This window comes from Andreprevotia lacus DSM 23236, assembly GCF_900176275.1.
Taxonomy (GTDB): domain Bacteria; phylum Pseudomonadota; class Gammaproteobacteria; order Burkholderiales; family Chitinibacteraceae; genus Andreprevotia; species Andreprevotia lacus.
Window position 1 is genome coordinate 1 of record NZ_FWXD01000013.1, and the last position, 55,444, is coordinate 55,444.

Annotated in this window: 57 protein-coding genes and 4 tRNA genes (1 of these 61 cut by a window edge); 29 read left to right on the top strand and 32 right to left on the bottom strand. The window is 63.0% G+C overall.

Going from position 1 to position 55,444, the window contains the following annotated elements; all coding sequences use genetic code 11:
• A partial coding sequence (locus tag B9A19_RS11770) for an integrase core domain-containing protein (RefSeq protein WP_139798798.1) occupies positions 1-264 on the top strand: 264 nt, incomplete at its 5' end.
• A 57-nt stretch (positions 265-321) separates the two neighbouring features.
• Here B9A19_RS11770 and B9A19_RS11775 read toward each other — a convergent pair.
• Positions 322-1,971, bottom strand: coding sequence for an electron transfer flavoprotein-ubiquinone oxidoreductase (locus B9A19_RS11775; protein WP_084091002.1), 1,650 nt, complete (start codon positions 1,969-1,971; stop codon positions 322-324).
• A gap of 222 nt (positions 1,972-2,193) precedes the next feature.
• Here B9A19_RS11775 and B9A19_RS11780 point away from each other — a divergent pair, with 222 nt between their 5' ends.
• The 4 genes from B9A19_RS11780 (at position 2,194) to B9A19_RS11795 (ending at position 5,876) form a co-directional block, all read left to right on the top strand.
• A complete protein-coding gene (locus tag B9A19_RS11780; protein WP_084091003.1) occupies positions 2,194-2,940 on the top strand; it encodes an electron transfer flavoprotein subunit beta/FixA family protein in 747 nt (248 codons plus the stop codon).
• On the top strand, positions 2,940-3,869 hold the full coding sequence (locus B9A19_RS11785) for an electron transfer flavoprotein subunit alpha/FixB family protein (RefSeq protein WP_084091004.1): 930 nt from the start codon (positions 2,940-2,942) through the stop codon (positions 3,867-3,869). The genes B9A19_RS11780 and B9A19_RS11785 overlap by 1 nt, the downstream gene beginning before the upstream one ends.
• Positions 3,870-3,955: 86 nt before the next feature.
• Positions 3,956-4,732, top strand: a complete 777-nt coding sequence (locus B9A19_RS11790; protein ID WP_084091005.1) for a ferredoxin--NADP reductase — start codon at positions 3,956-3,958, stop codon at positions 4,730-4,732.
• A gap of 298 nt (positions 4,733-5,030) precedes the next feature.
• A complete protein-coding gene (locus B9A19_RS11795; protein ID WP_084091006.1) occupies positions 5,031-5,876 on the top strand; it encodes a 23S rRNA (adenine(2030)-N(6))-methyltransferase RlmJ in 846 nt (281 codons plus the stop codon).
• Between the two features lie 73 nt (positions 5,877-5,949).
• On the opposite strand, the gene B9A19_RS11800 is transcribed toward B9A19_RS11795, so the two are convergent.
• On the bottom strand, positions 5,950-6,726 hold the full coding sequence (locus tag B9A19_RS11800) for a substrate-binding periplasmic protein (RefSeq protein WP_084091007.1): 777 nt from the start codon (positions 6,724-6,726) through the stop codon (positions 5,950-5,952).
• A gap of 192 nt (positions 6,727-6,918) precedes the next feature.
• Between B9A19_RS11800 and B9A19_RS11805 the strand changes: the two genes are divergently transcribed.
• From B9A19_RS11805 to B9A19_RS11820, 4 genes are all read left to right on the top strand, one after another.
• Positions 6,919-7,338 carry an organic hydroperoxide resistance protein gene (locus tag B9A19_RS11805; protein ID WP_084091008.1) on the top strand — a complete coding sequence of 140 codons (420 nt, stop codon included), beginning with the start codon at positions 6,919-6,921 and terminating at the stop codon, positions 7,336-7,338.
• A 278-nt stretch (positions 7,339-7,616) separates the two neighbouring features.
• Positions 7,617-8,057 carry a MarR family winged helix-turn-helix transcriptional regulator gene (locus B9A19_RS11810; RefSeq protein WP_084091009.1) on the top strand — a complete coding sequence of 147 codons (441 nt, stop codon included), beginning with the start codon at positions 7,617-7,619 and terminating at the stop codon, positions 8,055-8,057.
• Between the two features lie 2 nt (positions 8,058-8,059).
• Positions 8,060-8,416: a nucleotide pyrophosphohydrolase gene (locus B9A19_RS11815; protein WP_176216903.1), complete on the top strand. Its 357-nt coding sequence runs from the start codon at positions 8,060-8,062 to the stop codon at positions 8,414-8,416.
• Between the two features lie 26 nt (positions 8,417-8,442).
• Positions 8,443-9,030, top strand: a complete 588-nt coding sequence (locus B9A19_RS11820) for a GNAT family N-acetyltransferase (RefSeq protein WP_084091010.1) — start codon at positions 8,443-8,445, stop codon at positions 9,028-9,030.
• On the opposite strand, the gene B9A19_RS11825 is transcribed toward B9A19_RS11820, so the two are convergent.
• On the bottom strand, positions 9,027-9,839 hold the full coding sequence (locus B9A19_RS11825; RefSeq protein WP_084091011.1) for a siderophore-interacting protein: 813 nt from the start codon (positions 9,837-9,839) through the stop codon (positions 9,027-9,029). The genes B9A19_RS11820 and B9A19_RS11825 overlap by 4 nt on opposite strands.
• A complete protein-coding gene (locus tag B9A19_RS11830) occupies positions 9,829-10,602 on the bottom strand; it encodes a PadR family transcriptional regulator (RefSeq protein WP_139798799.1) in 774 nt (257 codons plus the stop codon). The genes B9A19_RS11825 and B9A19_RS11830 overlap by 11 nt, the downstream gene beginning before the upstream one ends.
• 451 nt (positions 10,603-11,053) lie before the next feature.
• Here B9A19_RS11830 and B9A19_RS11835 point away from each other — a divergent pair, with 451 nt between their 5' ends.
• Entirely contained in the window at positions 11,054-11,632 is a 579-nt protein-coding gene (locus tag B9A19_RS11835; RefSeq protein ID WP_084091012.1) for a hypothetical protein, read from the top strand.
• 84 nt (positions 11,633-11,716) lie between these two features.
• On the opposite strand, the gene B9A19_RS11840 is transcribed toward B9A19_RS11835, so the two are convergent.
• A complete protein-coding gene (locus tag B9A19_RS11840; protein ID WP_084091114.1) occupies positions 11,717-12,151 on the bottom strand; it encodes an SRPBCC domain-containing protein in 435 nt (144 codons plus the stop codon).
• Positions 12,152-12,342: 191 nt separating this feature from the next.
• Between B9A19_RS11840 and B9A19_RS11845 the strand changes: the two genes are divergently transcribed.
• The 3 genes from B9A19_RS11845 to B9A19_RS11855 all read left to right on the top strand — a co-directional run bounded on the left by B9A19_RS11845 (position 12,343) and on the right by B9A19_RS11855 (position 13,708).
• A complete protein-coding gene (locus tag B9A19_RS11845) occupies positions 12,343-12,795 on the top strand; it encodes a bacteriohemerythrin (RefSeq protein ID WP_084091013.1) in 453 nt (150 codons plus the stop codon).
• 442 nt (positions 12,796-13,237) lie between these two features.
• Positions 13,238-13,498, top strand: coding sequence for a translation initiation factor IF-1 (infA, locus tag B9A19_RS11850; RefSeq protein ID WP_084091014.1), 261 nt, complete (start codon positions 13,238-13,240; stop codon positions 13,496-13,498).
• 21 nt (positions 13,499-13,519) lie between these two features.
• A complete protein-coding gene (locus B9A19_RS11855; RefSeq protein ID WP_139798800.1) occupies positions 13,520-13,708 on the top strand; it encodes a hypothetical protein in 189 nt (62 codons plus the stop codon).
• Positions 13,709-13,756: 48 nt separating this feature from the next.
• Here the strand turns inward: B9A19_RS11855 and B9A19_RS11860 are convergent, their stop codons facing one another.
• From B9A19_RS11860 to B9A19_RS11875, 4 genes are all read right to left on the bottom strand, one after another.
• On the bottom strand, positions 13,757-14,863 hold the full coding sequence (locus B9A19_RS11860) for an outer membrane protein assembly factor BamB family protein (protein ID WP_084091016.1): 1,107 nt from the start codon (positions 14,861-14,863) through the stop codon (positions 13,757-13,759).
• 10 nt (positions 14,864-14,873) lie between these two features.
• The gene (locus B9A19_RS11865; RefSeq protein ID WP_176216904.1) at positions 14,874-15,737 is read right to left on the bottom strand and encodes an AraC family transcriptional regulator; all 864 of its coding nucleotides are present in this window, start codon (positions 15,735-15,737) and stop codon (positions 14,874-14,876) included.
• A gap of 113 nt (positions 15,738-15,850) precedes the next feature.
• Positions 15,851-17,308, bottom strand: a complete 1,458-nt coding sequence (locus B9A19_RS11870; RefSeq protein ID WP_139798801.1) for an NAD-dependent succinate-semialdehyde dehydrogenase — start codon at positions 17,306-17,308, stop codon at positions 15,851-15,853.
• Between the two features lie 242 nt (positions 17,309-17,550).
• Positions 17,551-18,858 (bottom strand): hemolysin family protein, encoded by a 1,308-nt coding sequence (locus tag B9A19_RS11875; protein WP_084091018.1) that lies wholly within the window; start codon positions 18,856-18,858, stop codon positions 17,551-17,553.
• 160 nt (positions 18,859-19,018) lie between these two features.
• Between B9A19_RS11875 and chrA the strand changes: the two genes are divergently transcribed.
• The 3 genes from chrA (at position 19,019) to B9A19_RS11890 (ending at position 21,978) form a co-directional block, all read left to right on the top strand.
• The gene (chrA, locus tag B9A19_RS11880; protein WP_084091019.1) at positions 19,019-20,374 is read left to right on the top strand and encodes a chromate efflux transporter; all 1,356 of its coding nucleotides are present in this window, start codon (positions 19,019-19,021) and stop codon (positions 20,372-20,374) included.
• An 81-nt stretch (positions 20,375-20,455) separates the two neighbouring features.
• Positions 20,456-21,196 carry a dienelactone hydrolase family protein gene (locus tag B9A19_RS11885; protein ID WP_084091020.1) on the top strand — a complete coding sequence of 247 codons (741 nt, stop codon included), beginning with the start codon at positions 20,456-20,458 and terminating at the stop codon, positions 21,194-21,196.
• 110 nt (positions 21,197-21,306) lie between these two features.
• Positions 21,307-21,978, top strand: a complete 672-nt coding sequence (locus B9A19_RS11890) for a hypothetical protein (protein ID WP_084091021.1) — start codon at positions 21,307-21,309, stop codon at positions 21,976-21,978.
• Positions 21,979-21,981: 3 nt separating this feature from the next.
• On the opposite strand, the gene B9A19_RS11895 is transcribed toward B9A19_RS11890, so the two are convergent.
• The 8 genes from B9A19_RS11895 to B9A19_RS11930 are packed head-to-tail and all read right to left on the bottom strand — an operon-like array spanning position 21,982 to position 28,828.
• On the bottom strand, positions 21,982-22,404 hold the full coding sequence (locus B9A19_RS11895; protein ID WP_084091022.1) for a nuclear transport factor 2 family protein: 423 nt from the start codon (positions 22,402-22,404) through the stop codon (positions 21,982-21,984).
• Entirely contained in the window at positions 22,401-23,192 is a 792-nt protein-coding gene (locus B9A19_RS11900; protein ID WP_084091023.1) for an SDR family NAD(P)-dependent oxidoreductase, read from the bottom strand. The genes B9A19_RS11895 and B9A19_RS11900 overlap by 4 nt, the downstream gene beginning before the upstream one ends.
• A gap of 8 nt (positions 23,193-23,200) precedes the next feature.
• On the bottom strand, positions 23,201-23,725 hold the full coding sequence (locus tag B9A19_RS11905) for a DUF3833 domain-containing protein (RefSeq protein WP_084091024.1): 525 nt from the start codon (positions 23,723-23,725) through the stop codon (positions 23,201-23,203).
• Positions 23,722-24,975, bottom strand: coding sequence for an MFS transporter (locus B9A19_RS11910; RefSeq protein ID WP_084091025.1), 1,254 nt, complete (start codon positions 24,973-24,975; stop codon positions 23,722-23,724). The genes B9A19_RS11905 and B9A19_RS11910 overlap by 4 nt, the downstream gene beginning before the upstream one ends.
• Positions 24,972-25,499 carry a chalcone isomerase family protein gene (locus B9A19_RS11915; protein WP_084091026.1) on the bottom strand — a complete coding sequence of 176 codons (528 nt, stop codon included), beginning with the start codon at positions 25,497-25,499 and terminating at the stop codon, positions 24,972-24,974. The genes B9A19_RS11910 and B9A19_RS11915 overlap by 4 nt, the downstream gene beginning before the upstream one ends.
• Position 25,500: 1 nt before the next feature.
• Positions 25,501-26,712 (bottom strand): SAM-dependent methyltransferase, encoded by a 1,212-nt coding sequence (locus B9A19_RS11920; protein WP_245804330.1) that lies wholly within the window; start codon positions 26,710-26,712, stop codon positions 25,501-25,503.
• A gap of 2 nt (positions 26,713-26,714) precedes the next feature.
• Positions 26,715-27,518: a DUF1365 domain-containing protein gene (locus tag B9A19_RS11925; protein WP_084091028.1), complete on the bottom strand. Its 804-nt coding sequence runs from the start codon at positions 27,516-27,518 to the stop codon at positions 26,715-26,717.
• Entirely contained in the window at positions 27,515-28,828 is a 1,314-nt protein-coding gene (locus B9A19_RS11930; protein WP_245804331.1) for an NAD(P)/FAD-dependent oxidoreductase, read from the bottom strand. Before B9A19_RS11930 ends, B9A19_RS11925 begins: the two co-directional genes overlap by 4 nt.
• Positions 28,829-28,974: 146 nt before the next feature.
• Between B9A19_RS11930 and B9A19_RS11935 the strand changes: the two genes are divergently transcribed.
• Complete coding sequence (locus B9A19_RS11935) at positions 28,975-29,592, top strand: TetR/AcrR family transcriptional regulator (RefSeq protein ID WP_084091030.1); 618 nt, start codon at positions 28,975-28,977, stop codon at positions 29,590-29,592.
• 99 nt (positions 29,593-29,691) lie between these two features.
• Here the strand turns inward: B9A19_RS11935 and B9A19_RS11940 are convergent, their stop codons facing one another.
• The 6 genes from B9A19_RS11940 to B9A19_RS11965 all read right to left on the bottom strand — a co-directional run bounded on the left by B9A19_RS11940 (position 29,692) and on the right by B9A19_RS11965 (position 37,454).
• Complete coding sequence (locus B9A19_RS11940; protein ID WP_084091031.1) at positions 29,692-35,676, bottom strand: putative Ig domain-containing protein; 5,985 nt, start codon at positions 35,674-35,676, stop codon at positions 29,692-29,694.
• A gap of 494 nt (positions 35,677-36,170) precedes the next feature.
• A tRNA-Glu gene (locus B9A19_RS11945) sits at positions 36,171-36,246 on the bottom strand.
• 21 nt (positions 36,247-36,267) lie between these two features.
• Positions 36,268-36,344, bottom strand: a tRNA-Arg gene (locus B9A19_RS11950).
• 24 nt (positions 36,345-36,368) lie between these two features.
• A tRNA-Glu gene (locus B9A19_RS11955) sits at positions 36,369-36,444 on the bottom strand.
• Between the two features lie 47 nt (positions 36,445-36,491).
• Positions 36,492-36,567, bottom strand: a tRNA-Ala gene (locus tag B9A19_RS11960).
• An 86-nt stretch (positions 36,568-36,653) separates the two neighbouring features.
• A complete protein-coding gene (locus tag B9A19_RS11965) occupies positions 36,654-37,454 on the bottom strand; it encodes an outer membrane protein assembly factor BamD (protein ID WP_084091032.1) in 801 nt (266 codons plus the stop codon).
• On the opposite strand from B9A19_RS11965, the gene rluD reads away from it, so the two are divergent.
• Entirely contained in the window at positions 37,453-38,505 is a 1,053-nt protein-coding gene (gene rluD / locus B9A19_RS11970; RefSeq protein ID WP_084091033.1) for a 23S rRNA pseudouridine(1911/1915/1917) synthase RluD, read from the top strand. The genes B9A19_RS11965 and rluD overlap by 2 nt on opposite strands.
• Positions 38,492-39,235 carry a peptidoglycan editing factor PgeF gene (gene pgeF / locus B9A19_RS11975; protein ID WP_084091034.1) on the top strand — a complete coding sequence of 248 codons (744 nt, stop codon included), beginning with the start codon at positions 38,492-38,494 and terminating at the stop codon, positions 39,233-39,235. Before rluD ends, pgeF begins: the two co-directional genes overlap by 14 nt.
• On the opposite strand, the gene B9A19_RS11980 is transcribed toward pgeF, so the two are convergent.
• The 9 genes from B9A19_RS11980 to B9A19_RS12020 form a co-directional block, all read right to left on the bottom strand.
• Positions 39,195-39,458: a hypothetical protein gene (locus B9A19_RS11980; protein ID WP_139798802.1), complete on the bottom strand. Its 264-nt coding sequence runs from the start codon at positions 39,456-39,458 to the stop codon at positions 39,195-39,197. The two genes, pgeF and B9A19_RS11980, sit on opposite strands and share 41 nt — an antisense overlap.
• Before the next feature lie 52 nt (positions 39,459-39,510).
• Complete coding sequence (gene fliR / locus B9A19_RS11985) at positions 39,511-40,296, bottom strand: flagellar biosynthetic protein FliR (protein ID WP_084091116.1); 786 nt, start codon at positions 40,294-40,296, stop codon at positions 39,511-39,513.
• A gap of 5 nt (positions 40,297-40,301) precedes the next feature.
• Positions 40,302-40,571 (bottom strand): flagellar biosynthesis protein FliQ, encoded by a 270-nt coding sequence (fliQ, locus tag B9A19_RS11990; RefSeq protein WP_084091035.1) that lies wholly within the window; start codon positions 40,569-40,571, stop codon positions 40,302-40,304.
• Between the two features lie 3 nt (positions 40,572-40,574).
• The gene (fliP, locus tag B9A19_RS11995) at positions 40,575-41,312 is read right to left on the bottom strand and encodes a flagellar type III secretion system pore protein FliP (RefSeq protein WP_084091036.1); all 738 of its coding nucleotides are present in this window, start codon (positions 41,310-41,312) and stop codon (positions 40,575-40,577) included.
• Positions 41,309-41,821: a flagellar biosynthetic protein FliO gene (gene fliO, locus B9A19_RS12000; RefSeq protein ID WP_245804333.1), complete on the bottom strand. Its 513-nt coding sequence runs from the start codon at positions 41,819-41,821 to the stop codon at positions 41,309-41,311. Before fliO ends, fliP begins: the two co-directional genes overlap by 4 nt.
• Positions 41,821-42,261, bottom strand: a complete 441-nt coding sequence (gene fliN / locus B9A19_RS12005; protein ID WP_084091037.1) for a flagellar motor switch protein FliN — start codon at positions 42,259-42,261, stop codon at positions 41,821-41,823. The genes fliO and fliN overlap by 1 nt, the downstream gene beginning before the upstream one ends.
• The gene (gene fliM, locus B9A19_RS12010; protein WP_084091038.1) at positions 42,254-43,267 is read right to left on the bottom strand and encodes a flagellar motor switch protein FliM; all 1,014 of its coding nucleotides are present in this window, start codon (positions 43,265-43,267) and stop codon (positions 42,254-42,256) included. The genes fliN and fliM overlap by 8 nt, the downstream gene beginning before the upstream one ends.
• Before the next feature lie 43 nt (positions 43,268-43,310).
• The gene (locus tag B9A19_RS12015; RefSeq protein WP_084091039.1) at positions 43,311-43,856 is read right to left on the bottom strand and encodes a flagellar basal body-associated FliL family protein; all 546 of its coding nucleotides are present in this window, start codon (positions 43,854-43,856) and stop codon (positions 43,311-43,313) included.
• A gap of 174 nt (positions 43,857-44,030) precedes the next feature.
• Complete coding sequence (locus B9A19_RS12020; protein WP_084091040.1) at positions 44,031-45,167, bottom strand: flagellar hook-length control protein FliK; 1,137 nt, start codon at positions 45,165-45,167, stop codon at positions 44,031-44,033.
• A gap of 92 nt (positions 45,168-45,259) precedes the next feature.
• Between B9A19_RS12020 and flhB the strand changes: the two genes are divergently transcribed.
• From flhB to B9A19_RS12070, 10 genes are all read left to right on the top strand, one after another.
• The gene (gene flhB / locus B9A19_RS12025; protein ID WP_084091041.1) at positions 45,260-46,396 is read left to right on the top strand and encodes a flagellar biosynthesis protein FlhB; all 1,137 of its coding nucleotides are present in this window, start codon (positions 45,260-45,262) and stop codon (positions 46,394-46,396) included.
• A gap of 86 nt (positions 46,397-46,482) precedes the next feature.
• A complete protein-coding gene (gene flhA / locus B9A19_RS12030; RefSeq protein WP_373278012.1) occupies positions 46,483-48,522 on the top strand; it encodes a flagellar biosynthesis protein FlhA in 2,040 nt (679 codons plus the stop codon).
• Between the two features lie 77 nt (positions 48,523-48,599).
• On the top strand, positions 48,600-50,129 hold the full coding sequence (flhF, locus tag B9A19_RS12035) for a flagellar biosynthesis GTPase FlhF (RefSeq protein ID WP_084091043.1): 1,530 nt from the start codon (positions 48,600-48,602) through the stop codon (positions 50,127-50,129).
• Complete coding sequence (locus tag B9A19_RS12040; RefSeq protein ID WP_139798803.1) at positions 50,122-51,012, top strand: MinD/ParA family ATP-binding protein; 891 nt, start codon at positions 50,122-50,124, stop codon at positions 51,010-51,012. The genes flhF and B9A19_RS12040 overlap by 8 nt, the downstream gene beginning before the upstream one ends.
• Positions 51,013-51,085: 73 nt before the next feature.
• Positions 51,086-52,153, top strand: coding sequence for an ABC transporter permease (locus tag B9A19_RS12045; protein ID WP_084091045.1), 1,068 nt, complete (start codon positions 51,086-51,088; stop codon positions 52,151-52,153).
• Between the two features lie 3 nt (positions 52,154-52,156).
• Positions 52,157-52,906, top strand: a complete 750-nt coding sequence (locus B9A19_RS12050; RefSeq protein WP_084091046.1) for an ABC transporter ATP-binding protein — start codon at positions 52,157-52,159, stop codon at positions 52,904-52,906.
• On the top strand, positions 52,903-53,946 hold the full coding sequence (locus tag B9A19_RS12055; RefSeq protein WP_084091047.1) for an MlaD family protein: 1,044 nt from the start codon (positions 52,903-52,905) through the stop codon (positions 53,944-53,946). Before B9A19_RS12050 ends, B9A19_RS12055 begins: the two co-directional genes overlap by 4 nt.
• Complete coding sequence (locus B9A19_RS12060; protein WP_084091048.1) at positions 53,943-54,539, top strand: ABC-type transport auxiliary lipoprotein family protein; 597 nt, start codon at positions 53,943-53,945, stop codon at positions 54,537-54,539. The genes B9A19_RS12055 and B9A19_RS12060 overlap by 4 nt, the downstream gene beginning before the upstream one ends.
• Before the next feature lie 77 nt (positions 54,540-54,616).
• Positions 54,617-55,366: an RNA polymerase sigma factor FliA gene (locus tag B9A19_RS12065; RefSeq protein ID WP_084091049.1), complete on the top strand. Its 750-nt coding sequence runs from the start codon at positions 54,617-54,619 to the stop codon at positions 55,364-55,366.
• Positions 55,367-55,378: 12 nt separating this feature from the next.
• Positions 55,379-55,444: the beginning of a flagellar motor protein gene (locus B9A19_RS12070; RefSeq protein WP_084091050.1), read on the top strand. The gene runs 675 nt beyond the window's last position; 66 of the gene's 741 nt are visible here — the first part of the coding sequence; the start codon lies at positions 55,379-55,381; its stop codon lies beyond the right edge, outside the window.

A 55,444-nucleotide genomic window follows, 5' to 3' on the forward strand; every position in this document is an offset into this window, starting at 1 on the left:
TGCTCGAGTTACTACCAGAAGCTGCATCGGCAGCATGGGGTGATCTGCTCGATGACGGATGGGTATGATTGCTACCAGAATGCGCTGGCAGAGCGGGTGAATGGCATTCTCAAGACGGAGTTGTTATTGCAGCGGCCTGTGGACCTTGCGCAGGCCCGGCGCATGGTGGGTGAGTCGGTCGCGATTTATAACCATGAGCGGCCGCATCTGTCGTTGCAAATGCAAACGCCCGATGCGGTGCACCGGGCGTCGTTGGCAGGATAATGCGGGTTCAAACCAGCTGTTTTGGGTGTCAACCTAATTCAGGACGGGTCAACGGCATCAGGTTTCCTGATAATTCGGCCCGCCACCACCTTCCGGCGTGGTCCAGTTGATGTTCTGGCTCGGGTCCTTGATGTCGCAGGTCTTGCAGTGGATGCAGTTGGCCGCGTTGATCTGCAAGCGCGGGCCGGTGGCGTCCTTGACGATTTCATACACGCCGGCCGGGCAGTAGCGCTGCTCGGGTGCATCGTATTTCGCCAGATTGAGTTCGATCGGCACTGCGCCATCGGCCAGCTTCAGATGGCAGGGCTGGTTTTCCTCGTGTGCGACGTTGGACAGAAACACCGACGACAGCTTGTCGAAGCTGACCTTGCCATCGTATTTGGGGTATTTGATCGGCGTGCACTCGTTGGCCGGCTTCAGACAGGCGTTGTCCGGTTTGCTGTGCTTGAGTGTCCACGGCAGGCGGATACCGGCTGCAGCCAGCCACATTTCAAAGCCACCATACATCGAGCCCAGTACATTGCCGAACCTGGACAGCGCCGGTTTGACGTTGCGCACCTGATCGAGGTCTTTCCACACCCAGGATGTGCGCAGCTTTTCCGGGTAGCTGACCAGCTCGTCACCACTACGACCGGCAGCCAGCGCCTCGACCACTGCTTCGGCAGCCAGCATGCCGGACTTCATGGCATTGTGGCTGCCCTTGATACGCGGCACGTTGACGAAGCCGGCCGAGCAACCGATCAGCGCACCACCGGGGAAGGTGAGCTTGGGCAGCGACTGCAAGCCACCCTCGTTGATCGCGCGCGCGCCATAGGCCAGGCGCTTGCCACCCTCCAGCATCTTGCGGATGACCGGATGCGTCTTATAGCGCTGGAATTCGTCAAACGGGCTGAGATAAGGATTGCTGTAGTTCAGATGCACCACAAAGCCGACCGACACCAGGTTTTCTTCCAGGTGATAGAGGAAGCCGCCACCGCCGGTATCGCCACCCAGTGGCCAGCCCTGCGAGTGGATGACGAGGCCCGGCTGATGTTGCTTGGGGTCGATCTGCCACACTTCCTTGAAGCCAATGCCGTATTTTTGCGGCTGCGCGCCGTCACGCAGGCCGAAATGCGCCTCCAGCTCCTTGGCCAGCGAGCCGCGCACGCCCTCGCCGATCAGCGTATAGGTCGCCTGCAGTTCCATGCCCGGTGCGTAGTCCGGCTTTTCCTTGCCGTCCTTGCCGACGCCCATGTCGCCGGTAATCACACCGCGCACCGCGCCATCATCGCCGTACAACACTTGGGCGGCGGTAAAGCCGGGGTAGATTTCCACGCCCAACGCCTCGGCCTGATCGGCCAGCCAGCGGCAGACGTTGGACAGGCTCACCACATAATTGCCATGGTTGTTCATCAGCGGCGGCAGCAGCAGGTTGGGGATGCGATAGGCGCCGTCCTCATCCAGCATCAGGAAGCGGTCTTCGCTCACCTCGGTGGTCAGCGGTGCGCCGTGCTCGCGCCAGTCGGGGATCAGCTCGTTGAGCGCCACCGGGTCGATCACCGCGCCGGACAGGATGTGCGCGCCCACTTCGGCGCCCTTTTCCAGCACGCACACGCCGATCTCGCGGTTTTGCGCGGCAGCCAGTTGCTTGATGCGGATCGCTGCCGCCAGCCCGGCCGGGCCGGCGCCGACGATCAGCACGTCGTAGGTCATTACATCACGTTGCATGGTGTTCTCTTGGCAGGATCAGGGCAGCCCCTTCATCACGGGCGGCGAAACCCGGTATTTTCGCACAGCTGGTGCCGAATGCCGAAGTTCCGGGCGCACGATGGTGCTGCACCCCGCGTTCTATCTACATATCCATTTTTTATATATGTATCGCGAAAATAATCCAATTTACAGATATGCCCACTATTCTGTTAAAATCACGCGAAATTATGGAGAAGTGCCATGAAGGCTTTGGTAGCAATCAAGCGCGTGATCGACCACAACATCCGGCCGCGCATCAAACCGGACGGTTCGGGCGTCGAGACCGAAAACGTCAAGATGAGCATCAACCCGTTTGACGAAATCGCGGTTGAAGAAGCGCTGCGCCTGAAGGCACAGGGCATCGTGACCGAAATCGTTGCGGTCACCATCGGCCACGGCCACGCGCAGGACGTGCTGCGTCATGCGCTGGCCATGGGCGCCGATCGCGCCATCCTGGTCGACAGCACCGCGCAGCTGCAGCCACTGGCCGTCTCCAAAATCCTCAAGGCCGTGTACGAACGCGAGCAGCCGCAGCTGGTGCTGCTGGGCAAGCAGGCCATCGACGATGACGCCGGCCAGGTCGGCCAGATGCTGGCCGCACTGCTGGACATCGGTCAGGGCACGTTTGCCTCCAAGCTGGAAATCAGCGGCAACGAAGCCATCGTCACGCGTGAAGTCGACACCGGTAGCGAAACCGTGGCGCTGCAACTGCCGGCCGTCATCACCACCGACCTGCGCCTGAACGAACCGCGCTTCGTCAAACTGCCCAACCTGATGATGGCCAAGAAAAAGCCCATCGAATCGTTGACCGCAGACGAGCTGGGCATCGACACCGCACCGCACCTGAAGGTGGTCAATCTGGCCGAGCCGCCGGCACGCAAGCCGGGCATCAAGGTGAACAGCGTAGCCGAACTGGTCGAAAAACTGCGTAGCGTAGGGGCGATTTGATGAGCATTCTGATCCTGGCCGAACACGATGGCCAACAACTGAAAAAAGCCGCCCGCCAGACCATCAGCGCTGCACAGGCATGGGGTTTGCCGGTACACCTGCTGCTGGTGGGCGACAACACCGCAGCTGCCGCAGCCAGCGCCGCCCAGGTGGCCGGCGTGGCGCGCGTGATCCACGTCGATGCACCGCATCTGGCCCACCCGCTGGCCGAGGATGTATCGGCCATCGTCGTCGGCCTCGCACGTGATTACAAGGTACTGGTCTCGGCCCACACCACCTTTGCCAAGAACATCCTGCCGCGCGCCGCCGCGCTGCTGGACGTGGCCATGGTGGCTGACGTGATCGGCATCAAGGCGCCGAATACCTATGCCCGCCCGATCTATGCCGGCAGCGTGCTGGCCACGGTCGAGAACAGCGACGCGCTGCAGGTCGTCACCGTGCGCGCCACCAGCTTTGATGCTGCCGTGGACGGCGGCAATGCTGAAATCACCACCCTGCCCGCCCCGGCTGCCAGTGGCAAATCGCGCTGGGTATCGGAAGTGCGCAACGAATCGGACCAGCCCGATCTGGCCTCGGCCCCGGTGGTCATCTCCGGCGGCCGCTCGCTGGGCGAACAGTTCCACCAGTTGCTGACCCCGCTGGCGCAAAAGCTGGAAGGCGCCGTGGGCGCCACCCGCGCAGCCGTCGATGCAGGCTATGCGCCGAACGACTGGCAAGTGGGCCAGACCGGCACCATTGTTGCCCCGGGGCTGTATATCGCGGCCGGTATTTCCGGCGCGGCACAGCATCTGGCCGGCATGAAGGACAGCAAGATCATCGTCGCCATCAACCACGATCCGGACGCACCGATCTTCAGCGTGGCCGACTATGGTCTGGTCGCCGATCTGTTTGAAGCACTGCCGGCACTGACCGCCGCCATCGGCAAGTAAATGCAGCGCAGCATGCCGTCAGACGCTTGGGCGGATGGCATGCAAATGCGTATAATTCTTATCCAACTTTTCAAGACTTTGAAATCATGAGCAAATTTGCCGTAGAGAAAGTGCTGTCGGTGCACCACTGGAACGACACGCTGTTCAGCTTCAAGACCACCCGCGATCCGGGCCTGAAATTCGAAAACGGCCAGTTCGTCATGATCGGCCTGGAAGTGGACGGCCGCCCGCTGGCGCGCGCCTACTCCATCGCCAGCGCCAACTACGAAGAACACCTCGAATTCTTCAGCATCAAGGTGCCGGATGGCCCGCTGACTTCGCGCCTGCAACACCTGAAGGTGGGCGATGATCTGCTGGTATCGCGCAAGCCGACCGGCACGCTGGTGCTGTCCGACCTCAAGCCGGGCAAGAACCTGTATTACTTCTCCACCGGCACTGGCCTTGCGCCGTTCATGAGCCTGATCCAGGACCCGGAAGCGTACGAGAAGTTCGACAAGGTCATCCTGTTCCACGGTGTGCGTACCGTGTCTGAACTGGCTTATGCCGACTTCATCCAGAACGAGCTGCCGAACAATGAGTTCTTCGGTGAAGAAGTGCGCAACAAGCTGATCTACTACCCGACCGTGACGCGTGAGCCGTTCCGCAACCAGGGCCGCCTGACCGACCTGATCGAATCGGGCAAGCTGTTCAGCGACATCGGCCTGCCGCCGCTGAACCCGGAAACCGACCGCGCCATGCTGTGCGGCAGCCCGGCCATGCTGGAAGACACCTGCAAGTTGCTGGATGCCCGTGGCTTCCAGGTTTCGCGCCGCATCGGCGAGGCCGGCGACTATGTGATCGAGCGTGCGTTCGTCGAGAAGTAAGTGAGCCTGTACGTCTCTGCTGCCCGTTATTGAAGTGAACGGGCATCAAGACCCCGGCCAAGCCGGGCTCCTGCCGGATCTGGCAGGTGAAACACCGGCTTTCCCCTTGCTTGATTCCACGCCCCCGCCCTCGCCGCCGCGAGGGAGCCTCGCTGACGCTCGTCAGTGGCAGCGGGGCGCTTTGTGGACCAGCTGGTGTGCCGCTGCAAGCAGCGGCGCTCTGCAGTAAACTGAAGTGCCGTACCCAACGGCGTGGGCCAGCCCCACGCCGTTTCGCTTTTTCGCACCGGATTGCCCCATGCTCAGTTACCGCCATGCCTTTCACGCCGGCAACCATGCCGACGTCCTCAAGCACTTCCTGCTGGTGGAGTTGCTGAGCTACCTGAACCAGAAAGACAAACCCTACTGGTATATCGACAGTCATGCCGGCGCTGGCGCCTACAGCCTGACCGAGGGCTATGCCACCAAGAATGCCGAGTTTGCAAACGGTATCGCCCGGCTGTGGGAGCGCAAAGACCTGCCCGAGCCGCTGGCGCGCTATGTGGAGGTGGTGCGTGGCTTCAACCCGACCAGCACCCTGGCGCACTACCCCGGTTCGCCGTTGGTGGCGCAGGCGGTGATGCGCCGCGACGACAAGTTGCGGCTGTTCGAGCTGCACCCCAGCGACAGCGCCCTGCTGGAAGCCAATATCGAGCACTTTCACCGCCAGGCGGTACTGCAGGTAACTGATGGCTTCAACGGACTGAAGTCGGTGCTGCCACCGGCGCCGCGCCGTGGCCTGACGCTGATCGACCCGCCCTACGAAGAAAAACAGGATTACCAGCGCGTGATCAAGGCATTGCAGATGGCGCTGGAACGCTTTGCCACCGGCATCTATGCGATATGGTATCCGTGCCTGCAGCGCGAAGAAGCACGCGAGCTGCCCGGCAAGCTCAAGGGCCTGCCAGTGAAGTCATGGCTGCGTGCCGAGCTGTATGTACAAGGCCCGTCGGCCGACGGCTTTGGCATGCACGGCAGCGGCATGTTCATCCTGAACCCGCCCTATACACTGCACGGCACTCTGCAAACCGTATTACCGCTGCTGGTGGATGCACTGGGCCTGGATGGCGGTGCACGCTTTGTGCTGGAACAGCAGACTGCTTGAGCCTGCTTCATCCAGCATCCCGTGCAGCGACGCGGGTGTGTAGCCTCCCTGCTTGCGGGCATGAGCACCCGACTCAACGAAACCCGTAGCGCGCGCGTATCCTGGCCAGATCGCCGCGCTTTTCCAGCCGGGCAATGGCGCCGTCCAACGCATCGACATCCGCCTGTGTGGTGCTCTTCTTGCTCAGCATCAGATGCACAGGATCACGGTTGGGCGTAAACGGCAGCAGGGCCACGGCGGTCTTGACCTTTTCGCGCGCGGAATAGGTTACCGCCCCCACATCCCCCATCAGCAAGCCGGCCCGGCCGGCCTTGAGCATGCGCAGCGCCTGATCGAAATCCTCGAAATTCTGCACCAGCCCGGCCGCCATCAGGTCGGGCAGGTTCTTGGCGTAGTCGTCGCCATACCAGCCGGCATTGGGACTCAGCACCGCCTCGCGCGCGGACAATACATCGGCAAAGCCGCGCAATTGCGCGAAGCGGGCCGCGTCGTCGCCACGCGCAAACAGGCCGGTGACCTCATCGCGATATGCCTTGGTAAACCAGCTGAACTGCTTGCGCTCTTCGGTTTCCGACGCGGCAAACAGCACATCCAGCCTGCCATCCTTGTGCATGGCATGCCGGCGCAGACGCGGGATGTCGGTCTTGAATTCGAGCTTGCAGCCTGCCTCCTTGAAGATGGCCTGCATCAGCTCGATATCGAGGCCAGTGAAATGGCCCGGTTTGTCCTGGTAGCTATAAGGCGCCCAGTCTTCCGGCACCACGCTCATGGTTTTGCTGCAGCCGGACCACGTCCAGCCCGCTGCCAGCATGGCAGCAGCAGCCAGTATCAGCCTTGCTTGAACTCTCATCGCCTGGCACTCCTATGGCCTTCCTTACAGCCTATACGCAAACCAACAGCCCCGGTAGCGGCTGAGGATACTTTGCTTACCGCCCGGCGCAGCGTCCCGATGTCCGGTTTGTATTTTTCACAATTATATTGCACACAATTTATTTGGCAATTAGAATCAGGCTGTCTTCTCACTCATGCCAAGGAAAACGCCATGACAACGCTCTATCGCACCACTGCAACCGCAACCGGTGGCCGCAACGGTCAGGTGCGCACCGATGATGGCTTCTCGTCTGACCTGGCCTTGCCCAAGGCACTGGGCGGCAGTGGCAAATCCGGGGCCAACCCGGAGCAACTGTTTGCTTCCGGCTATGCCGCCTGCTTCCAAAGCGCCATGGAGCACGTGGCACGCGTGCAGAAAATCACCACCGGCAGCAGCGAAGTCTCGGCCACCGTCGGCATCGGCCCGAATGACAAGGGCGGCTTTGCACTGACCGTTGCACTGGTCGTCATCATCACCGGCATCGACCAGGCCGGCGCCGAGACACTGGTTGCCGCTGCACACCAGGTCTGCCCGTACTCCAACGCTACGCGCGGCAATATCGACGTGCAGATCAGCGTGCGCGCACAGTAAGGCCCCTGCAGTGCCTCGGCCCCGCCCGCTTCTATGGCCGGCGGGGCCGTGCTATCTTCGCGCACCTGAGAGCCTGTGATGCCCTCTGCCGTTATCTGGAGCTAACCAGCGTCAAGAACCCGGCCAAGCCGGGTCCCAGACGAACGCAGAGGGAGACAAAGCGGCTCTCTCCGTTTTATTCCACGCCCCCCGCCCTCGCCGCCGCGAGGGAGCCTCGCTCAGCTCGTCCGCGACATGAATGAGGCCTTTGTGGTGCACAGGTTCTGACGCGAGGCCCCATGACCGACCCTCTTCTGCTCAACCAGCAACTGTGCTTTCCGCTCTATGCGGCCAGCAATATGCTGACGCGGGCATACCGCCCGCTGCTTGATGCGCTCGGGATCACCTATCCGCAATATCTGGTCATGCTGGCCCTGTGGGAACGCGCACCGCGCAGCGTGGGCGAACTGGGCAAGGAGCTTTATCTGGACAGCGGCACCCTCACCCCCTTGCTCAAGCGCATGGAAGCGCTGGGCTTGGTTACGCGCCAACGCGCCAGCGATGACGAGCGCCGTGTCGACATCCACCTCACCGACGCGGGCCGCGCCTTGCGCACGCAGGCCGAAGGCATACCCGGCGCGCTGGCCTGCCAGCTGCCCTTTCCCGATCTACCGGCGCTGCGCGAACAACTGCAACAACTGGTTGGCGTACTTGCCCAAGCCGATACGCGGAACAAATGAACATGGCGCTGGATATCGTCCAATTGCAGCAGCGGCTGCGCGAGTTCTCGGCCGAGCGCGACTGGGATCAATTCCACACGCCCAAGAATCTGGCCTGCGCACTCAGCGTTGAGGCGGCCGAGTTGCTTGAGCTGTTCCAGTGGCTGAACGACGAGCAGGCGCAGACCGCGCCACAGCAGCCCGAGTTCGCCACCCGGCTGGGTGAGGAAATCAGCGATGTGCTGCTCTACCTGCTGCGGCTGGCCGATGTCACCGGCATCGATCTGGCGGCGGTGGTCGAACGCAAGATCGCGCTGAACGCGCTCAAATACCCGGCCGAGCAGGCACGCGGTCATGCACGCAAATACGATCAACTGTAGGGCTCTGCATGCACGCCACTGCCCACATGCACGTCCCAACCGTGCCACCGCTGACGCTGGAAACGCCACGCCTGCTGCTGCGTCCGTGGCGCTTTGACGACCTTGCCTCCTATGCCGCGCTGAATGCCGACCTGGAGGTGATGCGCTACTTTCCCGCCCCCATGAGCGCGGCCGAGAGCGACGCCATGGCCGAACGAGCGGCAGGCATCATTGCGCTGCGCGGCTGGGGCCTGTGGGCGGTCGAACACAAGGACAGCGGGGAATTCATCGGCTGCGTCGGCCTGAACATTCCACCGCCGGCGCTGCCCTGCTTTCCCTGCGTGGAAATCGGCTGGCGTCTGGCGCGCGCGTGGTGGCGGCAGGGCTACACCTTCGAAGCCGCACGAGCCGTGCTGGATACCGCTTTCACCACCCTGGGCTTCGAGGAGGTCGTGTCCTTCACCGCCCTGCCCAACCAGCCCTCACAAGGGGTGATGGAAAAGCTGGGCATGCAGCGCGATGCCCAGACCTTTCAACACCCGCTGGTGGCCGAGGGCCACTGGCTGCGCGAGCACTGTCTGTACCGCTTGGCGCGCGCCGACTGGTTGCGCGCCCGCAGCCAGCTCACTGTTTAGTCATCCAGCGTCTCGTGCGTGGCCGCCGCGCCATGCCGCCAATAGCTGGCGGCGCGGATATGGCGCTTGTCGATGCCGTGGTGTTCAACCAGCACCTTGCGCACCGCCTGGATCGCGGTCAACTCGCCGGCAGCCCAGGCATAGCCTGCCCCTGAAGGCAGCGTGAGCTGCTGCACGGCGCTGGCCAGCTGCGCCGCGCTGTCGGCAGCATCGCTACGATAGAGCCATTGCACTTGTGCCGAGGGCAGCGCGACCAGCGGAATCCGTGCGGATTGATCAGCCACTTGCAGCACAACTTGTACCACCGCATCTGGAGGCATCTCCTCCAGCCGGCGTGCGATGGCCGGCAATGCCGATTCATCCCCCACCAGCAAGTGCCAGTCATACGCCAGCGGAATCACGAACGAGCCGCGCGGGCCACCTATGCCCAGCTGCTGGCCCACTTGCACTTGTGCCGCCCAGCGGGTTGCCGGGCCTTCGCCATGCAGCACGAATTCGATATCCAGCTCGTTGGCGGCGGCATCGAAGCGCCGTGGCGTGTAGTCGCGCGCGATGGGGCGGGCCTCGCCTTCCACCCACAGCGGGCCGTTCGGCCCCAGCTCGGGCAACTTGGGCACCGTTTCGCCGGGGCGCGGCAGGAACACCTTGAGGTGATCATCGAACGAGGCCGAGATGAAGTCAGCCAGATCATCACCAGTGAACGTGACTCGCACCAGCTGCGGGCTGAGCGCCTGTACCCGCTTGACGGTGAGCAAGCGCAGCTTGAGCGTGTGGCGCACACGCTGTGGCGCCAGAGTGTCATTCGCCATCGCGCTCACCCTCCTTGCTGGTGCCGGCTTCGATCTCGGCGGTGGCCCGGGCCAGAATCGCCGCAATGCGGCGTTGCTCGTCCGGCCCGGCCTCGGTGCGCAGCACCAGTGCGTGCTTGAGCGCGCGGCGCGCGCTGATCAGCTCCTGCAGCCAGCCACCCGCCTCCGGCTCGCCCTCGGCCGGTTCACCGGCAAAGGCACGCCGTACCATGTCCATCTTGCGGCCGATGTGCACCAATCTGGCCAGCATCAGCTCGGCCTGCTCGCGGTTGGCTGCCAGATAACTTCGGCCAGCATCTGCAATCGAATAACACTTGCGGTTGCCGGTCTGCTCGACCGTGGCATGGCCGATTTCTTCCAGATAGGTCAGCGCCGGGTACACCATGCCGGGGCTGGGTGCATAGAAGCCATTGGAGCGTGCTTCCAGCGCCTTGATCAGCTCGTAGCCATGCGCGGGTTGCTCGGCCAGCAGCGCCAGCAGCATCAGTTGCAGATCGTCCGAGCTGAACTTGCGCGCACGCGGCATGCCACCGCCCTCGCTGTCGAAACCGCCCGGCCCGCCACCAAAAAAACCGCCGCCATGGCCATGCCGATGTCGGCCACCGCGCATGGCATGCCAACCCCAGTGCCCTTCAGCAAACTCACCGCCGCACCGGCCGTGATGCTCAAGATGGCGCAGATGATGTGCGGCACGGTGTGCCGCCAGATGCTCACGCCAGCGAGCCAGCCATTCGCGGCCAAAAATCGTTTTGCCTTCCCGCATGATCCCACTCCAGTCGTTAAACAGTCTTAAAACATTACTTAAGATATATATCTTAAGATATAAAAACAAGACCATTCATCGGCACGCATGCCTACCGGCCAGCCCTGATCCGGCGCACGAGGCTTGGCCAATGCCAAGGCGGACCCGCACGGCAGAGGAGCTGCCACCGCGCCAATCCATCAATCACCACGAACAAAACCCGGCACCGCAGTGCTGGTAAACGTACACCTCCGGTGTGGTTTTGCTGGCCACACCAAAACGCCCAGGCGCTTTTCGCCCCGGCCATTACACTGAAACAAACGCGGTGCGTGATCGCCCTGCCACTTAGTGCGGCGCAGCCAAAGACGGGAGCCATGCCATGTCTGCAGAATTGCCGACCGGTTCATTGATTGCGGGCAGATGCCGCATTGCCGGCCCGGCCTCATCCCGCCCGCGTAGCAAGGCGTTGTTGATGGGACTGCTGCTGCCCATGCTGACCCAGGCCGCCCATGGCGTGGACGAACCCAATGAAAAGGCACGGCTGGATACGCTGAATGCAGAACTGGCGCGGCAAGCCGATACGGCCCGGCTTGGTCTGGCCGCGCTGTCGGCCCAAACCACGCCGGAAGGGGTGCAGCTGGTGGACCAGATCAGGCCGGCAGAGCGCCTGGCCCGCAATCGCGCACGCACCGAGCACTTTCTGGCCGGCTTTGACGAGTATTGCCGCAACTACAAGCAGATGCTGCTGGCCCACGGCGAGCGACTGAAACAGTTACGGCTGACCTGGGCGGGGCTGCAGGAACAGCGCGATGCGCTGCTCAACGACATCCGCCACAGCTCGGCACTCAATGACAAATATTGCGCCAACACCCAGGCACTGGGCGGCCGGCGCATCGCGCTGTTCTCGCTGCTGCAGGCCAGGGTGGGCATGTGGCATGTACAGGGCGATCAAATCCGCTTTTCACAGGCGAATGACACCGCGCAGTATCAGCGCTTGATGGGCGATATGGACCGCATCAGCACGGCGCTGCGCAAACCGGCAACGCCATGAAACCATGACCGCCCCGGTAGCTCACGCTGCCAGCCGTCATACAATCCGAGTATGGCCCACAGACTTGCCGACCTGACCGCGCCATCACACGCTGTTGCCGGCGCGCAGCACCTCGGCCGCCAGCCGCTGCAGGTTCTGCTCGTTGGCGGGCACCACGATATGAGCAACATGCGCAGCGACGTCCGGGCTGTCGAAGGTTTGCGCCCAGTGCACCGTGGTGCCGGTGGCCGAGGCGGTCAGGCCGATCACCAGGCGGAAATGGGGTTCGGAGGCATGGCGTACGATCACTTCCTGCGGCGGATTGATCACTTCGAACACGTTCTCGTTCGGATAATCGCGCCCGTCCGGCCCGTGCATGACGAAGACCCAGCGCCCGCCAGCGCGGAAGTCGCATAGCTCGAAGGTATTGCTGAAACCATCCGGTCCCCACCAGCGCGCCAGCCGTTCGGGGGCTGCAATGGCGGCAAACACGGCGTCGATGCCGGCAGCGATATCGAGTGTATGGCTGAACGTGGTCACGATCTTCTCCAGGCTGTAGTGCCGGTGCCGGGCAAGCACGCGGCGGCGCGTTTGATGGTAGCCAGCACACCCGGCAAAAGCCACCGCAATGCACGCAATTGGCCGGTACTACCACCCCGTTTGACCCAGATCAACGTGCCCCGGCGCAGCTTTGCCAGAGTGCAAGCTCAAGGATTCAAGGAGTATTGCAGATGGAACAATTGATCGTGTGGTCGGACGAGTTGTCGGTAGGCATCCAGGAAATCGACGAGCAGCACAAGGTGCTGGTGGGGCTGCTGAACGAGCTGTACGACGCCATCCGCCACCATCATGGCCGGCAGGCCTCGGTGGAGATACTGAACCGGCTGGCCGATTACACCCGCATCCACTTCACCGTGGAAGAAAGCCTGATGCGCATTCTGGGCTACCCCGATTACGAGGGGCACAAGGCACACCACGAGGATTTGATCACCCAAATGCAGTCGCTGCAGCAAAGACTGGCCGCGGGCGAAACGGTCACGTTCGAGCTGCTGCATTTCCTGCGCAACTGGCTGACCCGGCACATCCAGGAAGGCGACCGGCGCTATACCGAGCATTTTCTGTCGCGTGGCGCGCAGCGGAGCTGGCACAAGAAGAGCTGGCTGGAGCGTTTCTGGTCGCACTGAGCATGGATCCGACGGGCCTGCGCACGGGCGTGGCCCCGTCCATGCAGGCCAGAACGGGCTTGCCGGCGACGTTGATTGCTGCTTGCGCCATCAGCCCCCTTAAAAAATCACTTGCAGAACAATGGCTTCCTGCGTATTATTCTCCAACGACTAGGCTTTGCGATCCATTCACGCCCCGCCCTGTCGCTCCTCGTTGCTGCTTCTTCAAGCCTTTTGCCTCGTTGGCTGGCTCCGCTTTCGTGCTCACCGAAAGTCGTTCCGTTGATGTTCACCACGCTTGATCCCGCCGGTCGTTCCGCTTGAACGATCCATGGCGGCCTGCCCCTGCGCAGGTGCTGCCGCGGCCTGGACTTTCGTGCCCGTGCTCCCCTAACCGGTGGTTTGACAACGGGCCCTACTCATCTGCAAGGTGCAAGTCGCACTTGCAACAGCGGAATCCGTCATGAAAGAAAAAGAAGGCACCATCTCGTTCGAGGGCAAAGTGACTGAAGCATTGCCTGAATCGCGCTTTCGCGTGATGCTGGAAAACGGCGTGGAAATTCTGGCTTATGGCTCCGGCAAGATGAAGATGCACCGCATCCGCGTTCTGCCCGGCGATAGCGTGACGGTCGAAATGTCGCCCTATGATCTGACCAAGGGTCGCATTACCTTCCGGCACGCAACCCCCCGTCTGGAGGGGATGCCGGCCTATCGACGCCGCTGAGATTTCATTACTGGAAAATTGTTGATTATTCGAGAACTACAGCCGGGCGACTGCTTCGCCCAAGACGTGAACGGCCATGCCGTTTGTTTTGAAGTCATTGCCATTCAAGCAGTCGGCCACCAGTATCAGGTGACCTTCCGCTCTGACGGTGGCGTCAGCTCCGCGCGTTACTCCCCTAGCGCCGTGATTGCCACCGCCATGCTGCACTAAGCTGGAAGTGCAGCGTCAAGTTCGACGCACAGCACCGCGCTGCATGCTTTAACGTAGCGCCACGCCGTACAGCTTGCCGTCCTCTGTGCCCACAATCAGCGTATCGCCCAACACGATAGGCTGGCCGAACAGGCCGGACGGCAAGGCTTTTTGCCAACGCAGTTGGCCATCCAGCGCCACCGCGCTGACCTTGCCGGGCTGGCCGGGGTGATACGCGTCGCCCGTGGTCAGCAACAGCTTGCCATCGTCCACCAGCGGTGCGGTAAATGCATTCTGGCCGGTATCGATGCGCCAGCGCTCCTTGCCGGTGGCAGCATCCAGCGCCTGGAAGAACAATCCGTCCGACGTACCGATATAGACTGCATCGCCGCGCACCAGCGGCGAGCCGACTACCCACGAGGTATCGTGGCTGCGCTGCCAGCGCGGTTTGCCGGTGTTCAGATCAAACGCATGCACGGCAGCATCACGGCTGCCGTAAATGCCCAGCTGCTGCGCACCCTGCTGCCACACCGCAATGCGTGACTGAATGGCATTGCGGCTGGGCGTCTGCTGCCAGAGCAGTTTGCCGCCGGGCAGCGACAGCGCGCTGAGCTGGCCCGCATTATCGGCCAGCAGGATGCGCTCGCCGCTGATGGTGGGCGTGGCCATGATGCGATCGCTGCTCTGGTATTGCCAGCGTGGTGTGCCGTCGGCGCGGCTAAGTGCATGCAGGGTGCGGCCCATGGCTACCAGCAGCAGATCGCCCGCCAGCAGCGGGCTGCCCTGATAGCTGTCCCAGATTTGCAATCCGCTCCAGTCGCCCTGGTCACCCAGATCGCGCTGCCACAAGATGCGCCCGTCGGCCACGGCCAGCGCGTAGAGCTGGCGGCTGGTCTGCACATAAATGCGCTCGCCATCCAGCGCAGGCTGGCTGCTGAGCGAGCCTTTCAGCGCCACCTTCCAGCGCGGAGTGCGGCTGGGCCAGTTGAGGCCCTGCAGACTGCCGGCAAAGTTGCCGACCACCAGCACATCACCCGCCAGCAGCGGTGCGCTGCGTATGGGGGCGCCGGTGGCCAGCTGCCAGCGGATATCGCCCGGCGCGGCGGTGGCCAGCGGTTGAAAGACGAGTTGGGCCAGCGCCAGCAAACTGCCAAGCGCAAATCGGGAGGTACGCACGATGAAATCCTCAGCGGGGGTGGGATTGGATGGGCAGATAAAGCGTGTGACAACGCACCGGCTGCGCGCGCTGATAGGCCTCGATCATCGGCCGGCGCGGGTCGAGCGTATAAGGGTGATCGGCCGGCCAGCCAGCCAGCAGGTTGCGCCAGCTCAGATAGGGACCACCGTCTGGCAGTGACATGGCGGCATACAGGCCGCCGGCCAGTTGCACATAGCCCAGCCCGGCCGGCACGGCCTGCATGGGGGCCAGTGGTACGCACAGGTCAAAGCAGCACTCCTGCTGCCGGCGCAGGTGCAGCAGATCATGGCGCACGCCATAACACTGGGCCGAATCCGGCATGGTTTGCAGCGCGGCCAGCGCCTGTGCAATCAGCGCGCTGCCCCACACGCCGCGAAAACGCCGGTACACCATGTATTGCGCCGGCAACTGCAACACCTGCAAAACCGTGGGCAAGGCGAGTGCGTCGGCCAGGTATTCTGCATCGGTGGTATCGGAAACGGGTGTGCCATCCGGTGCTTGCCGGCCAGCCCAGTCCTGCCAGCCGCCGTAACGCCAGTCACGCGCACTCATGCCGAACTGCTGGCGGAAGCCGCGCGAGAACGAGCTGGCATGGGCAAAGCCACAAGCCTCGGCCAGCAGCTCGCCATTCGGCGCCCGCCCCAGCAAGCGATAGGCCGCCGCATACAGCCGCCGCTTGCGCAGCAGCTCGAACGGCGCCTCGCCCACCTCGGCCTCGAATGCGCGCACGAAGTGGCTGCCGGAATAGCAGGCCACGCCAGCCAGCTCGTCCAGGCTGAGCGCTTGCGCATAATGGCGGTTGATGTGGTCGACGGCGCGTTCGATACGCACCCGGCGGGCTTGGGTAGTCACGGCAGCTATCTCGGAGTGAATGACTGCATCATGCCCAGATTTGCGGCTGCTGAATTAGCCGCAGTTGCGCTTTTACGCCATGCGCCCTCTCGCAGGAAGAGGCCGCATCTGCGTCAGCCTATGCCACCCAGGCACAGATACTTGAGCTCCAGATAGTCATCCAGCCCGTATTTCGAGCCTTCACGCCCCAGGCCGGATTGCTTGATGCCGCCGAAGGGGCCGACCTCGTTGGAGAACGCGCCAACGTTGATGCCGACCATGCCGTATTCCAGCGCCTCGGCCACGCGGAAGATGCGGCCGATGTCGCGGCTGTAGAAATAGCTGGCCAGGCCGAATTCGGTATCGTTGGCCATGTGGATGGCGTCGGCTTCAGTCGTAAAGCGGAACAATGGTGCCAGCGGGCCGAAGGTTTCTTCGCGCGCCACCAGCATGTCGGCCGTCACGTCGCCCAACAGGGTCGGCTCGAAGTAGGTGCCGCCACGCGCATGGCGCTTGCCGCCGACCAGCAAAGTAGCCCCCTTGCCCAGTGCATCGATGATATGGGCCTCGACCTTGCTGACCGCCTCGTCGTTGATCAGCGGCCCCTGGTTTACGCCCTCTTCCATGCCGTTGCCGACTTTCAGCTCGGCCATGCGTGCGGCCAGCCGCGTGGCAAAGGCGTCGTAAATGCCGTCCTGCACCAGCACGCGGTTGGCGCAGACGCAGGTCTGGCCGGTGTTGCGGAATTTGGAGGCCATCAGACCATCGACGGCGGCATCCAGATCGGCATCGTCGAACACGATGAAGGGCGCATTGCCGCCCAGTTCCATCGACACTTTCTTGATCGTACCGGCGCATTGCGCCAGCAGCTTCGCCCCCACGGCCGTACTGCCGGTGAACGAGAGCTTGCGCACGGTCGGGTTGGTGGCAAATTCAGTACCAATGGCGTCCGCACCACCGGTCATCACGCTGAATACGCCAGCCGGAATACCTGCCTGCCCGGCCAGCTCGGCCAGTGCCAGCGCGGTCAACGGCGTCAGGCTGGCGGGCTTGACCACCATGGTGCAACCGGCCGCCAGCGCGGCGCCGGCCTTGCGGGTAATCATGGCGGCGGGAAAATTCCACGGCGTGATGGCCGCACACACGCCCACCGGCTGCTTGAGCACCATGATGCGCTTGTCGGCTTGCGGGTGCTGCAGCACGTCACCGTCGATACGGCGTGCTTCTTCGGCAAACCATTCGATAAAGCCGGCGGCATAGGCAATCTCGCCCTGCGATTCGGCCAGCGGCTTGCCCTGCTCGGCGGTCATGATGCGCGCCAGGTCCTGCTGATTGGCCAGCATCAGGTCGTGCCAGCGGCGCAGCAGTTGTGCGCGCTCCTTGGCCGAACGGGCGCGCCAGCCCGGCAACGCCGCCTCGGCAGCGGCAATGGCGCGGCCGGCCTCGGCTGCGCCCATATAGGGCAGCTCGGCCAGCAACGCGCCGGTGGCCGGGTTATGGACGGCAAAGGTACGGCCGTCATCGGCGGCCGACCAGTTGCCGGCCAGATAACAGGCTTGCTTGAGCAGGGCCGGGTTGTCGAGTGTCAGCACAGTGGGCTCCTTGCAGATGGGCAAACAGTATGAGGGAAACGCCGGGCGAAAGTGCCCGGCACGATGTTGAGGCGATCGCTCAAGCCGCGAACAAGAACCGCTGCACGCCGCCAGCAGTATCTGGTGCAGCCCTCACTGCGCGGCGTGGAAACAGCGGCGCCGCTGCGCCGCCGCCAACCGCATGGCATAGCGGGCAGCAGCACTGCGCGGCAAGCCGCGCCGGCAGCGGCGACGCACCGCCATCAGCCTTCATCCTGCTTGGGATAAACGCGCAGCAGCACGATGCGCGGGCCATTCATTTTCTTGACCACCACATCGAATAGCGCGAACTCGATCCGCTGGCCCTCGCGCGGCAGCTCGCCCAGTTTGCCCAGCACAAGGCCGCCAACGCTGTCGGCGGTGTCGTCGTGTTCGATATCGACGCCGATGGCGCGCTCCAGCGTGAAGATGGGCAGGCTGCCCTTGCCGATCAGCGAGCCGTCATCAAGGCGCGACCACTCGTTTTGTGACTGGCGGTATTCGTCGCGGATTTCGCCTACCAGCGCGGCCAGCAGGTTATCCAGCGTGACAAAGCCCAGCGGCAGCTCGTCGGCATCGACCACCACGGCAAAATGCGGTGCGCCAGTGCGGAAGCGGCGGAACAAGGCGGTGGCTGATTCATCCGGCGCCACGCTCTCCACCGGGCGCAGCAGCGCCTTGAGTTCATCCGGCAGCGTGCCGCGCTCCATGGCAAAGAACACATCCTTGAGATGAATCATGCCCAGCACGCGGCCCTCGCCATCCAGCAGCGGATAGCGGCTGTAGCGCGTTTGCACCATGCGCGCCAGGCTGATGTCGATCGGGTCATCGACCGACAGTGCCACCATCTCGTTGAGCGGACGCATCAGATCGCCGACATCCAGCTCGCGGAAATCCAGTGAATGCGCCAGCACGCGCCATTCATCGCCGCTGAAATCGTCCGACTCGCGCGAGCCGCGCAGGATGAGCTTGAGTTCCTCTGGCGAATAATCGCCCTCGTGGCCGTGGGCACTGTCGAGGCCCAGCAATTTCAGCACGCGGTTGGCGCTGTGGTTGAGCACCCAGATGCCGGGGTACATCAGCCAGTAAAACAGATAGAGCGGTGCAGCCGTCCACAGGCCGACGCGCTCGGACATGCGGATCGCCATCGATTTGGGCGCGAGCTCACCCACCACAATGTGCAGATAGGAAATGGTAAAGAACGCGAAGAAGAACGAGATCGCATGCACGACCTCCGGCTTGTGAATGCCGGCAAGCTCCAGCACCGGGTGCAGCAAGCTGGCAAACGCCGGTTCACCGATCCATCCGAGGCCCAGCGAGGCCAGCGTGATGCCCAGCTGGCAGGCCGACAGATAGGCATCCAGATCGCCGTGCACCTTGGCCAGCAGGCGGCCGCGCAATCCGTGCCGCTTGGCGATGGCCTTGACCCGCGTCTGGCGCAATTTGACCAGACCGAACTCGGCCGCGACGAAAAAACCATTCAGCAGCACCAGCAACAGTGCGCCAACCACCAGCAATAAAGTACTACCCATGACGTGCGCCAGACACGGCGCCCTGTGTTTGCGGCGTATCCCGCCCCGCTATTGTGCCGGATCGCGCCCGCTTCGTCCCGCCCGTTTCATGCCGGCGCTCATGCGCCCCAGGCGCCTTGCCCTGCTAAACTGGCACGGACTTTCACCCCATGACGCCATCATGCAACGCGATCTTCCCGCACAACCACCCGCAACCATCAGCTACTGGCAAGCGCTGCTGTTCTGGCTCAAGCTCGGTTTCATCAGCTTTGGCGGGCCGGCCGGGCAGATCGCCATCATGCATCAGGAGCTGGTCGAGCGCCGGCGCTGGATTTCCGAGCGGCGCTTTTTGCACGCACTCAACTACTGCATGGTGCTGCCGGGGCCGGAGGCACAGCAGCTCGCCACCTATATCGGCTGGCTGATGCACCGCACGCGCGGCGGGCTGACTGCGGGCATCCTGTTCGTGCTGCCGTCGCTGTTCATCCTGATCGCATTGTCATGGGTCTATATCGCCTTTGGCCAGGTGGACTGGGTGGCCGGACTGTTTTACGGCATCAAGCCCGCCGTCACCGCCATCGTCGTCCATGCGGCGCACCGTATCGGCGGGCGGGCGCTGAAAAACCGCGTGCTGTGGGCCATTGCCGCTGCCGCCTTCGTCGCCATCTTTGTGCTGAAGGCGCCGTTCCCGCTCATTGTGGCCGTGGCAGCACTACTGGGCTGGCTGGGTGGCCGTTACGCCCCCGGCTACTTCGCTGGCAGCGGCGGCCACGGCAAGGCACAAGCCAGCTATGGCCCGGCGCTGATCGACGACGGCACCCCGCCCCCGGCACATGCGCGCTTTGGCTGGGGCCGGCTATTGGGCGTGCTGGCTGTGGGCCTGCTGCTGTGGCTGCTGCCCATGGGCGCCCTGTTGGCCATCGACGGGTGGGAGGGCAGCTATACGCAAATGGGCTGGTTCTTCAGCAAGGCCGCCTTGCTGACCTTTGGCGGCGCCTATGCAGTGCTGCCCTATGTGTATCAGGGCGCCGTCAGCCACTATGGCTGGCTAAGCCCCACGCAGATGGTGGACGGGCTGGCGCTGGGTGAAACCACACCGGGGCCGCTGATCATGGTGGTGGCCTTTGTCGGCTTCATCGGTGCCTATACCCATGCGCTGCTGGGGCCGGATGCACTGTTCGTGGCCGGCGCGCTCGGCGCAGCGCTGGTAACGTGGTTTACCTTCTTGCCGTCCTTTGTGTTCATTCTGGCTGGCGGCCCGTTGGTGGAGGCCACGCATGGCGACCTGAAATTCACTGCACCGCTCACCGCCATTACCGCTGCCGTGGTCGGTGTCATCGTCAATCTGGCGCTGTTCTTCGGCTACCACGTGCTGTGGCCGCTGGGCTGGCACGGTTACTTCGACTGGCCATCGGCGCTGATCGCACTCGGCGCGGCGGTGGCGCTGTTCCGCTACAAGCGCAACGTGATCCACGTGATTGGTGCCTGTGCGCTGGCCGGGCTGCTCATCAAGGGTCTGTTGCCGGCAGTCGGGTGACCGGCGCATGGGCAAAGCATCACGCGTCGGCCATAATCACGCGCTACACTTGCGTCACCATTACATCAGGGACATCCGCCCATGCTTATCCAGAGCCAGCACGTCGATCTGACCACGCCCACCGGCACCATGCGCACCTATGTGCATCGCCCGGCAGACGGCGGCAAATACCCGGTCATCCTGTTCTATTCGGAAATCTTCCAGCAGACCGGCCCGATCGAACGCGCAGCGCGGCTGCTGGCCGGCCACGGTTATGCCGTGCTGGTGCCCGAGGTATTCCACGAACTGAACCCCATCGGCACCGTGCTGGCCTATGACAACTACGGCCGCGACAAGGGCAACGCCGACAAGGCCGCCAAGCCGGTCACCGACTACGACGGCGACAACCGCGCCATGCTGGACTGGGCGGCGCAACAGCAATGGAGCAATGGCCAGTTCGGCGCCATGGGTTTCTGCATTGGCGGCCACCTGGCCTTCCGCGCCGCGCTGCAGCCCGAGATCAAGGCCACCGCCTGCTTCTACGCCACCGACCTGCACAACCACACCATCCCGAATGCGCCGGGCCAGCACAGCATGGAGCGCCTGGACGACCTGAAGGGCGAGCTGTTGATGATCTGGGGCAAGCAAGACCCGCACATCCCCGCCGCTGGCCGCGCCGAGGTCTATCGCAAACTGGCCAGCGCCGAACTCAACTTCACCTGGCACGAGTTCAACGGCCAGCATGCCTTCATGCGCGACGAAGGCGAGCGCTACGACCCGCAACTGGCGCAGACCGGCTATAACCTGGCACTGGGGCTGTTTGGCCGCGTGCTGCGCGGTTAAACGGCAAAGCCAGCTTGATGGGCAAGGGAATCCTCGGATCCAACCTTGCCCGTTGAGCCTGCCAGGCACCCTGCCATGTTCTGCCGCAAGCAAACCCGAGGCAGCGTCGCATGCTGCGATTGATTTGGCGCATTGCCCTCAGCGTCGGGCGCATTGTGCTCGCGCTGCTGCTATGCCTTGCCGCCCTGCTGGCCTGGCGCTACTGGCCGCGCGCCGACGCGTTCTACCTCACCCAAGCCGATCTGGCCGACCGCAACTACCTGCAAACGCGCGCCCGTTTGCTGGATCAGGCCGGCGGCGGCACCGCCGGGTTTGACCTCAGCCGAGCTTACAGTAGCGTGTTTGCCCACCGTATCACCAGCGGGCAGCGCTGGGTGATCGGCTATCGCCAGTACCAGGCCGGCTCGCCACTGTGGACCGATAGCGCGGGCTTTCGCAAACTGACCATCGTGGTGCCACCCCTCAAGTTTGGCAGCGTGCAAACACTCCCGGCCGGGCCACTGCTGCTGGCGATCGAAACCAGTGGCGGCTCGGCGTGGCCCCACGATGCCTGCTCATTCCAGCTCGCATCAGGCCAGGTTGTACTGGATGCACGCAGTCGTCGTCTGAAAGTGGCCATCCGTGGAGAAATGTCCGCTGCACGTTCAGTGCACGACAGCGACTGCGGTGTTACTCATCCGATCAACGAGCAATTCATCGCCAGTCCGATCTCGCTGACCGAGCTTACCCCCTGGCTGGGCAAGGCAGGCAAGTATCCCTACGATGAAAGTTATCGCCACTGAACGCTACGAGGGCTTCACCGCAAACTGCCGCCGCAGCCAGCGTACCGGGCCGCCGATGACGGGCAGTTTCTGGAACAGCTCCTCGGCGGCATCCCAGTAATCGCGGTGGTCGATCACCAAGCCGTCGGCATCAAAGCGCAGGTGGCTACCACCCAGCACCGTGTAGGTTCTGCCCTTGAGCGCAAAGTGGAACTCCCACGTCACAAAGGCTTGCGTGCCCTGCTCGATGCGCTCCAGCATCACGAAGCGCGGGTTGTCGGTGGTGTCGAACATGTGCTCGAACAAACGCCGTATCGCCACCACGCCGCTGACGTCATTGAACGGGTCCTTGAAGCGCGCCTGCGGGGCATAGAACTGATCAACCTGTACCAAGGTGGCAGGGGTGAGCGTGGTGTACCAGTCCAACAGGGCATCAAGGCAGGTCATGGCAGATTCAGCGTGCGGTTGAGCAGGTAAAAACGCCAGCGGTACGGCAGCAGGCGCAGCAGCTGCAGTATGGCGGTAAAGCGGCGCGGAAAGTCGATTTCGAAGCGGCCACGGGCAAGGCCTGCCAGGATGGCCTCGGCGGCCTGTTCAGGCGTCAGCAGGGCCGGCATGGTGAAGCGGTTGCGGGCAGTCAGGCGGGTTTTCACAAAACCGGGGTTGATCAGGAATACGCCTATGCCGCGTGGCTTGAGGTCGCAATACAGCAGCTCGGCCAGGTTGATCAGCGCAGCCTTGCTGGGGCCGTATACCGTCGCCCCCGGCAGGCCCATATAGCCGGCCACGCTGGCCACCAGCGCAATGCTGCCGTGCTGCTGTGCGATCAGCGTGGGCAGAATGGCTTCCAGCCCGTAATACACGCTGGCGAGGTTGACGCTCAAGGTGTGGTGCACGTGGTCGCTGTCGATTTCCCATGCGCGCTCGGGCCGGTATTCGGCGGCGCAGAACACCACCAGATCGATGCCGCCCCAGTTGGCCTGCAGAATGGCATTGGCAGCCCCCCAAGCGGCAGGGTCGGTGGCGTCCATGGGCAACACCAGCACCTGTGGCCGGCCCACGGCCATTTCATCCAGCGCAGCCTGATTGCGTGCCGACAGCGCCACGCGTGCGCCACGCGCCAGCAACGCTTGCGCAAGGGCAGCGCCGATGCCGCTGGATGCACCAATCAGCCACACGCGCCGGTCGCGCCAGTCACGCAGCGGCGGATTGAGAGAGGGGAAGATTCCGTGCATGGCGCACCTCACTGCAGCTTGCGAAAGAACAGCGTGACCTGACCCAGCTCGAAGCCAAGCTTGCTCATGCTGGTACGGTTGATCAGCGTCGTATCGTCCTGCAAATACATCCAGTCATCCATCTGCACGTCGTACACGTTGTCGTCCACCGGCAGGCGCAGGGTATAGCGCCAGTGCAGCGCATTGCCGGCCAGTTGGCCCACTGCCTCGCCGACCACATCGCCCGCCGTGCCGCGCCAACTGCCATCGGGCTGCCGGGAGAGCGTCCATACGCGCTGCTGGGTGCTGCCATCGCTGTAAACGAAATGCTCGTCGAGGATCAAACGCCCCTGCTCGCTACGGCCGGCTATCTGCACATGGAAGCGCTTGACCACCTCGCCGCTGCGTTTCTGGAACATGCCCCAGCCCTCGGTCTTGCCGCTGAAATAGCGCACCGGGTCGAACACCGGCTGCTCGTTGCGGTAGTGCTGCACATCCGGCCCGGCACAACCCAGCAGTAACGCACAGGCCGACAACATCCACTTCGGTTTCATCGCACATCCTCCTTGCCGGCATCATCGATGCCACGCAATACAAACAAGGCCAGCAGCTTGATCACGCAGGGCAGCCCGGCATAGCACACCGCCAGTGCCATCCCTGCGCGTCCGTCGCCCAGACCGGGCTGGTAGCCCAGCTGCGCCAGCAGCGGCAACATCAACCCGGACAAGGCCAGTGCCAGCTTGCCCAGCATGGTCCACACGCCGTAGTAGCCGGCCGGCGGCTCGCCGGGTGGAATGCGTTGCGCCAGCAAGACCGGTGGCAGGGCGAGATCGGCACCCAGCGTCAGCCCTGCCAGTGCGCACACCAGCAGATAAGGTACGCTGTCGCCGCTGCCCAGCATCGCCGCCCAGACAAAGGCGACCACCGCCAGCAGCATGCCATGCCGCCAGGCAGCCACTACGCCGATACGGTCAGCCAGCCATGCCCACGCGGGCAGGCCGGCCGCACCGGCCAGGAAATACACCCCCAGGAAAATGCCGCTCCAGCCCGGTGCGGCAATCCTGTCGGCAATGAAGAACATGGCAAGGGTGGCCGGAATGGACACCGACAGCGCATTGAGGAAATACGGCCACAGCAGGCGCCGGAATGCGCGGTTGCGCCACGCACGGTGCCACGATGGCTGCTGCACGCCGTGCACGTGCCACGCTGGCGCCCGCCTGAAGAGCAGCCACAAGCCCAGCAACAGCAAGACCGCAAACAACAGCGCATAGGCCGTCATGCCGGTGTGGGCGGCAAATCGGGGGTTACGCATCAACCATACCGGCAGCACGCTGGCCAGCACCACGCCCAGCAACCCAGCCGCCTCGCGCCACGCGGCAGCCTTTGTGAGCGGGCCGGCAGACTGGCCCAGCCTAGCGCCCCAGGCCAGATAGGCGATGTTGATCAGGCTGTGCGCGACATAGGTAAGAATCAGCATGAACGCCAGCCAGACCACCAATGCACCACCCCGCACCGGCGGCAGCCACAAACCGGCAAACGCCAGCGCCAGCACGATGGCCGCATTGCCCAGCAGCCATGCCAGCCGCCCCTGCTGCACCGCGTGATCTATCCAGCGCCCCAGCCACGGGTCTTGCGCCGTATCGACCAGGCGCGCGAAAAACAGCACCGCGCCGGTAGTCGACAGCGCCATGCCCAGCTGACTGGCGTAATAGGCGGGGGCCTGCACATAGACCGGCAGCGCCGCCATGGCCAGCGGCATGCCAAGCATGCCATAGGCGGCCAGCGAGCCATGCCGGGGCATCATTTCCCCTCACCCAGCAGGCGGCGGCGCAAGGCCGGATCGCGCGTTTTTTCATCCAGCCAGATGGCGAAGAAGGCGCGGGCAAATGCCGGGTCGGCGATATCGGCCAGCTCACGCTGCGCGCTGTAAAAACGGCAGCCCTTGCCGGGTAGATACAGCCCGATCAATTGCTCACCGGCCTTTACGTCGATAAAGGCTTGCTGCATCAAGGTTTGCCAGCGCTCCAGCTGTGCCGGCCCGATCTGCTTGCCGAAAATGCGGCGCATTTCATCGACACTGGTCGAGACAAAACGGTCACGCGAGATATCGCGGTGATAGGTCAGCTCGAGCGCAAACGGGCTCGCCCCGTCCAGCATGGCTGGCGTACTGGCAGCATCGGTCCACAGGCGGGCGCTGTAGATGCGAAAGCCGAAGTAGCGGAAATCACCCTCGCCCACCAGTTGCGGCTTGCGCAGTTCATCCTGCCAGCCAGCGCTGGCGACGGTGCTGACCAGCAGCACGCAGAGCAGACAGGCCAGCCAACGCATGTCAGCCGCCCCGCGCCAGCAGGAACTGCATCACATCGGTACGGCCTTCGTCGAAACCAGCCTCGCAGTAGGCGAGGTACAGCCGCCAGATACGGATGAAGGCGTCGTCAAAACCCTGCGCCTGTATAGCCGGGCGCGCAGCCTCGAAGGCGCTGCGCCAGCGGCGCAAGGTTTCGGCGTAGTCGGGACCGAAGGCGTATTCATCCTGCACAGCCAGACCTCCCTGGCGCGCCACTGCAGCAAAGCGCGCCGGGCTGGGCAGCATGCCGCCCGGAAAGATGTATTGCTGGATGAAGTCGCTGCCGCTGCGATAGCGCTCGAAACGGTCATCGGCAATGGTGATCGACTGCACCAGCGCCTTGCCACCAGGCTTGAGCACGCGGCGCAATACCTCGAAATAGCCGGGCCAGAAGCGCTCGCCCACCGCCTCGAACATTTCGATCGACACCACCGCATCGAATTCGCCGGCCAGATCGCGGTAATCACGCAGCTCGAGGAAAGCCTGCCGGCCAAGCTGGGCGGCGGCGACGCGCATGCGGGCGATTTCCAGCTGGGCTGGCGAGATGGTCACACCATGCACGTGTATGCCCTGCTGCGCCGCATGCAGCGCAAAGCCGCCCCAGCCACAGCCGATTTCCAGCACCTGCTGGCCGGGCGTGAGGCCAAGCACGTCGATGATGCGCTGGTACTTGGCGGCCTGAGCCTGCGCCAGCGATTGCGACAGCTCACCGCCGAACAGCGCGCTGGAATAGGTCCACGATTCGTCCAGCCATAGCCGGTAGAAATCGTTGCCGATATCGTAGTGCGCATGGATATTGCGCGCGCTGCCCTCACGGGTATTGGGCCGTAGCCAGTGCTTGATGCGGAACCACAAGCGGCTGAGCCGGCCACCGAACAGCGCGCGCTCCAGCGCATCCTCGTTCTGCAGCGCCAGCCGCAATAGTGCAGCCAGATCGGGGCTGTCCACCCAGCCGGCGCGATAGGCCTCGGCAAAGCCGATATCCCCCGCCGACAAGATGCGCGCGCAGGCGCGCCAGTCGTTCAGACGCAGCTCGGCGCCGGGGGCGCTGTGCGCATCGCCGAACAACTGGCGATCCCCCAGCGGTGAGATCAGTTGCAGATGGCCCACGCGCAGATTGCGCAGCAGCGTATAAAACAGCCTTGCCGCAGCAGGGGCGCTGGGCGGCAGGCCGGCCAGAGTGGTGTCGGTCATGGTCATTCTCCTGCGTTGTTCTGTACGGTGCCGGTCGTCACGGCATGGCCGGGTGGCGCTGGCTTGCGATGGAAGGGGACACGCTTGCACCACAGGCGCAAGGCCTGCCAGTGGATGCGGGCAATCACGCCCAGCGCGAGCAGCGGCTGACGCAGCAATACCCGGCGCAGCAACGCCGGGCTGAATGGCGCGCCATGCCCGCCGATGGCGGTTTTCAGCAGCAAGCCCTGGGCGTCGGCGTAATCGATACCCACATGGCGCGTGCTGCCTTGATCACGGAAATGGAACTGATAGCCGCCCTCGATACTGCAGAACGGCGAAACGTGAAAAGTCTTGCGGCAAGCCAGCACCGTGTCCCCGGCGATCTCGCCGCCGTCGGCCGCGGCCAGCAGATAGCGGTGGTGTTCGCCGAAGGTGTTGTTGACTTCGGCCAGCACGGCGCGCAAGGCGCCCTGTGCATCGTGGCAGTACCAGAAGCTGACCGGGTTGAACACGTAACCGAACAGGCGCGGCATGGTCTGCAGGTGGATGGCGCCATCGGCTGGCAACCCGGCATCACGCAACAGACTGCGCATCCATTGCTGCAAATCGCTGCCGTCGCGTGGGCCGTAATCTGCGGTGCGCAGGCTGAGCGGTCGCCAGCAGTCGATGCCGAACCAGCGGCTGCCGGTTTCACCCAGCCGCGCCAGATCAAGCCGCACATGGAACACCGGGTAAACAAAACGATTGCGCACCGGGCGCAGCCGCTCGTGCATCACCTGCCCGACGATGAGTTCCGCAGCGGCTTGCAGCGCGGGCTGGCTCATAGGGCCGCCCAATCCGGCAATACGCCAAAATCGGCGGCAACGCGCAGCGCCGACTTGAGGCCGTCTTCATGAAAGCCGTAGCCGGTCCATGCACCGGCATGCCAAGTCTGCCGGTGGCCTTGCAGTTGCGGCAGCCGTTGCTGGGCAGCAATGGCGGCCTGGTCAAGCAAGGGATGTTCGTAGTCGAAGCGCGCCAGTACCGAGTGCTCGGCTGGTTGGGTGTAGGGATTGAGCGTGACCACCACCGGCGTTTTGAAAGGCAACTGTTGCAGGCGGTTGAGCAGATAGCTCACGCAGACAGGGCGCTGCCCGTCCTGCGCCTGCCCACCCAGATAGTTCCAAGCAGACCAGACTTTCTGGCGACGCGGCAGCAGGCTGATATCGGTGTGCAGCACTGCGGTATTGGGCTGGTAGCGCACGGACTCCAGCAAGGCGGCTTCGTCACCGTCGGCGTCGTGCAGCAGGCCCAGGCTGCTTGGCGCATGCGTGGCCATAATGACCGCGTCGAAGTGCTCCACGCCGGCGTTGCTGCGTATGCTGGCCCCTTGTTGGTCGCGCAACACGGCATGCACACCCGCATTCAGCCGCACATCCGGCAAGGTGGCGGCGATACGGCGTACATACTCGCGCCCGCCGCCCAGCACTGAGCGCCATTGCGGCCGGTTGTTGACCTGCAGCAGGGCGTGGTTGATGCAGAACTGCAAAAAGGTCTGCGCGGGAAAGCGCAGGATGTCTTTCGGTGCACTGGACCAGATGGCGGCCGCCATGGGCAGTAGATACAGATCGCGGAAGGCGGCGGAATAGTTGCCCGCCTCCAGCAGCTGCCCCAGCGTCTGCGCCGTACCTTGGGCGGCGGCCAGATAGGCTGGCGCCGCCGCGTTGAAACGCAGGATGTCGCGCAGCATGCGCAGGAAGCGCGGCGACAGCAGGTTGCTGCGTTGAGCAAACACGGTATCCAGATTGGTACCGGCCCATTCCAGCCGCCCGTCGTCCATGCTCACCGCGAATGACATGTCGGTGGCGTGCGATGCCACGCCCAGCTCGGCAAACAATGCAATCAGGTTGGGGTAGGTACGATCATTGAAGACCAGAAAGCCGGTATCCACCGGTCCGGTGATGCCGTCGAGCGTGATGTCCACGGTATTGGCGTGACCACCAAGGTAGGCAGCATTTTCAAACAGTGTGACCTGATGCCGACGTGCCAGCAGATAGGCACTGGCCAATCCGGCGATGCCAGCCCCCACCACGGCGACCCGCAGGCCCGGTGGCATGTCGCTACGTTTTTCAATGCCCTGTACTGCAATCTTCACTTCGCCGGTCCTTTTGGCTTGGCACCGCAAATACAACCTGTCTGCCGCATGGATGAGACATCAGCAAGACAGGGCCGCAATCCGGTGCTAAGATTTCGGTTAACCACTCTGTTAAAAAATCTACCACACAGTAAACAAAATTACCAATGAGTATTTTGAGCAAACTGAGCTTCAAGGACCAAGCCTTCAAGCTGCGCGAAGATGCCATCCTTGATGCCGCCACACGCATCCTGGCCAGCAAGGGCTTTGACCTGATGACCATGGACGATGTGGCGCTGGAGGTGGGGCTGTCCAAGCCCAGCCTCTACAAGCATTTCAAGTCCAAGGATGATCTGGTGGCCGAGGCAATGATCCGGCTGCTGGACGGTGCACAGACCTTTCTGGATGCGCTGCCGCGCGAGCATGCGCCGACACGCAAGCTGGTGGCGTTGCTGGAATGGGCCATGCGGGTGCGGCTGGATGGCGGCCTGCCCTTTTTGCCGTCAACCAGCCCGCAGGTGCGCGACATGCTCACGCGCAACCTGCGTTATGTCACCCGCGTACTCAAATTGAACGGCCAACTGGAAAAAATCGTCCAGGCCGGCAAGAAGGCGGGCGAGCTACGCATGGACCTGCCCGACGACGTGATCCTGTTCAGCTATTACGCACGGACCTGCGACCCGGCAGTGGACTATCTGCGCCTGTACAGCAAGATGAACAACGACGAGATCATCCAGCACATGCTGAGTGTGTATCTGGATGGCGTGGCACTGCCGCAGGGCTGATCGCGATCACTCTGGATCCCTAAAAGAAAACGGCCCGCCGATCAAATCGGCGGGCCGTTTTGCATGCTGGCTGCCACTCAAGCAACCAGCCCATCTTGCCTAGAAGCGGAACTCAAGCGCAGCACGCACGCTGTGGCTGTAACCGCTGCTGTTGTTCAGGCCGCCGGCATAATCGAGCGACAGGCTCAGATCACGCCACAGCAACAGCTTGCTGCCCAGCTCCAGCAGCCACTGGTCACGCTGCGTCTGCGCCGGGCTGACCGAATACAGCAGACCGGTGTTGCCCAGATCGGCGTAACGCAGATCGGCAGTATCCGCACCATCGAAGTGGTGGCGGAATTCGATACGGGCACGCGGCACCAGCTTGCCAAAACCCACGTCATACTTGCCTTCCAGACGCAGACCCAGCGATGCCGAGCTGCTGCGCAGTGTCTGCTCTTCGTAGTGCAGTGCATTGACGGTGGCCGTTTCGGTATAGCTGTCCAGCGTGGTGCTGGAGCCATCCAGGCGACCATACGGCGACAGCAGCCAGTTTTCACCCTGGAACTCGTACCCCGCGATCAGCGCGCCGAAGAACTGGCGGCCATTGCGCGAACCGGTGGCATAGCTGCTGCTGCCCGTCTGGTAGCGGTTCAGGTCGAAATTGAGCTGGCTGTAGCCCAGCAGGCCGTCAACATAGAACTTGTCGGCCGGACGCAGCGTGCCATACAGCGCCAGCACGTTGTTGGTGGCCTTGCTCTTGCTGCCGTTGCTGCCCACATCGCTGACGTCGCGGCCAAAGCCCGCGCCAACGCCCAGCGATAACTGCTTGCTGAAGCGGTAGTCCGCCCCGAGGCTCACGCCATCAGTATGGAAGCTGTAGCCCTGCTGCGTATTACCGGTGCCGTTGCGCTGGCCGAAGTCGACGTTGCCGCCCACCCAGAAGCCCAGCTCGCGGCGGTCATCGTTGCTGGCCAGCTTGTCGCCGGCATCCTTGCCATCGGCCTCGTCAGCTGCCTGTGCTTTGGCGGCAAGGCGGCGCGCAGCACGATCGGTCCCAGCAGCTACCACAGGCTTGGGCGCCGTCTCATCCTTGGCGACCCGGTTCGGGCCAGTGCCGATAGGCGCAATACTCAGACCAAAGCTCGATTCGCCCCAGCCATCGCCATGCAGACTTTCCATGCGGCGGCTGAAGTTGTTGACCTGTGCATCGGCAAAACGGCGCGAGGCATCGGCCTGCGCACTCAGCAGGCCAGTCACTTCAGCATCCTTGGACGGATCCGGACGGCCTTCAACAGTGACCGTGGCCGTGCCTTGCGAAGCGCCATAAGCGTTGCTCAGCGCATAAACAATGCTCACCACCCCGCTGAAACCTGCTGGCGAGTTGTAAACGATGCCAGTGCCTTGCACCGTGGCGCTACCCACTGCCGGCGGCGTCACGATCACCAGCGCGGTAAACGGGCCTCCCGTGGCTTGTGCCGCCACATCCAGCGTGACCGACTTGCCAGCCTGCACCACGCCACTGACCTTGCCCAGCACCGGTGGTGGTGGCGTTACATCCAGCGTCACCATCGCTGCAGCAGACATCCCAGCCGCGTTGCTGGCCGTGTAGGTGAAGCTGTCCGGGCCAACGTAACCCGCATCCGGCGTATAGCTAATGCTGGGGCCACCAAGCACTTCGCCAGACTTGTTTGGCGTGCCGGTCAGGCCCAGCACGGTCACCTTGCCATGCTTGGGCTGCGTGATGATGATCACGCTGATGACCGGGCCACCATCAATAATCAACTGGATGGTGTTGTTCGCACTGTTGATCGATACATTGCTGTGCACCGGGTGCACCACCGGCGGCGGCGGCGAGACGGTGACACTGACCGTAGCCGGCGCCGAGGTGCCGCCGGCATTGCTGGCAGTGTAGGTAAAGCTGTCGGCGCCAAAGTAGCCATCGGCCGGGGTATAGCTGGCCGTCGTACCGCTGACCGTCACCGTACCATGTGCCGGTGCAGCAGCCACTGCCACGCTGGTGGCAGCACCGCCCCCCAGAACCAGTGCAACCGGGTTGGCCTTGCTGTTGGCTGCCACGGTCAGGCTCACTGCACCCGCAGTCGGCAGGGCGAGTACGCTGATCGAAACCGTCGCGGGCGCCGAGGTACCAGCTGCATTGCTTGCGGTATAGGTAAAACTGTCGGCACCGGCGTAGCCATCTGTCGGCGTGTAGCTGATCGTCGTGCCACTGACCGTTACCGTGCCATGAGCCGGTGTTGTCGCGATAGCAACGCTGCTTGCCGCACCACCACTCAAGCTCAGCGCAACCGGATTGGCCTTGCTATTGGCGCCGATGATCAGGCTGGTATTGCCAGCCACCGGCAATGCCAGCTTGGGTTTGATCGTCACGGTGACGATAGCGCGATCAGACACCCCACCATCGTTGTAAGCGGTATAGGTAAAGGTATCCGTACCTGCATAGCCCGCAGTCGGCGTATAGCTGATGGTCAAACCACTGGCCGTGGCAGTGCCGTGGCCGGCCGGCGACGATACGGTCACACCGGTTGCCGTACCGGTAATGCTCAGCGGCACTGCATTGTTGCTGCTGTCTGCATCCACCGACACGCTGACTTCCTTGACTACCGGCGGCGGCAGCGGCGAGGCTACTGTGATCGTCACCGTCGCGGCTGTCGAAGTGCCGCCAAGGTTGGTCGCCGTATAAGTAAAGCTATCGGTACCGAAGTAGCCTGCAGTCGGGGTATAAGTGACCTTGAGCCCGGCCACCACGGCATTGCCGTGTGCCGGCGCGGCAGCCACCGCAATACTGGCAGGCACACCGCCAGTAATCACCGGAGCAAGATCGATCTGCACCGGCGTGTTGCTGAGTGTATTGGCCGTCTTGGCGCCGGCAACCGGCGGTTGCATGCTGATAATGACAGTGTAGGCCTTGGCCGCGCTGAACGGCGCTCCCGTACCGGTTGTGCTGTCAGTCGCGGTGACGGTGAAGTTGAAGGTATTGACCGCACTCGGCGTACCGGTAATGGCACCCGTGGTCGGGTTCAGCGCCAAGCCGGTCGGCAGGCTGCCAGCAGTGACCGCAAAGCTGTACGGCGCTGTGCCACCGCTGGCGCTGATGGTCTGGTTGTATGCCACGCTGGTATTGCCATTGGGCAGCGAGGCCGGTGCAACGGCAATGGTCGGCGCAGCAATCGTGATGGAGTACGCACGCGTACCGGCAAAATTATTGGTATCCGTCGCCTGCACGGTGAAGTTGAACGTGCCAGCTGCAGTCGGCGTACCCGACAGCACCCCGCCGGCGGACAACGTCAGGCCGGCAGGCAAGGCACCAGCACTGACCACATAGCCATACGGCGCGCTGGCACCACTTGCAGTAAATGTCTGGCTGTAGGCCGTACCGATCGCCGGGTTCGGAATCGCGCCCACCGGCGCCACCACAACCGTCGGCGCACCAATGGTCAGGTTGTAAGTGCCCGACACGGAGAACGGCGCGCCGGCCCCGGTCGTTGCATCGGTCGCGGTCACGGTGAAATTGACCGTGCCACCCGCTGTCGGCGTACCCGACAGCGTGCCGGTGCCGGTGGAGAAACTCAGCCCTGTCGGCATCGAGCCTGAATTGATCACGATACCGTAGGTGTATGGACTGGTGCCGCCGCTGGGCGCAAAGGCCTGGCTGTAGGCTGTCAAAGCCGAACCGGACAGATTGCTGCCAGACACCGGGCTGATGGTCAGCGTCGGCGCGTTTACAGTCCATGCATAAGCACGGCTGCCCGTATAGGGGCCGGTGCCGGTCGAGCTGTCTGTTGCGGTGACAGTGAAGTTATAAGTACCCACTGCCGTTGCCGCGCCACTCAGCACGCCAGCGCCGCTCAGGCTGACACCCGGCGGCAAGCTGCCGGCGGTAACGGCATAACTGTAAGTACTGATCCCGCCACTGGCGGTGATGCTGCCACTAACGGCGGCCCCTGCTGCCACTGCACTGAGCGAAGCCGGCGCAACGCTGATCGTCGGCACGTTCACGGTCAGTGAGTAGGCACGGCTGCCGGTAAACGGACTGCCGGTACCGGTTGTGCTGTCGGTCGCAGTCACCGTGAAATTGAACGTCCCGCCAGCGGTAGGGGTACCAGAAAGCACACCGCCAGGCGAGAGGGACAGCCCGGCCGGCAAGGAACCAGCCGTCACCGCATAGGTATAGGTACTGGTGCCACCGCTGGCAGTGATGGTCTGGTTGGTGGCGCTGCCCACAGTGGCTGCTGTCAACGATGCCGGGCTGAGCGAGATCGTCGGCGCACCAATCGTCAGCGACAGCAAGCTGCTGCTATGGGTGTAGGGGCCGGTGCCAGTACTGCTGTCCGTAGCAGTCACGACAAAGCTGAAATTACCGGCCGCAGTCGGAGTACCCGACAGCGTACCGTTGCTGGCAAGGCTCAAACCAGCCGGCAGGCTGCCTGAAGTGACCGCATAGGTATAAGGGGCCGTGCCGCCGCTGGCGCCAGCCAGCGACTGGCTGTACGCAACCGCAGCGGTACCGGCCGCCGGGTTGGATGGCGCATAGCTGATGGTCGCCGCTGCAATCGTCAGCGACAAGGAAGCGCTGCTCTGGGTATACGGGCCAGTGCCGGTACTGCTGTCGGTTGCGGTCACGGTAAAGTTGAATGTACCGCCAGCCGTCGGCGTTCCGGATAGCGTGCCATTGCTCGCAAGCGACAAGCCAGCCGGCAGACTGCCGGCCGTGACCGCATAGCTATATGGCGCTGTACCGCCGCTAGCGCCAGCCAGCGACTGGCTGTAGGCCACGGCAACCGTGCCACCGGCCGGATTCGATGGCGCGTAAGCAATGGTTGGCGCAGCGATGACCAGCGACAACGCGCCACTGGTCGCACTGAACGGCCCGGTACCGGTACTGCTATCGGTTGCAGTGACGGAAAAGTTGAAGGTGCCGCCAGCCGTGGGGGTACCCGACAAGGTACCGTTGCTGGCCAGCGTCACACCTGCCGGCAGGCTGCCGGATGCGATCGTGTAACTATAGGCTGCGGTACCACCACTCGCACCAGCGAGCGACTGACTGTACGCTACAGCCACAGCACCTGCCACCGGCGAAGATGGCGCATAGCTCACCGTCGCATTCGAAACGGTGACCGTAACCGTTGCTGCCGACGAGGTACCAGAAGCGTTCGTCGCCGTGTAGGTAAATGAATCCGGGCCGGAATAGGAGGCCGTTGGGGTATAGCTGATCGTGGTACCACTGGCCGTGGCAGTGCCATGACTGGCCGCCCCACTGACCGCCACGCTGGCCGCGGCTCCGCCGGTGATATTCAGTGCCACATTGTTGCTGGAGCTGCCATGCGCCACCGTGGTGCTGACGGCATTGGCGACAGGGGGATTGCCGTAGGTGAATTGATCTGCGGCAAGGGTCACTGATGTACCAGCAGCATTTGTAACGGTGATGTCTACGGTACCCGAACCGGCAGGCGCAGTGGCAGTAATCTGTGTTGCGCTGTCCACATTAAAGGACGAGGCATTGGTGGCACCAAATTTTACACTGGTAGCACCAAAAAGGTATGTCCCCGAAATCGTTACACTTGTACCACCTGCTGCACTACCATTTGCGGGGCTGATCGAAGATACGGTCGGTTGCTTGACCACGAGCAGGTTAAGGGTAATAACCTGATTGTTCATGTTATGCAGCTGAGTAGTAGTCACGCTGCCGACATAATTCGACGAAGACGGATTATAGAGAATGATATCGGACGGATACTGCGTATTGTCAGCCTCTATCGTCCCGGCTCCACTCGGAAGCGTAACTGCCGAGTCAATCGGGTAGGTACCGGTGTAAATGCCATCGTTGGTCGGATCGCATGTGAGCGTCTCCCCCGCAGTCAGGGTATAGCTCTGCTGTACACCCGTGCTATTGATGACAGTCCAGTTCAATGTGCAAGCCGCCCATGACTGTACGGGCAAACCAAGCAGCGTCAACAACAGGCAGATGCTGCCTAACATCGCACCAAACATGGATTTGCCATTTCGCCCGCTGGGCAACCTTGCGCCACGCAGACGCACCATACCCAGCATATTTCTCAGGCTGGTCCTCAAAAAGCCACCCATTCCGTCCCCGCTGCCCCGCTCCGGGCTTTAGTCTGTATTGTCTTGTCGGTATTTGTCGGGCTGGCTTCTGTAGACAAGCAGCAGCCATGAAGGAACTACAACGATGCGAGCGGCAGCATGCCGCGCAGGCCCCGTTTCACTCAGGATGCCGGCAAGCAATCGAGCACACAGGCTCAACATTTGCCGCATTATGCCAAGCTGACAAAATAACAGCAGAAAGTTAAGCAGAATCAGGGCAATGCGTCAATTAAGTTCAAGTTAAAACCAAACAGTGTTGCACGCGGGCTGCCAATCAGATGTCAGCAAATAACATCCGGCACGAGGCGAGAACGATGCGGCACGCATCGCAGACCAGGGAATGCGTGACAAGGGGGATCCAACGAGTGGGGGCTATGCAGACAGACAGGAAGCAAAAGCAAAAAGCCTGATGACATGCATCAGGCTTTTTGTTTTGGCACCTCTATTGCAAAGATGCCGTGCCGCCTTGTATAAGGTGGCGTCCCCACGGGGATTCGAACCCCGGTAGTCACCGTGAAAGGGTGGTGTCCTAGGCCTCTAGACGATGGGGACCCGGAAAGGTCGAGAAGAAAATGGTGCACCCGGAGCGATTCGAACGCCCGACCCTCTGGTTCGTAGCCAGATACTCTATCCAACTGAGCTACGGGTGCACAGTTACTTCTCTTTACTGCTAGTGGCGTCCCCACGGGGATTCGAACCCCGGTAGTCACCGTGAAAGGGTGGTGTCCTAGGCCTCTAGACGATGGGGACTGCAACTTCTACAACATGCCGACTGTTGGGTGTCGGCTTTGAATCTTTGGTGGAGGTAAACGGGATCGAACCGATGACCTCTTGCATGCCATGCAAGCGCTCTCCCAACTGAGCTATACCCCCGAAAGAGATCGCCACTATAGGGGGCAACCAAAACCTTGTAAAGCACTTTTTGAAACTTTTTTTGCAGTTCTTTTAAAATCAGCCAGTTACCACGGACGCCACCACGGCATTTCTTCCAGCAGCGTACCGTCCAGTACCTGGGTTTTTGGATAATTCTTCAGCAAAACGCGCTTGGCATCGTCACGCAGGGTATCCATACCCAGTTTATCGTAGGCCAGAACCATCATGCCAAGTCCACCCTCCACCTGCTTGGTCTTGGGATAGGTCTCGATCAGCGCCTTGCCGCGGTTGGCGGCGGCCAGATAAGCACCGCGCCTATAGTAATACCTGGCCACATGCAGCTCGTAGTTGGCCAGCGCCCCGATCAGGTAATCCATGCGCGCAGCAGCATCGCCGGCATAGCGGCTTTCCGGGAAACGCGCAATCAGCGTGCGGAACGCCTCATACGAATCGCGCTCGGCTTTGGGGTCACGCTCGGACATGTCCTGCTGGAACACGGCAGAGCCAAAACCCTGTACTTCATTAAAGCTCACCAAGCCCTTCAGATACAGCGCATAGTCCATGCTTGGGTGAGCCGGGTTGGATTTGATAAAGCGGTCAATGGCAGCCAGCGCCAACACCGGCTCCTTGTCTTTGTACTGGTCGTAGGCGATTTCAAGCTGGGCCTGCTGCGCGTATTTACCATAGGGGTAACGTGCTTCCAGCTTCTCGAACAACTGGATGGATTTCGCGTAGTTGCGCGATGCCTGCTCGGCCTTGGCTTCGGAAAACAGCTTTTCCGCCGACCAGCCCTTGGTTTCGTCGTTATCCTTCGGCGTCGCGGCGCAACCTGCAATCAGCACGGCGAGCAGAGAGGCCTGGAAGAATCGCGGTAGAATCTGCTTCATGATGAATTCCGATTTTGAACCCGACGATTATAGCGACTTCGCCGAGCCGCGTGTCCTGACCATACCGGCAGAATGCGCAGGACAACGGCTGGACGCTGCATTGGCCTGCTTGCTGGTGGATTATTCACGCAGCCGGCTCACCACCTGGATCAAGGATGGCCTGGTGCTGGTGGACGGCAAACCCGGCAGCCCCAAGGACAAACTCTGGGGCGGCGAGACCGTCAGCGTCGATATCCAGCCCAATCCGGACGAGGTGGCCTTTCAGCCCGAAGCGATGGATCTGGACGTGCTGCATGAAGATGAAACCATCATCATCATCAACAAGCCGCCCGGCTTGGTGGTGCACCCCGGCAGCGGCAACTGGTCGGGCACCTTGCTCAATGGCCTGCTGCACGCCTATCCCGAACTCAAAAGCGTACCGCGTGCCGGCATCGTGCACCGGCTGGACAAGGACACCAGCGGCCTGATGGTGGTGGCCCGCACCTTGGCCGCACAAAACCTGCTGGTGCAGCAGTTGCAGGCGCGCTCGGTAAAGCGCCATTACTTTGCCATCGTCCAGGGCGAAGTGCGCCGCGATGGCAAGGTGGATGCCCCGATAGGCCGCCACCCCAAAGATCGCATCAAGATGGCCGTGGTCGGCACCGGCAAGCCGGCCGTCACCCACTACCGCGTGCTGGAGCACCTCTCCGGACATACGCTGGTGGAGTGCCGGCTGGAAACCGGCCGCACGCACCAGATCCGCGTGCACATGGCGCATATCGGCCACCCGCTGGCAGCCGACCCGGTTTACGGCGGCCGACCCAAGCTGCAAGAGCCGGAAGTGAACATGGCGCTGGAGGACTTCGCCCGCCAGGCGCTGCACGCCAAGAAGCTCAGCCTGGTCCACCCGGCCAGCGGCAAGACGATGACGTGGAAATCGCCACTGCCGCAGGACTTCGACATCCTGCTCAACGTGCTGCGCAGCGCTGCCGGCCTGGATGACGACTGGGACGAGGACGACTGGGACGACGAGGACGATGGCGATACCGAGGTGATTTATGTCCGCGAGTGACGGCCACGACTGGATCGTGCCGGACTGGCCGGCGCCGGCCCGCGTGCGGGCGCTGGCCACCACGCGTAGCGGCGGCATCAGCCTGCCACCATACGACAGCCTCAATCTGGGCGATCACGTCGGCGACGACGCTGCGGCAGTCGCCGCCAATCGTGCCGCCATCGCAGCCTATATCGGTGCGCAGCCGCAGTGGCTGAATCAGGTGCACGGCACCGTGGTGGCCAACGCGGCCGACAAATCAGCTTGCAACGCTGATGCCTGCGTCAGCCGTGAAGCCGGTGCCGCCTGCGCCATCATGACCGCCGATTGTCTGCCGGTGCTGCTGTGCGACCGCGCCGGCAGCGTTGTGGCCGCAGCGCACGCTGGCTGGCGCGGGCTGCACGACGGTGTGATTGAAGCAGCCGTTGCTGCCATGCAGGTGCAGCACAACGAAGTGCTTGCCTGGCTGGGGCCGGCCATCGGGCCGCGGGCATTCGAAGTGGGCGAGGAAGTCCGCGCGGCCTTCGTTGCACACGCGGCCGAAGCCGCGCAGGCCTTTGCCGCGGGCGCCCAGCCCGGCAAGTGGCTGGCTGACATCTATCTGCTGGCACGCCAGCGACTTGCAGCCATCGGCATTACCGCCGTTTATGGCGGGGGCTTCTGCACCGTCAACGATGCGGAACGCTTTTTCTCCTATCGCCGCAGCAAGATCACCGGCCGGATGGCAAGTCTGATCTGGCTGCAGGATTAGCGCCCTCCTCCGCTGCCAGCGCCGCAGCCTTGCGGGCCGCATCTTCGGTTCGCTCCTGCTGCTTGGCGCGCCGATTGATCTGGCCACGCCGCTTGATCCAGATGAACAACCAGGTCGGCAACACCGCCAGCAGGACGATCCACACCGCCGCCTTGGCCGGATCGCCCGTACCGGCGGCAAACATCACGATCACATACAGATAGCCGATCAACAAGATATACATTGCAGCAACAAGTCCGGAAAAACGGCGCGCAGCGTGGCGCCGGGCATTGCGCTCAGCGGTGCAGCGCCTTGAGCATCTGCGCCAGAAAGCGCGTCAGATCGCCAATCATGAAATCGATATAGGGCGGATAGTAAGGCAACACCAGATACAGGGCACCCAGCCCGATACCCAGCAAGAGCGGAAAACCCACCGCAAAAACGTTGAGCTGCGGCGCGGCGCGCGTCATCACGCCAATCGCGAGGTTGGCGATCAGCAGCGCCCCCACCACCGGCAGCGACAACAACATACCCAGCCGGAACACCGTGGCACCCCGATCGGCCAGCAGCCGCAACCCCTCTGCCGCCAGCGGCTGCGGGTCGATCGGCACCTGGCTGAAGCTGTCCACCACCACTCGTATCATCACCAGATGGCCGTTGAGCGCCAGAAACAACAACAGCGTCACCAGACTGAGGAACTGCGCCACGATGGGCACTTGCGACGCATGTTGCGGGTCGTAGGCGGTGGCAAAGCTCAGCCCCATCTGCAAGCCGGCCAGGTGGCCGGCCATTTCGACAGCAGTGAACATCAGTCGCGCGGTAAAACCGATCATCAGCCCGATCAGCAGCTGGTTGATGCCTATCATGATGCCGATAGGCGACACCACCGGCACCGCCGGCATGGGCTGCAGCAGCGGCGCCACCAGAATCGCCAGCAGGATGGCCAGTGCAATACGGACGGTGGCCGAGATGGAACGGCTGGAATAAAACGGGTCGGTCAGCAGCATGCCGAAGATGCGCAGGAAGGGCCACAGGAACAGCGCCAGCCACTGCTCGATCTGCACCTGCGAAACGGTAAACACCCCGCTCAACCTATCAGCTGCGGAATGCTCTGAAACAACCGGATAGTGTAATCCATGGCGGTTTCAATCATCCACGGCCCGGCCAGCAGAAACACCAGGAACGCCACCAGCAGCTTGGGGATGAACGACAGCGTGGCTTCGTTGATCTGCGTGGCGGCCTGGAAAATACTCACGATCAGGCCGGTGACCAGCGCAGCCAGCAGCATCGGCCCCGCCAGCAGAACCAGCAGTTCCATCGCGCGCTGTATGACCGTGATGACTGTTTCCGGCGTCATGGGCTAACCCTGCAGGAAGCTTTGCACCAGCGACCCCATCAGCAGGGTCCAGCCGTCCACCAGTACGAACAGCATCAGCTTGAACGGCAAGGAAATGATCACTGGCGACACCATCATCATGCCCATGGCCATCAGGATACTGGCCACCACAAAGTCGATGATGATGAAGGGAATGAACACCAGGAAGCCGATCTGGAATGCCGTTTTCAGTTCACTGGTTACAAAGGCCGGCACCAGCACGCGCAGGCTCACATCCTCCGGCCCGTTCGGGCGCTTCATGCCCGATACATCGAGGAAGAAGCCCAGATCCTTCTGCCGCGTCTGCTTGAGCATGAACTCCTTCAGCGGCACCGAACCTTTGTCGAGCATCTCGTTGAAGCCGATTTTCTGCTCGGCATACGGTTGGTACGCCTGCGAATACACCTTGTCCAAGGTCGGTGCCATCACGAAAAAGGTGAGGAACAGCGACAAGCCGATAATCACCTGATTGGGCGGCGCCTGGATCGTACCCATGGCCTGGCGGAGCAGCGACAGCACGATGACGATGCGGGTGAACGCCGTCATCATCAGCAGCAGCGCCGGCAAAAAGGTCAGCGCCGTCAGGAACAGCAGCGTCTGGATCGGCAGCGAATAGTTGGTGCTGCCGCCCGCCGGCGTGGCCGACATGAAGGGGATGCCCGGATCGGCAGCCAGCACGGCACCACTGATCAGCAGCAACAGGATGGGCAGCCAGCGCTTCATGCCTGCCCCTTGCGCTGCAGCGCCTTGCTCAGCCAATCGGCAAACGGCGGCAGCGGCGCCGGGCTGGCGGCGGCCTGCTCGGGCCGGGGCCGCTCATGCAGCTTGTTGACGGCTTGCGCGGTTACACCCAGCACCAGCCAGGTATCGTCGACTTCCACGATCACCACGCGCTCCTTGGGGCCGACCATCACGCCCGATACCACGCGCAAACGTGTACCGGCCGCCATGGGCAGCATGGAAAAACGACGCATCAGCCAGGCTGCAGCCACCACCAGGGCCAGCACCAGCAGCAAGGCAAACACGACCTGGGTAAATTGCCCTGCCAATGAAGGCGGCGCGTAGCTGGTTAGCGGCACGCTGGCGGCAGCAACATGCGGAACTGCGCTGACCATGCTGGCAGCACTAGCGGCCGCAGAGGCCACACTGGCACCCGACGCATCGCCCGCAGCCTGCGCCACGGCGCACAGCAACAGACCCGGCAAGACCAGCGCGCGCAAGACTGCGCGCATTATTTGTGCAGACGGCGAATGCGCTCCGCCGGCGTGATGATGTCGGTAAGACGGATACCGAACTTGTCGTTGACGACCACGACTTCGCCCTGTGCGATCAGACAGCCGTTGACCAGCACGTCCATCGGCTCACCGGCAAGGCCGTCAAGCTCGACCACCGAGCCTTGCGCCAGTTGCAGCAGGCTGCGAATGGCAATCTTGGTGCGGCCCAGCTCCACGGTCAGTGTGACCGGGATGTCCAGGATCATGTCGATGTTGCCGGAGGTGTTGCCGGCAATTTGCGGGGTGTCGAAGCGCTCGAAAATATCGGCAGCCTGCATGGAAGGGGCTGCACCTGCCGTTTCGGTAGCCGTTGCTTCTACCTCGGCCTGCTCGGCCATGGCTGCGGCCCAATCGTCCATTGCTGCATCATCATCCTGCGATGCGTTATCTTCAGCCATTGCCCTCTCCCTGACCGTCCTGGCCTGAACTTTCGGCCTCCGGCCCGTTCAGGATGCGGTTCACTTTCAATGCATATTGGCCGTTGAGGATACCATACTTGCATTCGAGCACCGGCACGCCGTCCACCTCGGCCACGATGGCTTCGGGCACGTCCATCGAGATCACGTCACCGGCTTTCAGGTTGATGATGTCGCCCAGCGTGATGCGCGCGTTGCCCAGATTGGCGACCAGATCAACCTCGGCCCCCTGCACCTGTTTCTTGAGCAGGCTGACCCAGCGCGTATCGGCCTCGATACGGTCGGCCTGCATGGTGCTGTAGAGCATGTCGCGGATCGGTTCGATCATCGAATACGGGAAGCAGACGTGGAAATCACCACCGCCCGAGCCCAACTCGATCTTGAAGGTATAGGCCACCACCACTTCGGTCGGCGTGGCAATGTTGGCAAACTGCGTGTTCATTTCCGAGCGCTGGTAAGCAAACTCGCATTCGAACACCGGCTTCCAGGCTTTTTCGTATTCTTCGAACACCACCTCCAGCAGGCGCTGGATGATGCGCTGCTCGGTCGGCGTGAAGTCACGGCCTTCCACGCGCACGTGGTAACGACCATCAGAGCCGAACAGGTTGTCCACCACCAGGAATACCAGGTCGGGATCGAAAATGAACAGGCCGGTGCCACGCAGCGGCTTCATGTTGATCAGGTTGAGGTTGGTGGGCACCACGAGGTTGCGGATGAATTCGCTGTACTTTTGCACCCGCACCGGGCCGACCGAGATTTCGGCATTGCGGCGCATGAAGTTGAACAGCGCAATACGCAGGTAGCGGGCAAAACGCTCGTTGATGATTTCGAGCGTCGGCATCCGGCCACGGACGATGCGCTCCTGCCGGCCAATATCGTAGGCGCGTACCGACGACGCGTCGACTTGATCGTCGCCGCTGTCCTCCTCCCCGGTCACACCGCGCAGTAGCGCGTCGACCTCTTCCTGGGAAAGGATATCGTCTGCCATGCTCTAATCCGTCACCGTTGACTATCTAAACCGGTTTATCGGCTTATTGCACAATAAATGTAGTGAAATTAACGGAAAGCACGCCCTCGTCCTCCCCTTCCACGCCGAGTATCTTGTTGACCAGCTTGCGTATGTCCTTGCCCAGCTTGTCACGTTTGCTCACATCACGCGCATCGTCCGGCTTTTGCGCGCTCAGGAACAGGTTGATCTGCCCCTGGATTTTCGGCAAGTACTGCTTCACCTTCTCCGATGTTTCACTATCGGCGACTTCGAGCGAAATGTCGGTTTGCAACACGGCAGATTGATCGCCGTTGCTCAGATTGACCGTCACCTGCTGCAGCTTTTCAAACACGGGCGGGTGCGCGTCCTTCTTTTCTTCCTTCTTCTTTTTCTTCTCGGGCTTGGCGGCTTCCTGGCCATGCGGCGCGGCCTCGGCCACGGCTTCGTCCACCGATGCATCCTTGTTGCCCATCAGCAGGAAAGCGGCAACACCACCCACCACCAACAGCAATACCAGCAGTAGCACGATCACGATGATCAGCAGGAAATTCTTCTTGCCCTTGGGGGCATCGCTCTTGGCTTCAGCCATGTTTTTAGTCACCTGATCGCAAACGGGGTGCGCAAGTATAAATGCCCCAGGCGTAGCTGGGGCATCAGGCGCTTGCACGCTCAGCTCTTTATAATGCAAAAAACGAGCCAAAACAAGCAGTAAGCGCCAGCTCTTCAGAGATGACTTTGACTATGTCGTATCCGGTCGCAGCAATCAGACGTAAAGATTGAGCCCGCTGCGCGCTACCGGCACGCGAATTTCACCCAGATTGCTGGTTGTCAGCGCGCCACGATCAAGGCCGGCGTTGCCCGCCTGCGCATAGCCGGGCTGGCGCTGCTCGCGTCCGTCGGGCTGCTGATTAAACTGACTGAACTGGCTGGCCTGTTGCTGTGCCTGCTGGTTGAGCGAGTCGGATGCCACCTGCACATTGGCCAGCGTGATGCCCTGATCGGCCAGCAGCGCGGTCAGCTTGGGCGTGGCGGCGGCCAGCGCCTCGCGCACATTGGCGTGCTGCGAGGTAAAGGTCACGCTGGCCTGATCAGCCGCCATCGACAGCTTGACCTCCATCGGCCCCAGATGCGGCGGATTAAGCTGCATCTCGATGTGCTGCTCCTGCTTGCTCAGCATCAGCGACACGCGTTGCGCAACTGCATCACCCCAGCGGTCACTGCCCACCTGTGGTTGTACCGTGTGGGTGGGCACCTTGGCCGTTGCAGCGGCATCATCGGTGCGCGGCTTGTTCTGCGCGGCGGTCAGATGCTGGCTGAGCTGGCGCGAGAAATCGCCGGCGGTATCCTGCCCTTTGTCATCGTCCAGTTGCGGCAAGCTTTTCCCCAGGCCGGCAATATCTTCCGCCTTTTGCTCCTTGCCATCGCCGGCAGCGGCGAGCAGATCGCTGGCCTTGGCACCCTTGCCGTCCTTGCCCGCGCCCAGCAGCACATCACCCAGCTTGGCATCCTTGCTGTCTTTGCTCCCCTTGCCGTTGATGAGGAGATTACCGGCAAGCGCCTGCACCTCACTCCCCTTGACCTGCGTCTGCGGCAACTGCGGCTGGGCTACCGCCTGCTGCATGCTTTGCAGCATGGCCAGCCATGCCTGGGCCGCAGCCTGCGGGTCTACGACCTGGGTCTGCACCGCCGTGGTGTCCGGCCCGGTATCCTGCGGCGTCGCCGGCTGCGTGGCGGGCTGGGCCGTCGTCGGCGTGCTGCCCTGGCCTGCTGCCGGCTTGGGGGTCATTTCCTTGTTCAGCGCCTGATCGAAGCCACCCTCGCCGCCCTGATCGCCCGCTTTGCTGGTACTCTGGGATGATGCATTGGGCAGCTTGGCGATGAAATTCACTGCACTGGTCATGGGGCAACTCCTGATACGGTTGCAACTGATCAAGCAAATCCCGCGCCAGCCCGTGGCGACCCCATCCACCCCACACCGCTGAAGGAGGCAGCATGGCCGAAGATTCCGATCTCGAACGGACCGAGCCGCCTTCGGGGCGACGGCTGGATGAAGCCCGCGCCAAGGGGCAGATTCCGCGCTCGCAAGAGCTGGTGACCTTTGCGGTGGTCATGGGCGGCCTGATCGCCTTCCTGAGCAGCGCGCCCGACCTGTTCCATACCCTGTCGGGCATCATGCGGGCCGAGCTGAATTTCGATCACGCCACGCTGGCCAACCCCAAGATCATGGGCGAGCACTTCACCGCCGCCTGCCGTACCGCGCTGATGGCCTGCTTGCCCGTATTCGCCACCACGGCACTGGCCGCCATCGCCGCGCCGCTGCTGATCGGCGGCTGGCTGTTCACCTTTGAAACGCTCGCGCCCAACTTCGCGCGCATGAACCCGATGTCGGGCATTGCCCGCATGTTCTCGGTGCGCGCGCTGGTAGAGATGAGCAAGGCTATCCTCAAATCCGGCCTGATCGGCGGGGTGGCAGCTGCGGTGATCTGGCACGAGCGCGACCAGTTCCTGCAATTGATCAACATGCCGCCCGACAGCGGCCTGCTTTACCTGTGGCAGATGATCCGCTTTACCTTGCTGCTGGTGGCCGGCTCGATGATCATCATCGTCGCCATCGACGTGCCCTATCAGCTCTGGGACTACACCAAGGGCTTGCGCATGACCAAGGAAGAGGTCAAGCAGGAAGCCAAGGAATCGGAAGGCGATCCGCAGGTCAAGGGGCGCATTCGCCAACTGCAACGCGAGGCCGCGCGCAAGCGCATGATGAGCGAAATCCCCAAGGCGGATGTCGTTGTCACCAACCCGACCCACTATGCGGTGGCACTGCGCTACACCGAGGAAATGCGTGCGCCTATAGTGGTGGCCAAGGGCGCCTTCCTGCTGGCCGAGCGCATCATCGATATCGCCAGGGACAACAAGATATCGGTGGTGCGCACGCCGCCATTTGCCCGCGCGCTCTATCATCATACCGAACTGGGCGAGGAGATCCCCGCCGCGTTGTATACTGCGGCAGCCGAAGTACTGGCATACATTTACCAGCTCAAGCAGTGGCACCGCCACGGCGGCGAGCAGCCGCAGCTGAATGACGATTTGCCCGTACCCGGCGAGCTGGACCCGGGCGGCGTCGAATGATGCCGGCGCACTAGCAGACAGGCCTGGAACGACACGTGTGGCGTAATTTCAATCTGACCCGGTTGGCCGGCCCCGCGCTGGTACTGATGGTACTCGGCATGATGATCCTGCCGTTGCCCTCGCCGGTGCTGGACTTCTTCTTTACCTTCAATATCGCCATTTCGATCATCGTGCTGATGGTCAGCCTGTACACGCGCGAGCCGCTGGAGTTCTCCAGCTTCCCCACCGTGCTGCTGTTCACCACGCTGCTGCGGCTGTCGCTCAACGTGGCCTCGACCAAGCTGGTGCTCACCGAGGGCCACACCGGTGCTGGCGCGGCCGGCCAGGTGATCGAGGCATTCGGCCACGTGCTGATTGGCGACAACCTTACCGTCGGCATCATTGCCTTCATCATCCTCACCATCATCAACTTCGTGGTGATTACCAAGGGTGCCGGGCGGATCGCCGAAGTGAGCGCCCGCTTCACGCTGGATGCCATGCCCGGCAAACAGATGGCCATCGACGCCGACCTCAACGCCGGCCTGATCGGCGAAGAGGACGCGCGCAAGCGCCGCGCCGTCATCGCGCAGGAAGCAGACTTTTTCGGCTCCATGGACGGTGCCAGCAAATTCGTGCGTGGCGATGCGGTCGCCGGCATCATGGTGATGCTGATCAACATCGTCGGCGGCCTCATCGTCGGCATGGTGCAGCACGATCTGGCCTTTGCCGAAGCGGGCAAGACCTACACCCTGCTCACCATCGGTGACGGTCTGGTCGCGCAGATTCCCGGCCTCATCATCTCGGTGGCCGCCGGTGTGGTGGTATCCCGCGTTGGCACCGACAGCGACCTGTCCGAGCAACTACTGGGGCAGATGTTTGCCAAACCGCAGGTGCTGTACGTGACCGCTGCAGTGATGACCGTACTGGGCCTGATCCCCGGCATGCCGCATATTGCCTTCCTGCTGATGGCCGCCATGGCAGGCGGACTGGCATGGTGGCTGGACGAACAGGAAAAGAAAAAACAACTCGAACCCAAGGCCGGCCCGGGGCAACCCGGCGGTGCAGCCCCCGGCGGTGGCGGCGCGCCGCCCGGCGAGCAGCCGCTGCAGGAAGTGGGCTGGAACGACGTACAGCCGGTCGACCCGGTGGGGCTGGAGGTCGGCTACCGCATCATTCCGCTGGTGGACCGCAACCAGGATGGCGAGCTGTTGCGGCGCATACGCGGCATACGCAAGAAGATCGCGCAGGAGCTGGGCTTTCTGGTGCCGGCCGTGCACATCCGCGACAACCTCGAACTCAAGCCCAACCAGTACCGCATCCAGCTCAAGGGCGTAGACGTGGGCATGGGCGAGGCCTACGTCGGCCAGTGGCTGGCCATCAACCCCGGCAACGCCGTGGGCCAGTTGCCCGGCACGCCAACCATAGACCCCACCTTCGGGCTGCCCGCCATCTGGGTGGACGCCAGCCTGCGCGACAACGCCCAGGCCATGGGCTACACCGTGGTCGATGCCTCCACCGTGGTCGGCACGCATATCTCCAACGTGCTGCAAAGCCATGCCGCCGAATTGCTCGGCCGCGAGGAAGTGCAGCAATTGCTCGATCATTTCGGCAAGGAAGCGCCAAAACTGGTCGAAGACCTGGTACCAAAAGTGATACCGGTTGGCACCTTGCAGAAAGTTCTTCAGAATTTACTTGAAGAAGGGATGCATATCCGCGACCTGAGGACGATACTGGAAACACTGGGCGAGCAGATCGTGCGCACGCAGGATATCGATGATCTGACCGCCGCCGTGCGGGTGGCGCTGGGTCGCGCGATCATCCACCAGCTGTTCCCCGGCGAGGACGAGCTGCCTGTCGTTGCACTGGAACCACAGCTGGAAAACATCCTGATGTCGGCCGCTGCCGGCAAATCGCAAGGCGGGCTGGAACCGGGGCTGGCAGAGCGGCTGCTCAAGCAGGCCTCGCAGCTGACCGAGCAGATGGAAGCGCAGGGTTTGAATACGGTATTGATCACGCCGGGACAATTGCGGCCGATGCTGAGCCGCTTCCTGCGGCGCTCGATACCCAATCTGCGGGTGATCGCGCATACGGAAATTCCGGACAGCAAGACCATCCGCATCGTCGGCGTCTTGGGTGCGGCAGGCTAAGCGCGCAAGGCAAATCAGCGGCAAACGCAGCAAAACAGGCATAATCCGCCCTTAACCAGAGACAACAGCAACCGGACATGGTCGTCAAAAAGTTTTACGGTGCCACGACACGCGATGCGCTCCGCCAGGTTCGGGATGAACTTGGCCCGGACGCGCTCATCCTGTCGAACCGCCAGGTAGCAGGCGGCGGCATCGAGATCATGGCCGTGGCCGACGCTGACGTGGCAGCCATCACCAGCACGCAAACCGCGCAACCGGCCCCCAAGCCGTCGCCGCGCGCCGTGCAGAATGGCGCCCGTCTGATGCGCAGCGCACAAGAGCCACCGGCCGCCGCGCCGGTGTCCAAGGCCATTGCGCGCTCTTACGCCATTCCGGACGACGACGAAGAACCCACGCTGGACGACGTGCCGACCGAACCGCCGCCCCCCGCCCGGGAAGAGCCGCTGCTGGTCCGCAGCAACCGCCCCAAGCCGCAAACGCTGCAGGACTTTGCCGTTGCGCGCCAGCAGCTGATTGAGGCGGCACAACCGGCGCCCGCACCGGTGCCACCGCGCCGGCCGCCGGAAAAAATGCCCACCTTCCGCTTCGAGGACGAAGCGCCAGAGTCCGCCGAGCCGGCCGCCCCGGTGGCCGACAAGGAGGCGATGGAAGACATCGCGCGCGAGATCCGCATGCTGCGCGGACTGCTGGAAAGCCAGCTGGCCGGTATGGCCTGGGGCGAGCTGGCCAAGCACGCGCCGGAAAAGCTCGAAGCCTTGCGCCAGTTGCTGGCCGTCGGTTTCTGCCCCGCGCTGGCCCGCCAACTCATCGACAAGATGCCGTCCGGTCTTGGCTTCGACCAGGGGCTGCGCTGGATCAAGGCTGCGATTGCACACAACCTGCCTGCCGCCAGCAATGGCGAAGACCTGATTACCAATGGTGGTACCTATGCACTGATCGGCCCGACCGGTGTCGGCAAGACCACCACGGTGGCCAAGCTGGCCGCGCGCTGCGCGCTGATGTACGGCCCCGAATCGGTGGCCTTGCTGACCACCGACAGCTACCGGATCGGCGCGCACGACCAATTGCGCATCTACGGCCGCATCATCGGCGTGCCGGTGCACGAAATCCGCGACGATACCGACCTTGAGCTGACCTTGGCTGACCTGTCCGACCGCCATCTGGTGCTGATCGACACGGTCGGCATGGGCCAGCGCGATACCCGCGTCGGCCAGCAGCTCAAGCTCTTTGAGCAGGATCAGGTGCAGACGCTGTTGCTGCTTGCCGCCAACGCCGCACCCGCCACGCTGGACGATGTGGCGCGCCGCTACCAGAACCAGCATCTGGCCGGCTGCATCGTCACCAAACTCGACGAAGCGATGAGCCTGGGCGGCTGCCTGGATGTCGCCATCCGCCACAAGCTCAAGCTGCACTTCATCACCAACGGCCAGCGCGTGCCGGAAGACCTGCACGGCGCCCGCATCGATTACCTGATCGACCGCACCTTCCGCGGTGAAACGCAAAAAGCCTTCCAGCTGCAGAACGATGAATACCCGCTGTTCATGGGTGCATCGGGCGTGAGCAGCGACAAGGACATCAAGCTCAATCTGGGTGGCATCCGTGGCTAAGCCGTGGGCAGACCAGGCTGCCGGCCTGCGCGCCATGGTTGCGCCCGGCACCTGCCGCAGCGTCAGCCTGTGCGGCGGGCGTGGTGGCATCGGCACCACCACCATTGCCATCCACCTTGCCGCCGCGCTGGCCGAACGCCAGCGCGAAGTCATTCTGCTCGATGAATACAACGGCCTGACCAATGCCGCGCACCGGCTGCGACTGACGCAGCGCTACGATTTCGAGGCCGCCGTGCGCCGCGAGGCCTCACTGGCAGACACCTTGATCCAGGCACCCGGTGGCTTTGGCATCCTGCCTGTCTCCGCCCGCCCGCAAACGCTGAGCGCATTGAACGAGCGCGAGCTGGCCTGGCTGGGGAGCGAGTTCGAATCGATCACTGGCGATGCCGACTTCCTGCTACTGGACACCCGCCCGGCCACCGGCCCCGGCGTACCCAGCCTGTCGCTGGCGGCCGACGACGTGGTGGTCATCGTGTCCGAGCGTGCCGAATCACTCACCGATGCCTATGCCACCATCAAGCTGCTGTACACCGAGTACGCGCGGCGCGAGTTCCGCATCCTGGTCAACCGCGTGGCCAGCCTGACCGAGGCCAATTTCCTCTACCAGCGCATCAAGCGTGTGGCGCAGGATTATCTGGGCAGCGCCGTAAAGCTGCGGCTGATCGGCTTTGTGCCGGAGGACGAATTGCTCAAGCGCGCCACGCGGCTGGGCAAAACGGTACTGGAAGCCTTCCCCGAGGCGGAATCAGGCCATGCCTTCCGCCAGCTGGCCGATGCCATGCTGCGCTGGCGCCAGCCGGCGGGCGGTGCCGATACGCCAGCCGATTTCGTTTACCGGCTGGTCGAATCCAGCCGCATCCTGACCGATCGCCTGCATCACTGATGACGCGCCGCGCGGACTACCCTGCCCGCTCGTTGCTGCACGGTAAGGCACCCGCCCGACCGGGGACTGCCACATGACGGCCACCCTCACCCTGCGTGACGATACCCTGCTGCTGTCCGGCCGGCTGGATGCGACCGGTTGCGCCGCTATCTGGCCTGCAGCGCGCAGCAGCGCGGCCACCACAGTCGATGCAAGCGCGGTCGATTACTGCGATGGCGCCGGTATTGCGCTGCTGTTCGAGCTGAGTCAGCGCGGTATCCGCATCGACGGACTGAGCGACGGTTACGCTGCCATGCTGCAGGCACTGCGCCCCGACCAGCCACTGGCGCAGCGTGCCACCGCACGCCGTGCCGGCTGGATCGAAGTGCTCGGGCGCGTCAGCGCGCGCACGTTAGCCTCGGTGCAAGACCGCATCGCCTTTCTGGGCGGCATCACCGTGGCCGCGCGCAGCCTGCTGCTGTCGCCGCAGCGCTTCCGCTATGCCGCCACGCTGGATGTAGCTGGCCGCGCCGGCGCCGATGCGCTGCCCATCGTCGGGCTGATTTCCTTTCTGCTGGGCGTGATCCTCGCTTTCCAGTCCGCCATTCCGATGAAGCAGTTCGGCGCCGAGCTGTTTGTCGCCAATCTGGTTGGCCTCGGGCTGGTGCGCGAGCTGTCGCCACTGATGACGGCCGTGCTGCTGGCCGGCCGCACCGGCGCAGCCTTTGCCGCCGAGCTGGGCACGATGAAGACCAATCAGGAAATCGATGCGCTCACCACCATGGGTCTGGACCCGATGCGCTTCCTGGTGCTGCCGCGTCTGGTGGCCGTCACCTTGATGACGCCCTTGCTGACAGTGCTGGCCGAAGTGATCGGGCTATTCGGCGGCGGACTGGTGTTGCTGACGCTGGATATCCCGCTCAAGACTGCGTTCTCGCAAGCCGCGCAAACAGTGGCGCTTACCGATTATGTCGGTGGCCTGTTCAAGGCGGCGGTATTCGGCTTCGGCATTGCTGCCATCGGCTGCTGGCGTGGCCTGCGCACCGGCAGCGGCGCGCAGGCGGTGGGCGATGCAGCCACTTCGGCCGTCGTCACCTCGCTGGTGTTCCTCGTCGTGTCCGATGGCCTGTTTGCCCTCGCTTACTACTATCTGGGCTGGTGAGCCATGAGCGAGCCCATCATCCGTGTCGAACAACTCACCTGCGCGTATGGCCCGGTCACGGTATTGCGCGACGTGTCGTTCAGCGTGCAGGCCGGCGAGGTCTTCGTCATTCTCGGTGGCTCGGGCTGCGGCAAATCGACGCTGCTGCGCCACCTGATCGGGCTGGAGCGCCCCGCCGCCGGCCGTATCTGGCTCGATGGCGCAGAGCTGACCGCCAGCGAGGGCGCCGCACGGCAAGCGCTGATGCGCGGCTTTGGCGTAGCCTATCAATCGGGCGCGCTGTTCGGCTCGCTCTCCGTGCTGGAGAACGTGCTGCTGCCGCTGAACGAGTTCACCAGCCTCGACCCGGCCGCACGCGAACTGGTGGCCCGGCTCAAGTTGCGGCAGGTGGGGCTGGAGAACTATGCCGATTACATGCCGGCCGCGCTGTCGGGCGGCATGCAGAAACGCGCGGCCATTGCCCGTGCGCTGGCGCTGGACCCGCGCATCCTGTTCCTTGATGAACCGTCGGCCGGGCTGGACCCGGTCACCGGTGCCGAGCTGGATGCACTGATCAAGCGGCTGGCAGGCACCCTGGGGCTGACCTTCGTGGTGGTCACCCACGAGCTGGCCAGCATATTTGCCATTGCCGATCGCGCGCTGATGCTGGATAAATCAGCCCAAGGCATGATTGCCCTCGATACACCGCAGCAACTGCGCGATCATCCGCCCAGTGCGCCGGTACGGCGCTTCTTCCACCGGGAAACCGCATGAACCCCAACGCCGGCCATTTCCGCCTTGGTCTCTTCGTCCTGACTGCGCTGATCTTCGGCAGCATCCTGCTGGTGGCCTTTGGCGCCGGCAGCTGGTTTACCAAGACCGTACTGATGGAGACCTATTTCGACGAATCGGTGCAGGGGCTGGATGTCGGCTCCAAGGTCAAATACCGAGGCGTGACCGTGGGCGAAATCAGCAAGATTTCCTTCACCCACACCAAATACCAGCTCGACCAGCCCGCCGCTGCGCGCAGCCAGTACGTGCTCGTCGAATCCAAGCTGCAGCCCGAGTTATTCGGCAGCGCCAAGCTGCCCGATTCCAGCCAGCTGGCCGAGGAAGTCGCCCGCGGCCTGCGCGTGCGCATCGCACCACAGGGGCTGACCGGCACCAACTATCTGGAAATCGACTTCACCGACCCGGCCAAGAACCCGCCGCTGCCCATTGCCTGGCAACCGCAGGCGCTCTACATCCCGTCGGCCCGCAGTGCCGTGGTGCAGATCGTGGCTGCGGCACAAAACCTGGTTTCCAAGCTGGAACGCATCAATTTCGACGACACCATCACCAAGCTCAACCGCACGCTGGACAGCAGCAACAAGGCGCTGAACGACCTGCACACCAAAGAAATCAGCGAGGCCACGCTGGAACTGCTCAAGCAGCTCAAGGCCACGCCGATCAAGGACACCGGCACGCAGGCACTGGCGCTGATGAGCGAACTGCGCGACACCAATCGCGCCGTCCGCACCCTGCTGACCGACCCGGCACTGGCCAGCGCGCCGGCCGATCTGGCCGCTGCCGCGCGCGCCGCACGCAAGGTGATGGAGAACCCCGATCTGCCCGCCACGCTGGCCCAGCTGGAGCATCTGACACGCCGGCTGGATCAGCTCGTCGCCAACCGCGACCAGCAGCTTGAATCCACGCTCGACAACCTGCACGCCGCCACCGGCGAGCTGCGCCTGCTGATCGGGCAGACCCGCAGCAATCCGTCCAGCCTGCTGTTCGGCGCCCCGCCGCAACCCTACCCGTTGCCGACCCCATGACCCGCTACGCACGCCTTCTCTGCCTTCTCCTCGCCGGCGCCCTGCTGGGTGCTTGCGCCGCGCCGCAAACGCCGCCGCAACAAACGCAATACCTGCTGTCGGCCAGCCGCAGTGGCGCGCCGCTGGCGGCACGCTACGACACCTTGCGCCTGCTGCCGCTGCGCGCCAGCCCGCCGTACGACACGCCCTACTTCGTCTATCGCGAAACCGCGCAGCGCTACGTCAGCGACCCGTATCGCGGCCTGGTATCGGCACCGGCCCTGCAGGTGGGCAACCGGCTGCAGGACTGGCTGGCGGCCAGCGGCATCGCCCGCCACGTAATCGGCCCCGGCCCGCTGCCGGCCCAGGTGCGGCTGGTGGGTGAGCTGACCCGCCTTGACGTGGACCTGCGCGATGCCAAGGCACGCGCCGTAAAACTGGAGCTTCGACTGCGTGCGGAGGACGAAAACTCGCAAGCCTTGCTGCTGGACCGCCAGTTCAGCGCCAGCGCACCACTGGCCGTAGTTACACCCGACAGTATCGCCGCAGCGGCCGATCAGGCACTGGCCAGCCTGCTGGGCGACGTGGAAACGGCGCTTTATCAGGCACGCTGAACACAGTTGCGGCTTTTCCCGGCTCGCCACTGCTGGCGGGCTCGGCTAAACTCAAAGCCGCATACCGAATTGATTCCATGCCGACCCAACGCGCCCTCCATCTTTACCGCAAGACCCAGAGCGATAGCGAACACGATCGCGTGCAGCAACATGCACCGCTGGTCCGCAAGATTGCCTATCACCTGGTCTCCCGGCTCCCCGCCAGCGTGGAAGTCGATGACCTGATCCAGGTCGGCCTGATGGGGCTGATGGAAGCGGCACGCAATTTCGATCCCAACGCCGGCGTGCAGTTCGAAACCTTTGCCACGCAACGCATACGCGGCGCCATGCTGGACGAGCTGCGCAGCGCCGACTGGATGCCGCGCCAGGCCCGCCGCAACATGCGCGAAATCGAAGCCGCCGTGCACAAGCTTGAGCAGGCGCTGGGCCGCGCACCGCAGGAAACCGAGGTGGCACAGCTGCTGGGTATTGCGCTGGAGGAATACCAGCTGCGGCTGGGCGACGCACGCGGCCACCAGTTGCTGTATTACGACGATTTTGACGACGAGGACGGCGGCAGCCACGATACGCTGGACCAGTTCGTGGCCGATCACGATGCCAATCCGCTTGAATCGCTGTCCGATGCCGGCTTTCGCAAGTTGCTGGTGGCCGGGCTGGACAGCCTGCCCGAGCGCGAAAAACTGGTGATGGCGCTGTATTACGACGAAGAACTCAACCTCAAGGAAATCGGCGCGGTGCTCGGGGTATCCGAATCGCGCGTATCCCAGTTGCACAGCCAGGCGATTGCGCGCCTGCGCAGCAAGGTCAAAGACTGGCTCGCCCGGTAAACGCGGAGACGTATGGATAAAATCAGCATCGCCGGCCTCATCCTCGGCATTACCGCCATCGTGTTCGGCCAATGGCTG

Excerpts from the sequence above, each read along its gene's own strand:
- B9A19_RS11775 (WP_084091002.1), bottom strand. The coding sequence starts at position 1,971 with ATGCAACGTGATGTAATGACCTACGACGTGCTGATCGTCGGCGCCGGC.
- B9A19_RS11780 (WP_084091003.1), top strand. The coding sequence starts at position 2,194 with ATGAAGGCTTTGGTAGCAATCAAGCGCGTGATCGACCACAACATCCGG.
- B9A19_RS11785 (WP_084091004.1), top strand. The coding sequence starts at position 2,940 with ATGAGCATTCTGATCCTGGCCGAACACGATGGCCAACAACTGAAAAAA.
- B9A19_RS11790 (WP_084091005.1), top strand. The coding sequence starts at position 3,956 with ATGAGCAAATTTGCCGTAGAGAAAGTGCTGTCGGTGCACCACTGGAAC.
- B9A19_RS11795 (WP_084091006.1), top strand. The coding sequence starts at position 5,031 with ATGCTCAGTTACCGCCATGCCTTTCACGCCGGCAACCATGCCGACGTC.
- B9A19_RS11800 (WP_084091007.1), bottom strand. The coding sequence starts at position 6,726 with ATGAGAGTTCAAGCAAGGCTGATACTGGCTGCTGCTGCCATGCTGGCA.
- B9A19_RS11805 (WP_084091008.1), top strand. The coding sequence starts at position 6,919 with ATGACAACGCTCTATCGCACCACTGCAACCGCAACCGGTGGCCGCAAC.
- B9A19_RS11810 (WP_084091009.1), top strand. The coding sequence starts at position 7,617 with ATGACCGACCCTCTTCTGCTCAACCAGCAACTGTGCTTTCCGCTCTAT.
- B9A19_RS11815 (WP_176216903.1), top strand. The coding sequence starts at position 8,060 with ATGGCGCTGGATATCGTCCAATTGCAGCAGCGGCTGCGCGAGTTCTCG.
- B9A19_RS11820 (WP_084091010.1), top strand. The coding sequence starts at position 8,443 with ATGCACGTCCCAACCGTGCCACCGCTGACGCTGGAAACGCCACGCCTG.
- B9A19_RS11825 (WP_084091011.1), bottom strand. The coding sequence starts at position 9,839 with ATGGCGAATGACACTCTGGCGCCACAGCGTGTGCGCCACACGCTCAAG.
- B9A19_RS11830 (WP_139798799.1), bottom strand. The coding sequence starts at position 10,602 with ATGCGGGAAGGCAAAACGATTTTTGGCCGCGAATGGCTGGCTCGCTGG.
- B9A19_RS11835 (WP_084091012.1), top strand. The coding sequence starts at position 11,054 with ATGGGACTGCTGCTGCCCATGCTGACCCAGGCCGCCCATGGCGTGGAC.
- B9A19_RS11845 (WP_084091013.1), top strand. The coding sequence starts at position 12,343 with ATGGAACAATTGATCGTGTGGTCGGACGAGTTGTCGGTAGGCATCCAG.
- infA (WP_084091014.1), top strand. The coding sequence starts at position 13,238 with ATGAAAGAAAAAGAAGGCACCATCTCGTTCGAGGGCAAAGTGACTGAA.
- B9A19_RS11875 (WP_084091018.1), bottom strand. The coding sequence starts at position 18,858 with ATGGGTAGTACTTTATTGCTGGTGGTTGGCGCACTGTTGCTGGTGCTG.
- chrA (WP_084091019.1), top strand. The coding sequence starts at position 19,019 with ATGCAACGCGATCTTCCCGCACAACCACCCGCAACCATCAGCTACTGG.
- B9A19_RS11885 (WP_084091020.1), top strand. The coding sequence starts at position 20,456 with ATGCTTATCCAGAGCCAGCACGTCGATCTGACCACGCCCACCGGCACC.
- B9A19_RS11890 (WP_084091021.1), top strand. The coding sequence starts at position 21,307 with ATGCTGCGATTGATTTGGCGCATTGCCCTCAGCGTCGGGCGCATTGTG.
- B9A19_RS11895 (WP_084091022.1), bottom strand. The coding sequence starts at position 22,404 with ATGACCTGCCTTGATGCCCTGTTGGACTGGTACACCACGCTCACCCCT.
- B9A19_RS11900 (WP_084091023.1), bottom strand. The coding sequence starts at position 23,192 with ATGCACGGAATCTTCCCCTCTCTCAATCCGCCGCTGCGTGACTGGCGC.
- B9A19_RS11905 (WP_084091024.1), bottom strand. The coding sequence starts at position 23,725 with ATGAAACCGAAGTGGATGTTGTCGGCCTGTGCGTTACTGCTGGGTTGT.
- B9A19_RS11910 (WP_084091025.1), bottom strand. The coding sequence starts at position 24,975 with ATGATGCCCCGGCATGGCTCGCTGGCCGCCTATGGCATGCTTGGCATG.
- B9A19_RS11915 (WP_084091026.1), bottom strand. The coding sequence starts at position 25,499 with ATGCGTTGGCTGGCCTGTCTGCTCTGCGTGCTGCTGGTCAGCACCGTC.
- B9A19_RS11920 (WP_245804330.1), bottom strand. The coding sequence starts at position 26,712 with ATGACCGACACCACTCTGGCCGGCCTGCCGCCCAGCGCCCCTGCTGCG.
- B9A19_RS11925 (WP_084091028.1), bottom strand. The coding sequence starts at position 27,518 with ATGAGCCAGCCCGCGCTGCAAGCCGCTGCGGAACTCATCGTCGGGCAG.
- B9A19_RS11935 (WP_084091030.1), top strand. The coding sequence starts at position 28,975 with ATGAGTATTTTGAGCAAACTGAGCTTCAAGGACCAAGCCTTCAAGCTG.
- B9A19_RS11940 (WP_084091031.1), bottom strand. The coding sequence starts at position 35,676 with ATGGGTGGCTTTTTGAGGACCAGCCTGAGAAATATGCTGGGTATGGTG.
- rluD (WP_084091033.1), top strand. The coding sequence starts at position 37,453 with ATGATGAATTCCGATTTTGAACCCGACGATTATAGCGACTTCGCCGAG.
- B9A19_RS11965 (WP_084091032.1), bottom strand. The coding sequence starts at position 37,454 with ATGAAGCAGATTCTACCGCGATTCTTCCAGGCCTCTCTGCTCGCCGTG.
- pgeF (WP_084091034.1), top strand. The coding sequence starts at position 38,492 with ATGTCCGCGAGTGACGGCCACGACTGGATCGTGCCGGACTGGCCGGCG.
- B9A19_RS11980 (WP_139798802.1), bottom strand. The coding sequence starts at position 39,458 with ATGTATATCTTGTTGATCGGCTATCTGTATGTGATCGTGATGTTTGCC.
- fliQ (WP_084091035.1), bottom strand. The coding sequence starts at position 40,571 with ATGACGCCGGAAACAGTCATCACGGTCATACAGCGCGCGATGGAACTG.
- fliP (WP_084091036.1), bottom strand. The coding sequence starts at position 41,312 with ATGAAGCGCTGGCTGCCCATCCTGTTGCTGCTGATCAGTGGTGCCGTG.
- fliO (WP_245804333.1), bottom strand. The coding sequence starts at position 41,821 with ATGCGCGCAGTCTTGCGCGCGCTGGTCTTGCCGGGTCTGTTGCTGTGC.
- fliN (WP_084091037.1), bottom strand. The coding sequence starts at position 42,261 with ATGGCTGAAGATAACGCATCGCAGGATGATGATGCAGCAATGGACGAT.
- fliM (WP_084091038.1), bottom strand. The coding sequence starts at position 43,267 with ATGGCAGACGATATCCTTTCCCAGGAAGAGGTCGACGCGCTACTGCGC.
- B9A19_RS12015 (WP_084091039.1), bottom strand. The coding sequence starts at position 43,856 with ATGGCTGAAGCCAAGAGCGATGCCCCCAAGGGCAAGAAGAATTTCCTG.
- B9A19_RS12020 (WP_084091040.1), bottom strand. The coding sequence starts at position 45,167 with ATGACCAGTGCAGTGAATTTCATCGCCAAGCTGCCCAATGCATCATCC.
- flhB (WP_084091041.1), top strand. The coding sequence starts at position 45,260 with ATGGCCGAAGATTCCGATCTCGAACGGACCGAGCCGCCTTCGGGGCGA.
- flhA (WP_373278012.1), top strand. The coding sequence starts at position 46,483 with ATGGTACTCGGCATGATGATCCTGCCGTTGCCCTCGCCGGTGCTGGAC.
- flhF (WP_084091043.1), top strand. The coding sequence starts at position 48,600 with ATGGTCGTCAAAAAGTTTTACGGTGCCACGACACGCGATGCGCTCCGC.
- B9A19_RS12045 (WP_084091045.1), top strand. The coding sequence starts at position 51,086 with ATGACGGCCACCCTCACCCTGCGTGACGATACCCTGCTGCTGTCCGGC.
- B9A19_RS12050 (WP_084091046.1), top strand. The coding sequence starts at position 52,157 with ATGAGCGAGCCCATCATCCGTGTCGAACAACTCACCTGCGCGTATGGC.
- B9A19_RS12055 (WP_084091047.1), top strand. The coding sequence starts at position 52,903 with ATGAACCCCAACGCCGGCCATTTCCGCCTTGGTCTCTTCGTCCTGACT.
- B9A19_RS12060 (WP_084091048.1), top strand. The coding sequence starts at position 53,943 with ATGACCCGCTACGCACGCCTTCTCTGCCTTCTCCTCGCCGGCGCCCTG.
- B9A19_RS12065 (WP_084091049.1), top strand. The coding sequence starts at position 54,617 with ATGCCGACCCAACGCGCCCTCCATCTTTACCGCAAGACCCAGAGCGAT.